Origin of the sequence: Sphingomonas changbaiensis NBRC 104936, assembly GCF_000974765.1 — a bacterium.
GTDB classification, from domain to species: Bacteria; Pseudomonadota; Alphaproteobacteria; order Sphingomonadales; family Sphingomonadaceae; genus Sphingomonas_B; species Sphingomonas_B changbaiensis.
The window spans coordinates 1-47,809 of record NZ_BBWU01000046.1 but is presented as its reverse complement, the minus strand read 5'-3'; the positions used below and the strand labels follow the sequence as shown (position 1 = coordinate 47,809).

Genomic DNA, 47,809 nt, shown 5'->3' with positions numbered 1-47,809 from the left:
CGGCGTTCGGCTCGGGCCCTCCCCCGACCCCTCCCGCAAGCGGGAGGGGAGAAGGAAGGACGAATGACCACAGTCACCACCACCCGCGCCCGCCCGCAGGCGCTGATCCTGACGCCCGGCGCGGAGGCGCGGATTGCCGAGTTGATGGCGAAGGCGCCGGAGGGCGCGATCGGGGTCAAATTGTCGACGCCCCGGCGCGGCTGTTCCGGTCTCGCCTATTCGGTCGATTACGTGACCGAGGCGAAGCCGCTCGACGAGCGGATCGAGACGCCGGGCGGCACGCTGTTCGTCGACGGCGCGTCGGTGCTGTACCTGATCGGCAGCCGCATGGATTGGGTGGAGGACGACTTCACCGCCGGCTTCGTGTTCCAAAACCCGAACGCGAAAGGCAGCTGCGGCTGCGGGGAGAGCTTCACGGTTTGATCTCACCTGTCCCAGAGGGAGAGGTCGAGTCAGCGCGCAAGCGCTGACCGGGTGAGGGGATCGGGGGCCACGGGATGGTCCGTTACCCCTCACCCCGCTCGCGCCGCAGGCGCGAGTCGCCCTCTCCCTATGGGAGAGGGTCGAATCAGAAATCCACGCGCCAGCGGAGTGCCGCGCCGCGGTCGTCCGGGGCGGCGGCGAAATTGCCGGGATCGCGGCGCCAGAACAGGTTCGCGTCCATGCGGCCGCCGAGCAGCATGCGGGCGTAGCTTGCCTCCATATCGATTTCGCGGCCCGTCGGCGACAGGTTCAGCAGCTCGTCGGCATAGCCGACCGCGCCGGTCGCATAGTCATAGCTGGTCGGCAGGCGCAGGCCGAGGCCGCCGCTCGACACGCGCAGAGGCTGGGCGATGCGGAATGCGAATTGGTCGCCACGGCCGAGCACGCCTGTTTTTGCGACGTCAAAGCTGAAGGCGTTGCTGCGGATCGCGGTGCTACCGCTCATCAGGCCGCCCTGGGCAGCATGGGTCCAGCCCTGGCGCGCCGCGGCGGCCAGCGACCAGCCCGGGCCGAAGCGCCAGTCGGCTCGGAGGTCGGCGAACCAGGTCGCCGATGCGCCGCCGCCGAACAGCGGGCCGAAATGCGCGCCGAGCACGGTCCGGTCCTCGGTCAGGCGGGTGAGGCCGCCGCTCAGGCGCAGCCCGCCGAGGCGGCGGTCGGCGCCGAGGCTCATCAGCGAATACGGAGAGCGGAACCACGGATCGCGGGCGCCGGGCGTGCCCTGGTAGAGCAGCCCCTCGCCGCTTTCGGCGCTTGCGGTGACGCCCAATCGGCCGAAGCTGCGGCGCACCATCGCCACCCGCTGGCCTTGGCGGTCGAAGCCGAGCAGGTCGCCGGGGCCGCGCGCGACCAGGAATGCGGGCTCGGAACGGCCGACCAGCTGGCCGGCGACGCTTGCGCCGCTCTGGCCGAAGCCGAACGCGATGCTGGTCCGGGGATCGATGCGGCTGGCGATCATGCCGGCGGTCGCGCGGGCGCGCACCGCCTCGTTGCTGCTGAGCGACAGCCGGCGCACGGTCGCGCCGCCGGGCGTGTCGGCGATCGACACCGCGACCATCGTTCCGCCGGCCGCCAGCGAGGCGCCGCGGAACGACTGGCCCAGCGTGCCCGCTAGGCTGGAGCGCGGCTGGGCGCGCTGGATCGAGCGGGCGAAGTCGACCGCATAGGCGCGGCTGAAGCCGTCGAGGACGACCGCGCCCATGCCCTTTTGCGCGGCGTCGCCCATCGCCGGCGACAGAGACGCGCTGGTCGCGGCAAGATCGACCGCGACCTGGCTGCCCGCCAACGACGTGCTTCCGCGCGCGGCGAAGGCGCGGCCAATGTCGAGACCGCCGCGGCCATAAACGGGATCGGTGCCCGCCGCCCCCAGGTCGTCGGCGCTGTCGAACAGCAATTGCACGATCTGCGCGCCGGTCAGGTTCGGAAACGCCTGGGCGAGCAGCGCCACCGCGCCCGACACGAAGGGCGCCGAAAAGGAGGTGCCGGTCCAGATCAGATTGCTGGCATCGTGCTGATCGATGGCGCGGACGCCTTCACCCAGGGCCGTCAGATAGACGGCCGCGGCGCTGCCGGCGCGATTCGAAAAGCTCGAAATGGCCTTGTTGGCATCATAGGAGCCGGCGACGATCACCTGGCCGTGCGCGACCGGATCGGTCGCGATCAGGGCGAGCTGGCTCGGGTCGGCGGCGCTGTCGTTGCCGGCGGAGATCACGATCACCATGCCGGCGGCCGTCGCGCGCGAGATCGCGTTGCGGAGCGTCAGGTTGGCGGCGACGCCGCCCAGCGAGATGTTCGCCACGCGCGCGCCCTGGGTGACGGCGATATCGAGCGCACGCGCGATGTTGGTGTCGCTGTGCGAGCAATCGCCTTTGGTGCCGCAACTGCCGGGCGTGTCTGTCCTGAGCGCCAGCAGCGTTGCGTCGAACGCGGCGCCGTGAACCACGAAATCGTTCTTCGCGCCGAGCAGAACGTCCGCAACGGCGCTGCCATGGCCGGCATCATCGCCGAGGCCGCGACTGCCGGCGACATCCTGCGAGGCCGGCGAGATCCGGCCGACGAATTCCACGCTGTCGGGATTGACGCCGCTATCGATCACCGCCGCCGTCACGCCGCGCCCGGTGGAGCCGGCCTGGTAGGCCGGAATGGCGTTCGCCAGCCGCAGCCCCGTCGCGCGATTATATTCGGCGGTTTGGAAGTCGACCGGCGCCGGTGCCGGCGTCGGGGTGGGTGTCGGCGTGGGCACCGGAGCCGGCGTGGGGGCCGGCGCGGGAGGCGGAACCGAGCTGACGCCCCCGCCTCCGCCGCAGCCGGCCAGCACCAACAAGGCCATGACCAGGCCGGAAGGCCCGCACGCGATACGCTTACTCATCGAAAAACACCCCTGACCCAATTGCGTCGGCGGTAATGCGGCGGCGCTTGCGTTATGGTTAACGCGGTGGTGGCAATTTGCTGCCGGGCGGGCCCGCGGCTAGGGCGCACGCGATGCTGGCTGCGCTGCAACACGTCCGGAACTGGATCTTCGATCTGGACAACACGCTCTACCCGGCGTCGGCCGACCTGTTCGGGCTGATCGACCAGCGCATGACAACCTTCATCCAGACGCTGCTGGGACTGGACTGGACCGCTGCGCGCGCGCTCCAGAAGGATTATTTCCACGCCCACGGCACCACGCTGTCCGGGCTGATGGCCGAGCATGGCGTCGATCCACACCGGTTCCTGTCCTATGTCCACGACATCGAGATGGACGCGCTGACCGAGGACAGAAGGCTGGTCGAGGCGGTCGCGCGGCTGCCGGGACGCAAGCTGATCTTCACCAACGGCGCTGCCGATTACGCGCAGCGCGTGCTCGCCCGGCTGGGGCTGGGCACGAGCTTTGAAGCGATCCATGACATCCATGCCTGCGCCTATACGCCAAAGCCCCATCCGGATGCCTATCGTGTGATGGCGCAGGCGTTCGGAATCGACCCGGCCGAGTCGCTGTTCATCGAAGACATGGCGCGAAACCTGAAGCCCGCCAAGGCGATTGGGATGACGACGGTGTGGGTCAACAACGGATCCGAACAGGGGCGCGAGCCCGACGATCGCGCCTATGTCGATTATGAAGTGACCGACCTCGGCGAGTGGCTGCACCGGATATTGGGAGATGAGGAATGATGGAGCGCGGCGCGCTGGTCGATACGATCGAGGCTGCCTGGGACAGGCGCGACGAGGTCGGTCCGCAAACGGTCGGCGACACCCGCGCCGCGGTGGCGGAGGCGCTGAAGCTGCTCGACCATGGCCAAGCGCGCGTCGCGGAGCCCGATGGCCAGGGCGGCTGGCGCGTCAACCAATGGCTGAAGAAGGCGGTGCTGCTGTCGTTCCGGCTGCACGACATGGAGGTGATCCCCGGCGGACCGGGCACCGCCAGCTGGTGGGACAAGGTGCCGAGCAAATTCTCCGGCTGGAGCGCGACCGACTTTCGCGCGGCCGGCTTCCGTGCGGTGCCGGGCGCGGTCGTCCGCCAGGGCGCCTATGTGGCGCCTGGCGCGGTGCTGATGCCGAGCTTCGTCAACATCGGCGCCCACGTCGGCGAAGGAACGATGGTCGACACCTGGGCGACCGTCGGCAGCTGCGCGCAGATCGGCCGCAACGTCCATATTTCGGGGGGCGCCGGCATCGGCGGCGTGCTCGAGCCGCTTCAGGCCGGTCCGGTGATCATCGAGGACGGCGCGTTCGTCGGCGCGCGTTCCGAAGTCGCCGAAGGCGTGATCGTCGGCGAAGGCGCGGTGCTGTCGATGGGCGTGTATCTCGGCGCATCGACCAAGATCGTCGATCGCGCGACCGGCGAGGTCTTTATCGGCCGCGTGCCGCCGTTCGCGGTGGTGGTGCCGGGCAGCCTTCCCGGCAAGCCGCTGCCCGACGGCACGCCGGGCCCGTCGCTCTATTGCGCGGTGATCGTCAAGCGCGTCGACGCGCAGACGCGCGCCAAGACGGGCATCAACGAGCTGCTGCGGGACTGACGCCCGCGAAAGCCTAGCGCTGCTTGCTGCGCGCGTGCTCGCGCTCGATGCGGCGGCGGCGGCGCGCCTTCCAGGCGGTCTCGTAATAGATGACCGCGATGACCATAAGCCCACCGGCGCTCAGCAAGCCGAGGATGAGCAGAACCGATTCTTCCACGCTTTCCCTGTGTGCGACCCGAATTTTTGCTTCGACTACCGATTCGGGATGACCAGATCAACAAAGAGCCGGCCGCCGTTGGTCGTATTCGGGCGCGGGTTCGTCGACGGGCGCGCAGGTTCGTCAGCTTTTCTACCGCGACGGTCGAGTTCCCGATGCGCCGCGGCGCGCGCGCTCTATGGGGCGCCCTGCCGCTGATAGGCAGCGGCGCAACGCAAGGAGCAAGTCATGAAAGCACATGCTTTCCGCAGCACGGCGACCTGGCTCGCCGCGATGTTCGTCGGCACGATGTTCGTCGCCGCGACGACCTCGTTCGCCGGCATCGCTTAATAATGCGGGCTCAAGGAAGGCCCAGCTTTTCGGTCAACGTATCGATATAGCTGGGCCCCACCTGCACATGGGCGCCATCGTCGAGCACCAGCGTGAGGCTCCGATTAGCGCGGCGGACTTCCGCCACCTTTTCCGGCCGCACGAAGGCCGAGCGATGCACGCGCATCAGCCCCGTCCCGTCCAATTTCTCCTCCAGCGCCGACATCGTCGCGCGCAGCATGTGGCTGCGCGTGTCCGTGTGGAGCAGCACATAGTCGCGCGCCGCCTCGATCCAGCCGATCGCCAGGATCGGAACCCAGCGATGGCCATGCCGCTCCGGCACCCAAAAGCCTTCGTCGTCGCCGCGACCGCCATTCTTCGCGCGAAGATTCTCGACTTCCTCCAGCAGCTTGCCGCTGCGCTCCGCATGCTCGCGCAACTCGCGCCGGCGTTTCGCGCGCGTCACCGCCTGGCGCAGACGATCGAATCGCACCGGCTTCAGCAGATAATCGGCCGCGTCCACCTCGAAGGCGTCGGGCGCGTAATGCTCGTGGGCGGTGACGAAGATGATTTCGGGCCGCCGCTCCGGCTCCAGCGCCGCTGCGGTGCGCAAGCCGTTGCGGCCCGGCATCTGGATGTCGAGAATCACCAGGTCCGGCTGCAATTTCTCGATCTGCTCGAGCGCCATATCGCCGTCGGTCGCCTGACCGACAACGTCGACCTCGTCGATATCGGCAAATAATGTGCGCAGTCGATCAAGCGCCAGCGCCTCGTCGTCGACGACCAACACCCGCATGCCGCAACCCCCAATGCTTTGATGGCCTTATCGGACAGGAGAAGGTCGGGCTCAAGCCCCAGGATCGGCGTGCGCCGGCAGGCGGATCGTGGCCGCATAGCCGGGGTCGCGCGCGCCTGCGGCAAGCGAGGCCAAATCGCCGTACAGGGCACTCAGCCGCTGCCGGACATTCTGAAGGCCGACGCCGGTCCCACCGCTCGTCATCGCATTGCCGTTCGCACGGCCGTCATCCTCGACCGTGACGACCAGCTCGTCGTCCTCGCGCCGGCCGATCACCCGGATCACCACCGGCTCGAGCGACGGCGCGACGCCATATTTGATCGCGTTTTCGATCAGGGGCTGGAGCAGGAAGCTCGGGATCGGCACATGGCAGGCGTCGCTCGCGCAGTCGATCTCGACGTGCAGCCGGTCGCCGAAGCGGATCGATTCGATTTCCAGATAATCCTCGATCAGCGTCAGCTCCTGATCGAGCGGCACGAGCTCGGTCGGGTCGGACGCGAGCGAGGCGCGCAGAAAGCTCGACAATTTGTCGGTCATCAGCTCCGCTTCGTCGTTCCGCCTGGTGACGATCATCGCCGAGATCGCGTTCAGCGTGTTGAACAGGAAATGCGGGTTCAGCTGATAGCGCAGCGCCGCCAGCTGGGCGTGCTGGGCGGTCGAGAGCGCGTGCGCGAGCTCCTGCGCCTGGAGCACTTCGTGCCGGCGTGAGCTGACCAGGTGGAACAAGGCGACGTTGACGCCGAACACGCAGACGTAATTGAACGTCGCGCGATAGGCGCGGCTGAGGTCGGTGGGCAGATTTTCCCACGCCGTGTCGATCCGGTTGGCGACGAAGCCGGTGTAGATCAGGTCGAAACAGACCTGGACGACGGCTGCCGCCAGCACCGCCGCGGCAAGCGCAAATGCGCGGGGCATCAGGTTCCAGTCGCGCGTGCCGCGGAAGATCGCGAACAGCGGCAGTGCAAAGACCATCGAGATCACCAGCGTCACTTCATCGAGCGCGACGCTGGTCCAGCCCTCGCCGGCATGGCGTTCGAGGAAGATCGGCAGGTAGATGATGGCGACGAACGACCAGAGCGCGATCGTCAGCAGAATCGCTTCCCGCCATCCGGCTTCGCGGATGACCGGCTGAACGGGAGCCTCGGCAGACGGCGCGGATGCGATCAACGACATCCAGTCAGCCTGCAACACTGTTGCCAAAACGCGTCTGCCTCACTCGACTTCGGTAACGGGCCAAGATCGGACGCAGCTGTGCCGCACGCCACAGTCATGGGACAAAAACGACATGCGGCGCGACGAGCACGACACTGAACGCCGGAATCGCATGCCGCACCCATCGTGATTGCTCCCCTTCGTCATCCCGGGCTTGACCCGGGACCCACCTTCTCGTTCTTCCTACTTTCGACAGAAGAGCAAGGTGGACCCCGGATCAAGTCCGGGGTGACGAGGGAGGGCAAATGAGCAAAATTTTCCTGTTGGCGGCCGCCACTGTTTTGACAGCGCCTGCTTTCGCCGCGCCGCTGTACCAACCCTTCGGGCTCGACCTGACCGCCTTCGATAAGAGCGTGAAGCCGGGCGACGACTTCTTCCAATATGCGAACGGCGCCTATCTCGCGCGCACGACCATCCCCGCCGACCGACCGGCGGCCTCGCGACGGCTGGAGATGACCGACCGGATGGAAGCGAATCTCCACCAGCTGCTGGACCAGGCCGCGAAAGGCGTGTCGACGTCGCCCCGGACGGACGCGGAAAAGGTCGGCGCCTTCTATGCGTCGTTCATGGACGAAGCGCAGGCCGACCGGCTGGGCGCGGCGCCGCTGAAGCCGGAACTGGACGCGATCCGGGTCGCGCCCGACCGCGCCGCCCTCGCCCGGCTGATGGGCGAGGCGCCGAGCGGCCTCTACCCCGGCTTGTTCGGGATCTCCATCGACAGCGACCTGAAGGATCCGCGCCGCTACGCCGTCTATCTGAGCCAATCTGGGCTCGGGCTGCCGGATCGCGATTACTATTTGAAGCCGGAGCTGGTGGCGAAGAAAGACGCGTATCGCGCCTATGCGGCGAAGCTGCTGGCGCTCGCCGGCTGGCCCGAACCCGAGAAAGCGGCCGAGGCACTGGTCGCGTTCGAGACGCGGGTGGCGGACGCGAGCTGGACCAAGGTGCAGCAGCGGGACATCACGACGCAATACAATCCGATGGCGCCCGGCGCATTGGCCGGCTTTGCGCCCGGCTTCGACTGGGCGCCGTTCCTCGATCGGGCGGGCGTCGCGGGCAAACCGATGCTGGTGGTCGCCGAGAAATCGGCCTTCCCGAAGCTGGCGGCGATCTATGGCGAGACTCCGGTCGACACGCTGAAAGCCTGGATGGCCTTCCGCGCTGCCGATGCGGCCGCGCCTTACCTGTCCAAACCGTTCGTCGATGCGCATTTCGATTTCCGCCTGAAGCAGCTGACCGGCCAGGACCAGCAGCAGCCGCGCTGGAAACGAGGCGTGCGCGCGGTGGCCGGCGGCGATTGCGGGGCGGAGCCGGCGAGCTGCTTCGGCACGCTCAACTGGGCGGTCGGCGATCTCTATGCCCAGCGCTACTTCCCGCCGGCGACCAAGGCCAAGGTGACCGAGCTGGTCGGCAATCTGAAGCTCGCGATGCGCGGGCGGATCGAGCGGCTCGACTGGATGGGGCCGCAGACGAAGGCCGAGGCGCTAAAGAAGCTCGATACCTACACGATCAAGGTCGGCTATCCCGACACGCCCCAGCGCGATTATGCGGGCGTCGTGATCCGCCGCGACGACCTGCTCGGCAATGTCCGGCGCGCGGCGGCGAACGACTGGGCGTTCATGCTGAAGCGCAGCGCCGGCCCGGTTGACCGCGGCGCCTGGCTGATGACGCCGCAGACCAACGACGCCTATAACGGCTCCCTGCGCGATATCGTGTTTCCGGCGGGCATCCTGCAGGCGCCGATCTTCGACGCCGATGCCGATCCGGCGATCAATTATGGCGGGATCGGCGGCGTGATCGGCCACGAGCTGACCCACGGCTTTGACGACCAGGGCCGCAGCATCGATGCCGCCGGCGCGCTTCGCGACTGGTGGACGCCGGCGGACGCGGAAGCGTTCAAGGCGCGCGCCAAGATGCTGGGCGATCAATATGCGCAGTTCGAGCCGGTGCCCGGCTTCCACATCAATCCGGGCCTGACGATGGGCGAGAACATCGCCGATCTGGGCGGCCTCGCGATCGCGCTCGATGCCTATCACGCGTCGCTGAAAGGCAAGCCGGCACCCGTGATCGGCGGGCTGACCGGCGACCAGCGCGTGTTCCTCGGCTGGGCGCAGGCCTGGGCCGGCAAGATGACGCCCGACGCGATCAAGCAGATGACGGTCAGCGATCCGCACTCGTTCCGGAAATTCCGGGTGAACGGGCCCGTTCGGAACATCGACGCCTGGTACGCGGCCTTCGGCGTCCGGCCGGGCGACGCGCTGTATCTGGCGCCCGAGGACCGGGCGCGAATCTGGTGACGCGTGGGCTCTCTCGGCGGCCCGCTTACAGGTCGGTGAAATTCGGCGCGCGCTTTTCGATATTCGCCCGCACCGCCTCGATCTGGTTGGGTGTGCGGATCACGCCCGCCTGCTCGATGCTTTCGGCCATCAGCAAGGCTTCGGCGTCGTTCGCATAGGCATTGTACAGGCGCTTGGCGGCGCGCACCGCATCCGGGTTCCGCGCCGCGATCTGCCGTGCCAGTGCCATCGCCTCGGCGTGCGGATCGTCCGCCGTGCGCGTCGCGAAGCCGAGCCGCACCGCCTCTTCGCCGGAAAATTCGCGCGCGGTGTAGGTCAGCTCGCGCAGCACATCGTCGCGCACCAGCGTCCGCCACAAGGCAATGCCGGCCATGTCGGGGACCAGCCCCCATTTCATTTCCATGATCGACAGCCGCGTGTCGGGCCGGACCAGCCGCACGTCGGCGCCGGACATGATCTGGAACCCGCCGCCGAACGCGATGCCGTGCACGGCCGCGATCACGGGCACCGGCAGCTCGCGCCAGCCCCAGCCGACGTGCTGGAAAAGGTTGGCCGGCCCGTGGGTGCGGTCGCGCAGGTCCTTGCCCGCGCTCGCGCCGCCCGACGTCATCGAGCCCATGTCGAGCCCGGCGCAGAAGGCGCGGCCCTCGCCCGACAGCACGACCACGCGCAGGCCCTTCATCGCGCCGAGCTCCGCGATGGCGCTGGCGATCCCCTCGAACATCGCGGGATCGAGCGCGTTCATCTTGTCGGGCCGGTTCAGCCGGACATCGGCGATACCGGCTTCGAACGCGATCGTGACACGCTGGTCGCTCATACGATGCGGCTTTCCTTTCCCCAGTACCGATCGCGGATCAGGCGCTTGTAGAGCTTGCCCGTCGCGTGGCGCGGCAGTTCCTCAACGAAATCGATCCGCCGCGGCGTCTTCACGCCCGACAGGCTCTCCCGGCAGAAGGCGGTGAGCTCATCGGCAAGCGCCGGGCCGGCGGCAATCCCGGCCATCGGCTGCACGACGGCGACGACCTGCTCGCCCATTTCATCGTGCGGGGCGCCGACCACCGCCACGTCCGCGACCGACGGGTGGGTGACGAGATGGTTCTCGATCTCCTGCGGGTAGATGTTCACGCCGCCCGAGATGATCATGAAGCTCTTGCGGTCGGTCAGGTACAGATAGCCGTCCTCGTCGATCCAGCCGACATCGCCGAGCGTCGACCAGCCGTGGCGGTTGCGGCTCTCCGCCGTCCGCGCCGGATCGTTGTGATATTCGAACTGCCGCTCCGCCTCGAAGAAGACGAGGCCTTCCTGGCGCGGCGCCAGCGCGTCGCCGCCTTCGTCGCAAATGTGGAGCTTGGCCTCGCCGATGCAGCGGCCGACCGAGCCGGGCCGTTCCAGCCACTCCGTGGCCTTGATCGCGGTGAAGCCATTGCCTTCAGTGCCCGCATAATATTCGTCGATGACCGGCCCCCACCAGTCGATCATCGCGCGCTTGACTGGCACGGGGCACGGTGCCGCGGCGTGGATGGCGCACCGCATCGACGACACGTCGTGGCGCTGACGCACTGCGTCCGGCAGCTTCAGCATGCGCACGAAATGGGTGGGCACGAACTGGCCGGCGTTGCAGCGATAGCGCTCGATCGCGGCAAGCGCCGCTTCGGCGTCGAAATGGTGCATCAGCACCACGGTGCCGCCCAGCATCTGCACCGTCATCGTCCACGCAAGCGGGGCGGCGTGGTACAGCGGCGCGGTCGACAGATAGATGGTGTCCGGACCCAGGCCGAAGAACAGGTTCGCGATCATCGCCAGCGGCGTCGGCGCGTCGATCGCGGGATCGAGCGGCGGCGGCCGGCGAATTCCCTTAGGCCGGCCGGTCGTGCCGCTCGAATAAAGCATCGCCGCGCCGGCGCTCTCGTCGGGGACAGGCGTGTGAGGCTGCCGATCCAGCGCGGCCTCCACGGGCGCAAAGCCTGCAATCGAGCCGCCATGGCTGTAGCGCTGAATCGGCGCGGTCAGGGCATCCGCGACCTGACCGAGTGCCGCGCTCGCGACCATCAGTTGAGCGCCGCTGTCGGCGAGGATGTAATCGACCTCTGGCGCGGTCAGCTTCGACGAGACCGCGACGAACAGCAGGCCGCTCCGCTGCGCGCCCCAGACCAGCGCGAAGTAATCGGCCGTGTTCTCCATGAACAAGGCGACGCGGTCCCCCGGCCGCAGCCCTTCCGCGCGGAACCACTGCGCCGCCTGGTTGGAGCGGGCGTTCAGCTGGGCATAGCTGATCGCCTCCCCTGTCTCGGCGACGATGATCGCCGGCTTGTCGGGCGTGGCTTGCGCGTGGCGGACAGGGTGCATCAGGGGCCTCTCTCGTCATGCCGGACTTGGTCCGGCATCCACCTTCTTTTGCCGTAGGAGAGTAGAAGGTGGACCCCGGGTCAAGCCCACGGTGACGAGGATTGCTCTAACACGCCGGGCCAATTATCCCCGCCCGGTGCCCGTCGACAGCGCCTTCGATCCGGAACGCTTCGTCTCGACGCTCGCGTCGCGCGCGCATGGTGGGCTGCTCGGGCTGCGCTATATCGCGCACGGGGCCGATTGGTCGGAGCTGGCGATCGATTATTCGGAGCGGCTGATCGGCGACGAAGCCTCGGGCGTGCTCGCGTCCGGGCCGATCCTCGCGCTGATGGACATGGCGACCAGCATGGCGATCTGGATCCGGCAGCAGCGCTTTCGCGCCCAGGCGACGCTGGACCTGCGCGTCGACTATCTGCGCCCGGCGACGCCCGGCAAGGCCGTGATCGGCCGCGGCGAATGCTATCGCTTGACCCGCAGCGTCGCCTTCGTGCGGGGGCAGGCGCATGACGGCGACCCGGCCGACCCGGTCGCGCACGTCGCCGGCACCTATATGTTCACCAGCCCATGAAGCTGCCGCCCTATGCCGAGCTGTTGGGCCTGAGCGTCGCCGGCGAAGAGGCCGGAGCGCCGCTGCTGCTGATGCCGTTCGGCGTCGGCGTGATGGGCCGGCCCGGCTTCCTCCACGGCGGCGCGATCGGCGGGCTGCTGGAGATGGCAGCGTTCACCGCGCTCTATGCCCGCTTTCCGGACGAGGAACGGCCGCGGATCAAGCCGATCACCGTCACCGTCGATTTCATGCGCGGCGGCCGTGAGGCGGACACGTTCGCGATCGGCATCATTACGCGGCTCGGCACGCGGGTCGCGAATCTGGAGGCGGTTGCGTGGCAGGAGGATCGTGCCAAGCCAATTGCCGTGGCACGGATGAATGTGTTGCTGAGCAGATAGCCCCTCTCACTTGACGGGAGAGGGCGACTCGCGCGTCAGCGCGAGCGGGGTGAGGGTGGAGTGGCCACGCTCGCTGCGCGTCGCTCTGCACCCCTCACCCTCCCAAGCCTGCGGCTTGGGCCCCTCCCTCTCCCGCAAGGGGAGAGGGAGGGGCTGTTACGCATCGATGCTCACGCCCACCTTGGCGCTGACCAGGCCGCCGTCGACGGTCAGCGTCTCGCCCACGACATAATCCCCCGAGCGCGCGGCCAGGTACAAAGCCGCCGCGGCCATGTCTTCCGGGACGCCGATCCGTTTTGATGGGATCGACTTCGCCACCATGTCGCCATGGTCGCGTGCGGCGCGGTTCATCTGGCTCGGGAAGGCGCCGGGCGCCAGCGAGGTGACGACGATATTGTCCTCGATCAGCCGCGCCGCCATCCGCTTCGTCAGGTAGATCAGCCCGGCCTTGGAGGCGTGATAGCTGTAGGTCTCCCACGGGTTCAGCCGCTGGCCGTCGATCGAGGTGATGTTGATGACCTTGGCCGGGTTGCCCGTCGCGGCGCCGGCCTTCAGCAGCCCGTGCAGCGCTTGCGTCAGGAAGAAGGGCGATTTGAGGTTCAGGTCCATGACCTTGTCCCAGCCCTTTTCGGGGAACTGGTCGAACGGCTCGCCCCAGGCGGTGCCCGCATTGTTGACGAGGATGTCGAGCTTTTGCTCATGTTCGCGCAGCTGTTCGGCGAGCGCGCGGCAGCCGGCGACCGTCGACACGTCCTGCGGCAGTGCAACGCAGTTCGGGCCCAGCTCCTCGGCGGTCGCGAAGCAATCCTCGGCCTTGCGCGCCGAAATATAGACCTTCGCGCCCTGGGCGATGAAGCCTTCGGCGATCCACTTGCCGATGTTGCGCGAGCCGCCGGTGACGAGCGCGATCCGGCCATCGAGCCGGAACCAGGAGGCGATGTCCATTGGGCCTTCTCCTTCAGTGATTGCCTGCCGGTTTCGGCGGATCAGCCCCCTCTCGCAAGCCTCCTGTGGCGAAGCGGCCCTGCCGTAGCGTCGTTGACGGCCCTTTCCGCCCGCCTATGCTCCCTTTCCAGAACACAAGGAGAGGCGGATGCGATTCAGCGGCAAAGTCGCGGTCGTGACGGGCGCGGCGTCGGGCATCGGTCGGGCGACCGCGCTGCGCTTTGCCGAGGAAGGCGCGACGGTCGTCGCCGGCGATATCGACGAAGCCGGCGGGCAGGAGCTGGCGGACACATCGAACGGCCGCATTCGCTTTCGCCGCACCGATGTGACCAGCGAAGCCGATATCGTCGCCCTGCTCGACGCGGCGGCGGAACTGGGCGGCCCCGACATTCTGTTCAACAATGCCGGCGCAGGCGGCCAGCGCGCGAAGATCGACGAAATCGACGCGGCCGGCTGGGACCGGACGATGGACCTGCTGCTGCGTTCGGTCGCGCTCGGCATCCGTTATGCGGCGCCGCTGATGGCGAAGAAAGGCGGCGGTGCGATCGTCAACACCGCGTCCGTGGCGGCGCTCGCCTCGGGCGCGGCGCCCACGCCCTATTCGGTCGCGAAGGCCGGCGTGCTGCACCTGACCAGGCTTGCCGCCGCAGACCTGGCGAAGGACCGCATCCGGGTGAACGCGGTGCTGCCCGGCTTCATCGCGACCAACATCTTCGCCTCCGCGATCGGGCTGGAAGGCGAAGCGCGCGACAAGGCGAATGCGCTGATCCAGGGCGTCGGCCAGCAGGCCCAGCCGGTGCAGCGTGCCGGCCGGGCGGAAGACATCGCCGCCGCGGTCTGCTTTCTCGCCAGCGACGATGCGAGCTTCGTCAACGGCACGCATCTGCTGGTCGACGGCGGCTTGTCGGTCGGCCCCCGCCACAGCTGGGACCCGAACACGCCCGGCCTGTTCGAAGCGCTCGCGGCGCTGGCGCCGACGGGAGCGGCGGAATGACCGCGCAACTCGCTCGGGCCGAGCGAGGAGGTGCGGCCGTGAACTCGGTGCGCGTCCCCCTTTCCACCAAGCTGTCCTACGGCCTGGGCGCGGTCGCGTATGGCATCAAGGACAACGGTTTTTCCGTCTTCCTGCTGCTGTTCTACAATCAGGTCGTCGGGCTGCCGGCGGAGCAGGTCGGCTTCGCGATCATGATCGCGCTGTTCGTCGACGCCTTCGTCGATCCGGCGATCGGGTCCTTGAGCGACCGCACCCATACGCGGATCGGCCGCCGCCATCCATGGCTCTACGGCTCGGCACTGCCGATTGCCTTGAGCTGGGTGCTGCTGTGGAATCCGCCGCAAGCCGGGACCGCCGCGACGCTCGGCTACCTGGTGGTGATCGCGATTCTGGTTCGCGCCGCGATCTCGACCAACGAAGTGCCATCGGCGGCGATGGTGCCGGAGCTGACGCGCGACTATCACGAGCGCACTGCCGTGATCCGCTACCGCTATGTGTTCGGCTGGGCGGGCGGGCTCGCGATGCTGATGCTCGCCTATGGCTATCTGCTGCGGCCGCCGACGGGCCCCGGCGCCGGACCGGGCTATCACAATTATGGTGTCGTCGGCGCAGTCGTGATGATGGTGAGCGTGCTCGCCTCGGCGATCGGCACGCACAAGCGCCTCGCGCACCCGCCGCGGGCGCGGATCGAGACACTGCCGGTCGGCAAGGAAATCCGCGCGATCCTGTCGACGCTCAGCAATCGCGCGTTCGTGCTGCTGATCGCGGCGGGGGTCTTCGCCTATATCAACCAGGGCATCGCGTTCGCGATGTCCAACTATCTCCTGGGTTTCGTCTGGCTGTTCCGGCCGATGGATTTCCTGACCTATTCGATCTGCCTGTTCGGGGGCGTGCTGCTGGCATTCTTCATCGTCACGCCCACCGCGCGCGCATTCGGCAAGCGCGGCGGCGCGGCGATCATGACATTGCTGTCGGTCTTATTCACGACGACGCCCTATTGGCTGCGGCTGGCGCGACTTTTCCCGGAGCCTGGCGACCCGCTGCTGCTGCCGTTGCTGCTGACGATGGTCAGCCTCGGAACCGCGTTCGGCGTGTGCGTGATGATGCTGATCGGATCGATGATCGCCGACGTGGTCGAGGCGTCGGAAGAGAGCAGCGGCAAGCGCGAGGAAGGGCTGTTCTATGCCGGCGGCCTGTTCATGCAGAAGTGCACCTCGGGCCTTGGCATCTTCGCGTCGGGCATCCTGCTGTCGGTCGCAGGCTTCCCCGCCAAGGCGGTTCCGGGCAAGGTGCCGATCGACGTGCTCGACCGACTCACCGGCTTCGTCGCAGGTCTGACGGTCGTGATCGCGCTTGTGTCGTCGTGGCTGTTCACGCGCTTTCCGATCAGCAAGGCCGATCATGACGCGCGACTGGCCAAGCTTGCCGTAGCGTCCGCTGAGAGTGGCGGAAAAGCGTGAGTTTTTGGGGCTGGAAAGCCCCGTCAATCGCTGCCTAGAAGGCCTGGCACAGACCCGGAGAGCATCATGGATTTCGACCTGACCGAACGCCAGACCTATTGGCGGGATCGCGTCCGCGACTTCATCGAAACCCATGTCCGGCCGCGCAACCCGGATTACTACGCGCAGCAAAGCGAAGGCGATCGCTGGAAGGTCCTGCCGGTGATCGAGGAAGAGAAGAAGCGCGCCAAGGCGGCGGGCATCTGGAACCTGTTCATGCCGCCCGGCTCCGGCCGCCCGCATGTCGATGACAGCTTCGAGTTTGAAGGGCCGGGCCTCACCAATCTTGAATATGCGCTGTGCGCCGAGGAAATGGGCCGGGTCGGCTGGGCATCCGAGGTGTTCAACTGCTCCGCGCCCGATACCGGCAACATGGAGGTGTTCCACCGCTATGGCACGCGCGAGCAAAAGGAGCAGTGGCTCCGTCCGCTGATGAACGGCGAGATCCGCTCCGCTTTCCTGATGACCGAACCGGCGGTGGCCTCGTCGGACGCGACCAACATCGAGACGCGGATTGAGCGCGACGGCGATCATTATGTGCTGAACGGCCGCAAATGGTGGTCGTCGGGGGCCGGTGATCCGCGTTGCAAGGTCGCCATCGTGATGGGCAAGAGTGATTTCGAGGCGCAGCGCCACGCCCAGCAATCGATGATCCTGATGCCGCTGGACGCACCGGGCGTGACCATCCTCCGGCACCTGAACGTGTTCGGCTATGACGACGCGCCGCATGGGCATATGGAGATCGAGCTGAAGGACGTGCGGGTGCCGGTCGAGAACATGCTGCTCGGCGAAGGACGCGGGTTCGAGATCGCGCAGGGCCGCCTTGGACCGGGCCGCATCCATCACTGCATGCGAACGATCGGCGTCGCCGAGGAAGCGCTGGAGAAGATGTGCAAGCGCCTGCTCTCCCGCGTCGCGTTCGGCAAGGCGATCGCCGAGCACAGCGTCTGGGAACAGCGCGTCGCGGAGGCGCGGATCGACATCGAGCTGAACCGCCTGCTCTGCCTGAAGGCGGCCGACATGATGGACAAAGCCGGCAACAAGGCCGCGCAGGGCGAGATCGCGATGATCAAGGTCTCGGCCCCGCGCATGGCGCTGCGCATCATCGACGACGCGATCCAGGCGTTCGGCGGCGCCGGCGTCTCCGACGATCCGGGCCTCGCGAAGATGTATGCCGGCATCCGCACGCTCCGCCTCGCCGACGGGCCGGACGAGGTCCACAACCGTGCGATCGCTCGGCTCGAGTTCGGCAAATATGGCGGCAGGGAAGCGATCGCCGCCGCTAAGGCGACGGCAGCGCGATGAAGGCCGCAGTCCTTTCGCAGGCAAAGACGCCGCTGACCATCGAAGAGGTGCTGGTCTCCAAGCCCGGCCCGCACGAGGTGCTGATCCGCACCGCGGCGTGCGGCGTGTGCCGGTCCGACCTGCATTTCGTCGACGGCGCCTATCCGCATGCAATGCCCTGCATCCCGGGCCATGAAGCAGCAGGCATCGTCGAGCAGGTCGGCTCCGAAGTGACGACGGTGAAGCCCGGCGATGCGGTCGTGACCTGCCTCAGCGCCTTTTGCGGACATTGCGAGTTCTGCGTGACCGGCCGCATGTCGCTGTGCCTGGGCGGCGATACGCGGCGCAAGGCGGGCGAGCCGCCGCGCCTCACTTTCCCCGACGGCACGCCGGTCAACCAGATGCTGAACCTGTCGGCCTACGCCGAGCAGATGCTGATCCACGAGCACGCCTGCGTGCGGATCGACCCCGAGATGCCGCTCGACCGCGCCTGCGTGATCGGCTGCGCGGTGACGACCGGCGCGGGTGCGGTGTTCAACGCCGCCGACGTGACGCCCGGCGAGACCGTCGCGGTGGTCGGCTGCGGCGGCGTCGGCCTCGCCGTCGTGAACGCCGCGAAGATCGCCGGCGCCGGGCGGATCATTGCCGTCGATCCGGTGCCCCAGAAGCGGGAGATCGCGAAGAAATTGGGCGCGACCGATGCCGTGGACGCGACCTCCGAGACCGCGGTCGCCGAGATCGTCGAACTGACGAGGGGCGGCGTCGATCATGCGATCGAGGCGGTCGGGCGGCCGCAGTCCGGCGAGCTCGCCGTCAAGGTCCTGCGCCGCGGGGGGACGGCGACGATCCTGGGCATGATGCCGCTGACGCACCAGACCGGCCTTTCCGCGCTCGACCTGCTTTCGGGCAAGAAGCTGCAGGGCGCGCTGATGGGCGCCAACCGCTTCCCGGTCGAGATTCCGCGGCTGGTCGATTTTTACATGCGGGGAATGCTCGACCTCGACACGATCATCGCCGAGCGTGTGCCGCTGACCGAGATCAACCACGCGTTCGACCAGCTGCGGAAGGGCGACACCACCCGCTCCGTGATCGTGTTCGACGCATGACGCAGCCCAACGCCCAGGCGACCATGGTCGGCACCATGCCGGTGCCGGAAAAGGACCGGCTGGACGAAGCGCGGCTGACCGCATGGCTGGAGGCGAATGTCGAGGGCTTTGCGGGCCCGATCGCTCTCTCCCGCTTCAAGGGCGGCCAGTCGAACCCGACCTATCGGATCGACACGCCGGGGCAGGCCTATGTGCTGCGCCGCCAACCGTTCGGGCCGCTGCTGCCGTCCGCCCATGCCGTGGACCGCGAATATCGCGTGCAGGCGGCGCTCTACCCGACCGGTTTTCCCGTCGCCCGGCCCTATGGCCTGTGCACCGACCGCGACGTCATCGGCTCGATGTTCTACATCATGGGCCTCGCCGACGGCCGGAACCTGTGGGACGGATCGCTGCCCGGCTACACGCCCGACCAGCGCCGCGGCATTTATTACGCGATGATCGACACGCTCGCGCGGCTGCACAACACCAATCATGTGAGCGTAGGGCTCGGCGATTACGGCAAGCCGGGCAATTATTTCGAGCGCCAGGTCGCGCGCTGGACCAAGCAGTACAAGGCAAGCGAGACCGAGACGATCCCGGAGGTGGACCGGCTGATCGAATGGCTGCCGAGGACAGTCCCCGCGCAAGATCGGGTGTCGATCGTTCACGGCGACTATCGCATCGACAACATGATCTTCGCGCATGACGAGGACCGTGTGATCGCGGTGCTCGACTGGGAATTATCGACGCTTGGCGATCCGCTCGCCGATTTCTCATATTTCCTGATGAACTGGGTGACCGAGCCGGAGGGCCGATCCGGCGTGAAGGGCCTGGATTATGAGGCACTTGGCATCCCGACCCTCAACCAGGCGGTCGAGCGCTATTGCGCGGCGACCGGGCGGGAAGGCGTGCCGGACCTGAACTGGTATTTCAGCTATAACCTGTTCCGCCTGACCGGCATCGTCCAGGGCATCAAGAAGCGGATCGTTGACGGCACCGCCGCCTCGGCCCAGGCCGAAGCGACGGCCGCGCGTGTCCCTGGCCTCGCCGCAGCGTCCTGGCATTTCGCGCAACTCGCGGGGGCATCATGAGCACATTGTTCGACCTGACCGGCAAGACCGCGATCATCACCGGATCATCGCGCGGGATCGGCAAGGCGGTCGCCGAGCGAATGGCGGAGCACGGCGCGAACGTCGTCGTGTCCAGCCGCAAGCAGGACGCCTGCGACGCCGTGGCTGCGGAGATCAACGCCCGCTATCCCGGCAAGGCCATCGCGGTAGCCGCCAACATTTCCGACAAGGCCGGGCTGCAGCATCTGGTGGACGAGACACGCCGCGCGTTCGGCGACATCCACATCCTCGTCTGCAACGCCGCCTCCAATCCTTATTATGGGCCGCAGGAAGGGATAGCGGACGAGCAGTTCCGCAAGATCCTCGACAACAATATCGTCTCGAACCACTGGCTCATCTCCATGGTCGCGCCGGAGATGCGGGCGCGCAAAGACGGCGCGATCGTCATCATCTCCTCGATCGGCGGCCTGCGCGGCACGCCGGTGATCGGCGCCTATGCGATCTCAAAGGCCGCGGACATGCAGCTCGCCCGCAACCTCGCGCATGAATTCGGGCCGGACAATGTCCGCGTGAACTGCATCGCGCCGGGCCTGATCAAGACCGACTTCGCCCGCGCCTTGTGGGAAAATCCGGAGACGCTGAAGCGCTCCACCCAGGGCGCGCCCTTGAAGCGGATCGGCGAGCCCGATGAGATCGCCGGCGCCGCCGTGTTCCTCGCTGCACCGGCCGGATCGTTCATGACCGGCCAGACGATCGTGATCGACGGAGGACAGACGATATGAGGCTGGCGGGCAAGGTCGCGATCATCACCGGCGCGGGCTCCGGCATCGGCCGCGCCACCGCCCGCCGCTTCGCGGCCGAAGGTGCGAGGCTGGTCATCGGCGACAAGAGCGACGGCGTTCACGAAACGGCGGCGATGATCGGCGGCGACGGCGTGGTCGCGGTGCAGATGGACGCCGGCTCCGAACCCGATGTGCAGCAGCTGGTCGCGACCGCGGTCGATCGCTTCGGCGGGCTCGACATCGCCTATGCCAATGCCGGGATTTCGGGCGGCCTGACCGGCATCTTCGATCACAGCGTCGAGGAATGGCAGAACATCCTGCAGGTGAACCTGATAGGCCCGTTCCTGATCATCAAGCACGCGGCGCCGAAGATGATCGAGCGCGGCAAGGGCTCGATCATCTGTACGGCCAGCGTCGCCGGCATCCGCTCGGGCGCTGGCTGTCCCGCCTATTCGGCGTCAAAGGCGGGCGTGATCAACCTGGTGAAGACCGCCGCCCAGCAACTTTCGGCGACGAACGTCCGCGTCAACGCGATCTGCCCCGGCCTGATCCAGACCGGCATGACCCAGCGCGCGTTCGACTATGCGGCGGACAAGGGCGTCACCGACAAGATCGGCCGCCTGAACCCGCTCCGCCGCGCCGGCCAGCCCGAGGAGATCGCCAACATGGCGCTGTTCCTCGCGTCCGACGAAGCCAGCTACGTCAACGGCCAGGCCATCGCCGTCGATGGCGGCTTGTCCAGTTCCCATCCCGTGACACGTCAGGAGACGGGCAAGACGGCGGCTTAGAAGACTTAAGATGCTGACACCCTCACCCGGTTCGGGCTGAGCTTGTCGAAGCCCTCCCTTCCTTTCTTTCTTTGATAGATAAAAAGAACAAGGGAGGCCTTCGACAAGCTCAGGCCAAACCGAGTTTAAGGAGCTTGAAATGACGAATTCAAATCCCAGCCCCATCACAACGCAAGTCCGCGACGGCATCCTGATCGTCACCTCGAACAACCCGCCGGTGAACGCGCTCGGCGCCGCGGTGCGGCAGGGGCTGGCGGCGGCAATCGACCAGCTCGAAGGCGACGACGAGCTGAAGGCGGCGGTGATCCGTTGCGACGGGCGGACCTTCTTCGCCGGCGCCGACATCACCGAGTTCGGCAAGCCGCCGGTCGAGCCGATGCTGCCGGCGGTCGTCGACAAGATCGAGGCGAGCCGGAAGCCGGTCGTCGCGGCGATTCACGGCACGGCGCTGGGCGGGGGTCTCGAAGTCGCGCTCGGCTGTCACTACCGCGTCGCCGTTCCCTCGGCGAAGCTCGGTGTGCCCGAAGTGAAGCTCGGCCTGCTCCCCGGCGCGGGCGGCACGCAGCGCCTGCCCCGCGTTGCCGGCATCGAGGCAGCCGCGGAGATGTGCGCGACCGGCAATCCGGTCAGTGCGAAAAAGGCGGCCGAGGTCGGGCTGGTCGACAAGCTCGCGGCCGAGGATTCGCTGCTGGAAGACGCGCTCGGCTTTGCCAAATCCATGGTCGGCACCGAGCCGCGCCGCTCGCGCGAGATGCCGGTGCATGGCGATCCCGCCTTCATCCAGACATTCGCGACCGACAACGCCAAGCGCTTCCGCGGCTTCGATGCGCCGGCCGCAAACCTGCGCTGCGTCCAGGCCGCGGTCGAGCTGCCGTTCGACGAAGGCATCCGCTTCGAGCGCCAGGAATTCATGAAGCTGATGATGGGCACGCAATCGGCTGCCCAGCGCCATATCTTCTTCGCCGAGCGCCAGGCCGCCAAGATCGACGGCATTCCCGAAGACATCCAGCTCCGCCCGATCAAAAAGGTCGGCGTGATCGGCGCCGGCACAATGGGCGGCGGCATCTCGATGAACTTCCTTCAGGCCGGCATCCCGGTGACGATCGTCGAGGCGGCGCAGGAGAATCTCGATCGCGGCACCGGCCTCATCCGCAAGAATTACGACGCGTCGGCTGCCAAGGGCCGGTTCAAGCCCGAACAGGTCGACCAGATGATGGGCCTGCTCACGCCCACATTGGAGCTCGAAGCGCTCGCCGATTGCGATCTGATCATCGAGGCGATCTTCGAGAATATGGATGTGAAGAAGGAGATGTTCACGCGCCTGGACAAGATCGCGAAGCCCGGCGCGATCCTTGCCTCCAACACTTCCTATCTCGACGTCAACGAAATCGCGGCGGTCACCAGCCGGCCGCAGGACGTGCTCGGCATGCACTTCTTCTCGCCCGCCAATGTGATGAAGCTGCTGGAGGTGGTGCGCGGCGACAAGACCGCGCCCGACGTGCTGGCGACCGCGATGGCGATCGCCAAGAAGATCGGCAAGGTCGCGGTGGTCGCGGGCGTGTGCGACGGCTTTATCGGCAACCGGATGCTGAAGCCTCGCCAGGTCGAGGCGATGAAGCTGTTGATGGAAGGCGCGACGCCCGAACAGATCGACAAGGTCCATGTCGATTTCGGCATGCCGATGGGGCCGTTCCAGATGTCCGATCTCGCCGGCGTCGATATCGGCTGGCACCGTGATCCGAACCGGATCGAGAATGTCCGCGACGCGCTCTGCGCCAAGGGCCGCTGGGGCCAGAAGACCGGCAAGGGCTTCTACGATTACGACGAGAAGCGCCGGCCGACGCCCAGCGCGGAGGTGCAGGCGATCCTCGACGAATTCGCCGCCAAATCCGGCACCGCCAAGCGGGAGATCAGTGACGAGGAGATCGTCGAGCGCACGCTCTACCCGATGGTCAACGAAGGCGCGCTGATCCTGGAAGAAGGCGTGGCCCAACGCGCGTCCGACATCGATGTGGTGTGGATCTACGGCTATGGCTGGCCGGTCTATCGCGGCGGCCCGATGTTCTGGGGCGACATCGAAGGCAATGACAAGATCGTCGCGGGGCTGGAGAAGCACGGCTTCGAAGTCGCAAAACTGCTGAAGGAAAAGGCGGAGAAGAAGGAACGGTTCACGCGGCCGGTTTGACTTTAAACCCTCTCCCTGCAGGGGAGAGGGTCGACTCGCGCTTGCGAGCGCGAGCGGGGAGAGGGTGATGTGGTACAGCGCCCGGGACCCTCACCCCGCTCGGCCCCGCCGGGCCGAGTCGCCCTCTCCCCTGGAGGGAGAGGGTTAGGAGAAGCAGATGACCGACACCCGCACCGAAACCGACTCGATCGGCCCGATCGACGTCCCCGCCTCCGCCTATTGGGGGGCGCAGACGCAGCGGTCGATCGAGAATTTTCCGTTCGGGCCGACCGAGCGGATGCCGATCGGGATCGTGCATGCGCTCGCGATCGTGAAGCAGGCCGCGGCGCGGGTGAATCGCAAGCACGGCCTGCCGGCCGAGATCGCCGACGCGATCGAGGCGGCGGCGGCGGACGTCGCGGCGGGCACGTTCGACGATCAGTTCCCGCTCGTCATCTGGCAGACCGGGTCCGGCACCCAGACCAACATGAACGTGAACGAGGTGATCGCCGGTATCGCCAACGAGCGGCTGGCGGGCACGCGCGGCGGCAAGGCGCCGGTGCATCCGAATGATCATGTCAACATGAGCCAGTCGTCGAACGACAGCTTTCCGACCGCGATGCACATCGCGGCGGCGCTGGCCGCGACAGCGCAGCTGTTCCCGGCGCTCGATCGGCTACACGCCGCGCTCGATGCCAAGGCGAAAGCTTGGGACGACATCGTCAAGATCGGCCGCACCCACCTCCAGGACGCGACGCCGCTGACGCTGGGCCAGGAATTCTCGGGCTATGCGCATCAGCTCTATCGCTGCCGCAAGCGGATCGAGCCGGCGGTCATGCAGGGCATGATGGCACTGGCGCAGGGCGGGACGGCGGTCGGCACCGGCCTCAATGCGCCCGCTGGCTTCGGAGAAGAGGTCGCGGCCGAAATCGCAGCCATCACCGGCCTGCCGTTCCGCACTGCCGACAACAAGTTCGAAGCGCTCGGGTCCAACGACCCGATCGTGCACCTGTCCGGCACGCTGAACACGCTCGCAGTCGCGCTGACGAAAATCGCGAACGACATGCGCCTGCTCGGCTCCGGCCCGCGATCAGGCTTGGGCGAGTTGGAGTTGCCGGCGAACGAGCCGGGCAGCTCGATCATGCCGGGCAAGGTGAACCCAACCCAGGCCGAGATGCTGACGATGGTCGCGGCCCAGGTGATCGGCAACAACACCGCGATCACCGTCGGCGGGCTGCAAGGCCATCTGGAGCTGAATGTCTTCAAGCCGATGATCGCGGCCGCGGTGCTTCGCTCGATTCATCTGCTCAGCGTCGGCATGGAGAGCTGTGCCGAGCGGATGGTCGAAGGCACCGAGCCCAACCGCGCCCGCATCGCCGAGCTGGTCGATCGCTCGCTGATGCTGGTGACGGCACTGGCGCCTGAGATCGGCTACGACAATGCCGCGAAGATCGCGAAGCACGCCCACGCCAAGGGCCTGACGCTGAAGGAAGCGGGACTGGAGCTGGGGTTGGTGGACGCGGAAACGTTCGATCGCGTGGTGCGGCCGGAAAGCATGGTCGGGACCGAACGGGGCAGCACCTCTCCCCTGCGGGGAGAGGTCGAGACGGCGAAGCCGTCCGGGTGAGGGGGTTCTGAGCTCCTTCAGCGAGCGCCGAGCCCCCTCACCCCGCTCGCGCTTCGCGCGAGTCGCCTCTCCCCGCAGGGGAGAGGGGCAAGTCAGCCGCGCCCGTCCGCCAGCTCGATTAGTGCGCGGCCATAGGCCGTTTTCTCGAACAGCTGCCCGCGTTCGCGCAGGGCATCCGCGCTGATCCAGCCATTGTGGAACGCGATTTCCTCGAGGCTGGCGATCTGGACACCCTGGCGTTTCTGCAGCGTGCGGACGAACTCGCTCGCCTCCAGCAGGCTGTCGTGGGTGCCGGTGTCGAGCCAGGCAAAGCCGCGGCCCATCCGTTCGACGTAGAGCTCGCCCGCGTCCATGTACATGCGGTTGAGGTCGGTGATCTCGAGCTCGCCGCGCGCGGAGGGCTTCACCTGGGCGGCGAAGTCGGTGACGCGCTCGTCGTAGAAATAGAGGCCGGTGACGGCCCAGCTCGACTTGGGCGCCTTCGGCTTTTCCTCGATGCTCAGCGCGCGGCCCTCGCCGTCCAGCTCGACCACGCCATAGGCCGTGGGGTCCTCGACATGATAGGCGAAGACGGTCGCGCCCCTGGTTCGTGCGCGGGCGTTTTGCATCAGATTGCCCAGGCCGGCGCCGAAGAAGATGTTGTCGCCCAGCACCAGCGCGCCGGGGCCGGCGGCCAGGAAATCGCGGCCGATCACGAAAGCCTGGGCCAGGCCCTCGGGCCGGGGCTGGACGGCATAATCGATCGACAGGCCGAATTGCTCGCCCGTGCCGAACAGGCGCTTGTAGTTGTCGAGATATTCGGGGCTGGAGATGATCAGGATCTCCCGGATCCCCGCCATCATCAGGGCGGAGGTCGGGTAATAGATCATCGGCTTGTCGTAGACCGGCAGCAGCTGCTTGTTGATCGCCAGCGTCGCCGGATGCAGCCGCGTGCCGGAGCCGCCGGCCAGGATAATGCCCTTCACTCAAGCCCCCATAAGTGTGTCGACGACCTCGCCGACCGCATCCTGCCACGGACGCGGGCGGATGCCGAATGTTGCTTGCAGCTTATCGGTGGACAGCCGCGAATTGGCGGGCCGTTTCGCCGGGGTGGGATAGTCGTCTGTCGTGATCGCTTCCACGTCGACATCCATGCCGGCGCGGTCGAAAACGAAGCGCGCCAGTTCGCACCAGCTCGCTTCGCCGGCGTTGACGAAGTGATAGGTGCCGGCGGGTCCACGCTCGGTCGCGATCGTCAGCAGCGCATCGGCGATGTCGATGGCGGAGGTCGGGCAGCCGCGCTGGTCGGCAACGACGCGAAGCTGCTTTCGCTCGGCACCCAGCCGCAGCATCGTCTTCACGAAATTATGACCCCAGGGGCTCACCACCCATGCGGTGCGCAGGATGATGTGATCGGGGTTCGCGCCGCGCACGCCGCGCTCTCCCGCTTCCTTCGAGGCGCCATAGACGCCGAGCGGCGCGACCGGATCATCCTCGATGTAAAAGTCGGACTTCGAGCCGTCGAACACATAGTCCGTCGAGACCTGCAGCAGCCGCAGCCCCCGCGCGCCAGTCGCGAGCGCCAGCAGCTCGGGCGCGACGGCGTTGACCGCATAGGCCCCCTCTGCGTCGCTCTCAGCCTTGTCGACCGCAGTATAGGCGGCGCAGTTGAGGACGGCGCTCCACTCGCGGCTGCCGATCGCGGCCTCGATGGACGCCGGGCTGGTCAGGTCCAGCTCTTCACGCCCAGGCGCGACGATCTCGACGCCGAACCTGGAGCCAAGCTGCCGCAGCGCGGTCCCGACCTGGCCGGTGCCGCCGGTGACGAGGATCGGCCTCAAGCCGTTTTCAGCCCCAGCCGCTCGCCCGAATAGGTGCGGGCAAGGATCGGCCGCCACCAGGCTTCGTTGTCTAGATACCAGCGGATGGTCTTGGCGATGCCGGTCTCGAAGCTTTCTTGGCGGTGCCAGCCGAGCTCCCGCTCCAGCTTGGACGCGTCGATCGCATAGCGGAAGTCGTGGCCGGGGCGGTCGGCGACGAAGCTGATCTGGTCGCGATAGCTCTTGCCGTCGTCGCGCGGGCGGATGTGGTCGAGCGTCTCGCAGATCGTCTCGACGACGGCGAGGTTGGTCCGTTCCGAACGGCCGCCGACCATATAGCTTTCGCCGGGCGTGCCCTTTTCGAAGACGGTCGTCAGCGCGCGCACATGATCGTCGACGTACAGCCAGTCGCGCACGTTTGCGCCCTTGCCGTAGACCGGCAGCGCCTCTCCCGCGAGGCACTTGATGATCATCAGCGGAATCAGCTTTTCAGGGAAGTGGTAAGGCCCGTAATTATTCGAGCAGTTCGTGATCAGCACCGGCAGGCCGTAGGTGTGATGCCAGGCGGAGACGAGATGGTCGGATCCCGCCTTCGAAGCCGAATAGGGCGAGCGCGGGTCGTAGGGCGTCTCTTCGGTGAAATAGCCTTCGCCGCCCAACGCGCCGAACACTTCATCGGTGGAGATGTGATGGAATCGGAACCGCTCCTTCTCCTCGCCTTCCAGCGCACGCCAATAATCGAGCGCGGCGGACAGCATCGTGAAGGTGCCGACCAGGTTGGTTTCGATGAACGCCGCCGGCCCGTCGATCGACCGGTCGACATGGCTTTCGGCGGCGAGGTGCGTGATCACCTCGGGCCGGAATTCGGCGATCAGGGCAGCGATCCGGTCGCGGTCGCAGACGTCCGCCTTGGCGAAACGGTAGCGGTTGCTGTTCCGCACTGGATCGAGCGACGACAGGTTGCCCGCATAGGTGAGCGCGTCGACGTTCAGCACCTCGTGATCGGTGTTCGCGATCAGGTGGCGGACCAGCGCCGAGCCGATGAATCCGGCGCCGCCGGTGACGAGGATTCGAGCCATTATGCGTCCACAAGTTCGAGCGGCCGGCCGTCATAGCCGAAAGGACTGACGAATTCCTTGAAAGACGGCAGCCGGGCATCCTTGTCCGACAGTTCCGGCGCAGCGCCGGGCAGAGGCCAGGAAATGCCGAGATCGGGGTCGTTCCAGGCGATGCCCGCGTCGCAATCGGGCGCGTAGAAGGCATCGACCTTGTAGGCGATCTCCGTTTCCGGCTCGAGCGTCAGGAAGCCATGACCGAAGCCCGCCGGGATGTAGAGCTGCTCGCCGCGTGCAGCGCTGAGCTCGGCCGCCACCCACTGGCCGTAGGTCGGCGAGCCGGCGCGCAGATCGACGGCGACGTCCCAGACCCGGCCCCGCAGACACCGCACCAGCTTGGCCTGGGCGTGCGGCGGTGTCTGGAAATGAATGCCGCGCAGCGTTCCGGCGGGACGCGAATAGGATTGGTTGTCCTGTACCCATTCGCCCCGGATGCCGGCCGCCTCGAAACGGTCGCGCTGCCAGGTTTCGGAAAACCAGCCGCGCGGATCCTCGAAGCGTTTGGGAACAATGCGGACGACGGGCATGCGCGCGGGCCTAACCGCGACCCCTTTCAAGTCAAGCTTTGGGCTCGTCCTTCTTGCCCGACAGGCCGGACATCGCCTCGCGGCCGAAGCTGGCGATCATCTCGCCGATCTCCCGCACCTGGGCCATGCTGCGCGTGCCCTGGTCGCGAACATAGTCGGACTGGACCTTCATCAGGTCGGTGATGCCGCCGGCCTTTGCCGCCGCGCGCAGGGCGGCGAACGCCTGGCGCGTATTTTCCTCGGCATGGTCGATTACCTTCATGCTGAGGGCGGCGCTGTTCTCGGCCGCCTTGGTCGCGCCTTCCTTGACCGCCTCGCCGGCGGCTTTCAGCTTGTCGGGTTCAAGCATGCTGCTTCGCTCCTTTCTTCGGCTTCGCCGCAGGCACGGCGGCGGCCTTCAGCTCCTCATACGCCTTGCGCAGCCCGTCCGCATAGGCAGCCGGATCAGGCATCATCTCGCGATCGGCGGTGAAGCTGATCGCGATCGTGTCGACATAGGAATAGATGGTGTTGATCAGCCCCATCGAATCGAACACCGGCGCGAGCCCATACATCGCGACCATCCTTGCGCCGGCGAAATACAGCGGCACGCGGCTTCCGGGCACGTTCGTCACGACCGTGTTGAACACCGGCGCATGCGCGTTGGCGGCCCCGAGCCGCGTGTAGAGCCGGGCGGCTATTCCCGAGAGGCCGGCCGGCATGAATTGCGAAAAGTCGGTCAGCGTGCGCGCGCCGACCGCATTGGTCAGCGCCTTGGAGTTGACCGCTTCGCCGTGCACATAGCGCAGACGCTCGATCGGATCGCCGATATGGGTGCCGAGCCCGACCACCATGGCCGAGACCAGATTGCCGAGCGCAGCTTTCTCTCCCTCCGCGCGAACCGAAATCGGCGCCATCGCCGTCATCGTCTCCGCCGGCAGCTCCCCCAGTCCCTGAAGATAGTGGCGCAGGCCGCCGCCCACGATCGCCAGAATCACGTCGTTGACCGTCGCGCCGGGCACCGCGTCCTTGATCGCGCGGATATCGGCGAGCGGCATCGGCACGGCATCGAACACGCGGTGCGGGCCGACCTTGCCGTTCAGCCGCGTTTTCGGCGCAAGCTTCTGGTTCGCCAGGCTGACATCGCCTTTGGATACGCTTTGGCTCAGCCGTGCCAGGCCCGGCACGGCCCGCGCCATCGTTTCCGCATATTGCAGCGGCTTGCGCAGCGCGTTGAAATAGCTCTTGACCAGCAGGTCCGCGACGCCCGGCAGGTCGTCCGCTGCCCAGTCGTCGTTCGCGATCCGGTTCGGCTTGTCGGGCGAGAGGTCGTGGATCGCGGCGGACAGCTCGACGCCTGACATGCCGTCGATCGCCGCATGATGCACCTTGGCGAGCAGCGCGAAGCAGCCCTTGGGCAGCCCCTCGATATTGTCCAGGCCCTCGATGATCGTGAATTCCCACAAGGGCTTGGACAGGTCGAGCGGGCGCGAATGCAGCCGCGCCACCTGGATGCAGAGCTGCCGCCAGTCGCCGGGCGCCGGCAGCGCGATGTGGCGGATGTGGAACTCGATATCGAACGCAGGATCCTCGATCCAATAGGGGTGGTCGAGATCGAGCGGCAGCCGCACCAGACGCTGGCGGAAGCTCCGCGCGCCGCCCAGTCGCGAGCCGACGAAATCGAGAATGTCCTTGAACCGCACGAACCCGCCCGGCGCGGTCGAGGGATCGTAGATGCCGACCGAGCCGATGTGCATCGGCGTGTGCGGCGTTTCCAGATAGACGAAGCTCGCGTCCTGCCCGCTCAGCTGCTGCATCGGACTCTCCCCGGATCGTCCGCAGGCTGCCTGATCCGGGAGACAACGGCAAGCGCAGCGTCGCGACCGCTATGCGCGTCAGAGTGTTTCGAGCGCGCCTCGTTCCAGCCGGGCAATCAGCGTCGAGCGCATGCTGCCGACATTTTCCCGGTCATCATAGCCGAGATAAATGACGTCGGGGAGTGGCCGAGGTCGCGCGCGGACGATCGATCGTTTGAATCCGGCGCCCCGCAACAATCCCTTCAGCATCCCTTGCGACCTCTTTTGTGTTCGGATCGCAAACCTGCCGGCGAAAGCTCGGTTCCGGCAAGGCGGAACGTGCGGCGCGACTGTCTCGGAACGGAACAGTCGACCTCAACTCAGCCGAACCTTAAGCTAACCTGTGATATCGAGTTCCGCCTTTACCGTGATTCTACCATCGGCGTTTTCGGCCGAACTTTAAGCCCCCCATCCGATTGTCGCCCCAGCCCGTATTGTCGGGATGCATCGAGTCAGCGGAGCGACATTGTCCTCCGCGAGCAAGGGGCAGGTCATGGTTGCGTTGCGTTTGAAATCGTTTTTCGGAATGGCCGAGGAAGCCGATGAGTGGGAGGACCGCCGCGTTGAGCCGCGCAGCAAGGTCCTGTTGAAGGGCGACGCTTTCCCGGTCGAGGGCTATGCGGCGCTGGTCGTCACGAACATCTCCCGGACCGGGCTTGCGGGCGAGAGCGACACGCCGCTGGAAGTCGATGCACCGCTGCTGTTCAGCGTCGAAGGCAACAAGTTCCATATGGGCACGGTGCGCTGGGTGAAGGGCCGCCGGTTCGGGCTCGACATGGAGGATGCGCTCGGCATCCTTGGGTACGAGAACGAACTCGATCCGGGCTTCCTGCCCACGCACCAGCCGCGCTCGCGGCGTCATGACGTCGAACTGCATGGACGCATCGCGATCGCGCCGCGCTCCGTCAGGGTGACGATTCGCGACGTCTCGCAATCCGGTCTGTGCATCGACACACCCGTCGCGCTGATCGAGCGGCAGCAGGTGATCGTGCGCCTGCGCGACCGACCGCTGATCCTCGCATCGGTCCAGTGGACCGGCGGCGGCAAGGTCGGTGTCCGGACCGCCGACCGAATGGAGACGCTGCGGCTGGTCTACGCTTACGAATAAGGGCGTCGATCAGCCCGCCCAGGCATCCCGCCACAGCGACGGGAAGGCGGCCTTCAGCGCCGTCAGCTTGGGGGCGTCGTTGATCCGGATATACGGATAATTCGGATTCCGGCGCATGAAGTTCTGGTGATAGCTCTCGGCCGGGTAGAAGCCGCCATGCTCGATCCGCGTGACGATCGGGCGCGGATAGGCCTTGGCCGCGGAAAGCTGGGCCAGGTAGGCGCGGGCCACCCGCTCCTGCTCAGCGCCGATCGGGAAGATCGTCGATCGATAGCTGGGGCCGGAATCGGGACCCTGGCGATTCAGTTCGGTCGGATCGTGCGCGACCGCGAAATAGACGCGGAGCAGCGTGCCGTAGCTGATCTGCGACGGATCGAATTGGATGCGCACCGCCTCGGCATGGCCGGTCCGCTCGGTCGAGACCGCGTCGTAATTGGCCGTCTTCGCATCGCCGCCGGCATAGCCCGACGTGACGCTCTTCACGCCCTTCAGATGCTCGAACACGCCCTCCATGCCCCAGAAGCAGCCGCCGGCAAGCACGGCGGTCTGCAGGCCCTTGGCGGGCGGTGCGGTCACTTTCGGGGCAGGGACATTGACCGCTCGGGCGCTCTCCGCGATCGATGCGCCGCCGATCGCCCAGGCGGCGAAGGTCAGCGCTGCCATCGTCGCGACAGAGGAGCGCGCACGCATTTGCGTCACGCCTTGTAGATCGCTTCGATCTTGGCCTTCAGCGTGTCCGTGCCGTCGGCCGGGCTCAACGCGACCAGCGCCGCCGCGCCGAGCAGGAAACCGCCGACGAAGTTACGGAACAGGTCGGAGCGGATCATCGCACGCATCGTGTTCTTCCCATCTTGGCCGCTTCTTCGGCGGCCGGCTCGCTTCAGTTACGAAGCATGTAGCCAGATGGATGCTGGACTGTCTGTGAACAGGGTCACACGCCAGTTCCGGACGATCAAAATATCGGAATGGACGATCAACGCGCCTTATCGAAGCGCCGCGCAGGCCTGCTGGATGCGCGTGCAGGCCTCGTGCAGCAGGTCATCGGAGGTGGCGTAGCTGACGCGGAACGCGGGGGAGACGCCGAACGCGGCGCCCGCGACCGCGGCGACTCGGGCGTGATCGAGGAAATAGTTGATCAGATCGTCATCGGTTTCGATGCGCTTGCCGTCAGGCGTCGTCTTGCCGATGCAGCCGCTCGCGTCGGGATAGACGTAGAACGCCCCTTCCGGTGTGGGGCATACGAGGCCCTGCGCCTGGTTCAGCATGCCGACCACCAGGTCGCGGCGCTTGCGGAACGCCTCCTGCCGTTCAGCGAGAAAGGCCTGCGGGCCGCTCAGCGCTGCGACAGCGGCGGCCTGAGCGACCGAGCACGGATTCGAGGTCGATTGCGACTGCAGCTTCGCCATCGCCTTGATCAGCCAGGCCGGCCCGCCGGCATAGCCGATCCGCCAGCCGGTCATCGCATAGGCTTTGGAGCAGCCATTCTCGGTCAGGATCCGGTCCTTCAGGTCCGGGCAGACCTGCGCCATCGTGGCGAACGGGAAATCGGCGTAGAAAATATGCTCATACATGTCGTCGCTCAAAAGCATCACATGCTCGTGGCGGCGAAGCACCTCGCCCAGCGCCTTGAGCTCGGCAGCCGAATAAGCGGCGCCGCTGGGATTGGACGGGGAGTTCAGGATGACCCACCGGGTCCGCGGCGTGATCGCGGCATCCAGCTGTTCGGGCGTGATCTTGTAGGCCTGGTCGGCGCCGGCGGCGACGATCACCGGCTTCGCGCCCGAAAAGGCAACCACATCCGGGTAGCTGACCCAATAGGGCGCGGGGATCACGACTTCGTCGCCGGCCTCGCAGGTCGCGACGATCGCGTTGAAAATCACGTGCTTGCCGCCGACCCCGACGATGATCTCGTTCGTCTGGTAGTCGAGCCCGTTCTCGCGCGCAAATTTGGCGCGGATCGCGTCCTTCAGCTCGGGCGTGCCGCCGACATCGGTATATTTGGTCTTGCCGGCGCGGATCGCCGCGATCGCCGCCTCTTTCACGAAATCGGGCGTGTCGAAGTCGGGCTCGCCGGCGGACAGGCCGATCACGTCCACACCCTGCCGCTTCAACTCGGCCACGCGCGCGGTCATCGCAAGCGTCTGCGATGGGTGAATGCGATCGAGTGCGGCGGACAGGCGAGGCATGGACGATCCCCCTTGGAAGAACAGGGGGCGGCTATAGCCGACGCAAGCGCGCTCGCAACAGGCCGCGGACGGTGTTGCCGATGCAGAAGCCGTGGGCGAGGTCTTCGGCGCGCAGGTCGGCCTCGACTGCCCGGCCCTGCTCCAGCAGCTCGGCGCGCAGGATGCCGGGCAGCAGTCCGCGGCTCAGCGGCGGCGTCAGCAGCACGCCCTCACGTTCGACGAAAATGCTGGTGAAGCTGCCTTCGGTCAGAAATCCGGCAGGGTCGGTGAACAGGACTTCGAAGCAGCCGGACTTCCGCCGTGCATCGTCATAGAAACCGCGATCGGTGGTCTTGTGCGCCAGCCGGAAGTCTTGCGGATCGACCGGCAGCGGGGCGAGCGCGACTTCGACAGGCTGCTCGGGCTCGCCCAAGGGGCGAACCTCGATCGCGAAATTGCCATCGCGGGAGGCCAGCAGCCGGATCCGTGCCCGATCGCGCAAGCGAAAGGTTGCGGCCTGCAGCTCGTTGCGCGCGGCATGACGGTCGAAGCGAAAGCCCAGTGCTGCGGCGCTCGCCTTCATCCGCGCCATATGGGCGTCGAGGCGAAGCAGGCCGTCAAGAGGATCGAACCCCATCGTCTCGATCAGGTCGAACCGCCGTTCCGAACGCACAAAGGCTCCCTTCGCCAGACATTCGCGCCATTCGGCGGCGGGTTCCGAATCCGAAACGATCCCCGATCCCAGCCCCAGAGTGGCGCGGCCGCATCCCGGCTTCAAGTGCAGCGTACGGATCGCGACGTTAAAGCGGGCTTCGCCATCGGGGTTAATGTGGCCGATCGCGCCGGTGTAGAGGCCGCGGGGCGCGGTCTCGACGTTAGCGATGATCTCCATTGCCCTGAGCTTCGGCGCGCCGGTGATCGAGCCGCATGGAAACAGCGCCTTCAGCACGTCGATTGTGTCGTGGCCCTGGGCCAGCCGGGCGGTGACGGTCGAGACCATCTGCTGCACGGTCGGATAGCGCTCCACGGCGAACAGTTCGGGCACGGCGACGCTGCTCGGTTCGGCGACACGGGAGAGGTCGTTCCGGAGCAGGTCGACGATCATCAGATTCTCGGCGCGCTGCTTCGGGTCGGATCGGAGCAGGTCCGGGTCCGCATCGGGTGCCGCGGTGCCCTTCATCGGCCGCGCGGTGAGCAGGCCGCGTTCGAGCGTGAAGAACAGCTCGGGCGAGAGCGACAGGAACCAGTCCTCCCCCGTCCAGACCAGCGCGCCATGGCTGGCCCGTGCGCGGCGGCGTAGGCCGGCATAGATCGCGCGCGGATCGCCGGCGACCGGCACTGCCGCCGGGAAGGTCAGGTTCGCCTGGTAGATGTCGCCCGCGACGATCGCGTCCTGCACGCGCGCGAGCCGGCCCACATAATCGTCCCGCGTAATCTTAGGCTCGGGAGCGCCGCACCAGCCGCCGGCCGGATTGGGCAGCCACGCCTCGTCATCCACTTCCTCGCGCCGATCGAACAGCCCGAACCATAGCAAGGGCGTATCCGGCTGCCGGAATGTGGGCGCCAGCCGCGGTTCCAGCGCGCATCCCGCTTCATAGGCGATGAAGCCGACCGCGTGGCGATGCTCACCGCGCAGCCTGTCGAGCGCGGGCACGACGTCCTCGATCCGATCCGCACGAACGATTGCCACCGGATCCCGGAACAGCCGTGCCGGGCCACCGGATCGCGCGTCGTCGAGAAGGATGAACGGACCCACGCCCGGCTAGAAGCCGAGCGGGGCCGCTTGGGCAAGCAAATCCTCCCCTTGCAGGGGAGGATTTCGGGACCTCAATACGTTCCGGTCACGCCGTAATAGTCATTGATCTGGCGGCCATAGTCCCGGTCGTAGCGCGGCTCTTCGCCGGCACGATAGCTTGGGCCGCCCTGCAGCCGGTCCTTGCTGATGTTCACGACATAGCCGCCCTTGTCGGTGTCGTAGGTCAGCGTGTTCCACGGCAGCGGGTGATAATTCTCGCCCATGCCGAACAGTCCGCCAAAGCCGAGCACGGCATATTCGACCTTGCCCGAGCGCTTATCGACCATGAAGTTGTACACGTGGCCCAATTTGTCGCCGTCCGAGCCATAGACGGCGGTGCCCTCGACCTTGTTGGAGGCGATCAGGCGATCGGTCTCGTCGGTCGCGACGGCATCGCTCATCGTATTTTGATAGTCAGTCATGTTTTTCTCCTTTCTTGCGAAGAGGAGAACGAGCCACGGCGCGTCCGGTTCTGCGGCTTGTCGAACGCTTCGGCGCACGCCATGTCCGGCCCATGGCCAATCCCCCGCTCAAGGCGGCGATCGTTCCCGTCACGATGCTGCAGCAGAATTGCACTCTCATCTGGTGCACCGAGACCAACAAGGGCGCGTTCGTCGATCCCGGCGGCGACTTGCCGCGGCTGAAGGCGGCGGCGGCCCAGGCCGGGGTCGAGATCGAGAAGATCCTGCTGACCCACGGCCATATCGATCATTGCGGCCAGGCCGGCACGCTCGCCAGGGAATTGGGCGTGCCGATCGAAGGGCCGCACGAAGCCGACCGGTTCTGGATCGCCCGGCTGGAGGATGACGGCCGAAGCTACGGCATCGACGGCAAGCCGTTCGAAAGCGACCGCTGGCTCGTCGATGGCGATCAGGTGACGGTCGGCAACCTGGCCTTCGACGTGCGCCACTGCCCCGGCCACACGCCGGGCCACGTCGTCTTCCATCACCCGGAATCGAAGCTGGCGATCGTCGGCGACGTGCTGTTCCAGGGCTCGATCGGGCGTACCGATTTCCCGATGGGCAATCACGCCGACCTGATTCACGCGATCACGACGCGGCTCTGGCCAATGGGCGACGACACAGCGTTCGTGCCGGGGCATGGCCCGATGTCGACGTTCGGACACGAGCGCAAGACGAACCCGTTCGTGGGGGATCAGGTGCTGGCGGCTTAGCGACTCCCCTCCCTTTTAGGGAGGGGTTGGGGGTGGGTAGCGAGCGCAGCGAACACGTGCGGAGGCGGAGTTTTGCTCGGCCTACGGCCGATACCCACCCCTAGCCCCTCCCTTTCAGGGAGGGGGATTTGGTTGCGCCCCGCCCATTTCTCCCGGATCGTCTCGCTCGTGTCGCGGCTGCCGTCATGGCTCCAGCCGGGCGGGCCGAAGGCGTAGCCGAGCTTGGCCCGCCAGGGGGCAGTCGCGAGGTCCTTCGCGATGCCGACCCATTCGTGGAACGCGGCCCAGAACACGCTGAAACGGCCGAGATTTTTCACCAGCCCATAGCGTGGGCGATCCTCGTCCAGCTCCGGCGTGAAGCTGCCGAACATCTTGTCCCAGACGATGAACACGCCGGCATAATTGCGGTCGAGGTAGCGCGGGTTGGTCGCGTGGTGGACGCGGTGGTGCGAGGGCGTGTTCATCGCTGCCTCGAACCAGCGCGGGCAGCGGCCGATCACTTCGGTGTGAATCCAGAATTGGTAGATCAGGTTCAGCCCGCCGCAGAAGAACACCATCGCCGGCGGAAAGCCGATCAGGAACAAAGGCAGGCGGAACAGGAACGCCAGGCTGAAGAAGCCGGTCCAGGTCTGACGGAGCGCCGTCGACAGGTTGTAGTGTTGACTGGAATGGTGGATGACATGGCTCGCCCAGAACCAGCGCACGCGGTGGGCCGAGCGGTGGAAGACGTAATAAGCGAGATCGTCCAGCACGAAGCAGGCAATCCAGACCCACCAGGCATAGGGAATGTCGAGCAGGCGGAAGCCCCAGACCCACACCGCCATCGCGTAGACCGCGCCCAGGGTGACCGCGCCGACGATCGACGATCCGAAGCCGAGCATCAGCGACGTCAGCGTATCCTTCGGGCAATAACGGCGCCGATCCTTCGCCCGCGCGATCAGCATTTCGACCAGCACCAGCGCGATGAAGCCGGGGACGGCGAAATCGACGGGGTTGGGGAGGTCGGTCACGGGTTCAACCTACCTCTCCTATCGGGAGAGGTCGACTCGGCGCGGGAGCGCCGAGCGGGTGAGGGGATCGGGCGTATCCGGACAGGACATTTCCCCTCACCCCGCTCGCGGCTCCCGCCGCGAGTCGCCCTCTCCCTTTGGGAGAGGGGCAGCGACAAACTGTGCGCCGTGGCGCCTTATGCGCAGCTGGTCACCGTTTTCGCCAGCCACGATCGCGCTCTGCCCATCCTCCGCCAGCACCGCCGACACGGCCACAAACCCCGGCCGCTCCGCCTCGGCGATCCGCATCGCTTCCTCCTCGCTCGCCAGCTCGGCGCCGCCCAGGCCGAGCAGCTTGGCGATCAGTGCCAGCCCGAGCACGCCGGCAAGCGATCCGGCGAGCAGCGTCCAGTTCATTGTGCCGCCAGCGCGTCCAGCATCGGCCGGATCGGGCGGAGGTCATAGCCGGCGCCTTCGGCCTTCTCGATCAGCACCGCCGGATGGTCGCCCATCTTCGCCCGCGCCAGCGCCCACAGGTAGGTCGAGCGCGTACCCGACTTGCAATAGGCGAGCACCGAGCCCTCCGCGTCTTCCAGTGCCTGCACCATTGCGTCGACCTGCGCATGGCTGAAGCCGGCATGGGAGACGGGGATGGCGACATATCGAAGGCCGGCAGCTTCGGCTGCGTCCTTGATCGCCTCGCCCTCGGGCTGGCCCGCTTCCTCGTCGTCGGGACGATTGTTGATCACGACCCGGACCCCGCGAGCGGCAGCTTCGGCCAGGTCGTCAGGCCCGATCTGCGGGGAGACGAGCATGGTTTCGTCGATGGTTCTAAACACGCTTCATCTTATCCGTTCGTGTCGAGCGAAGTCGAGACACCGCTTCTCGACTTCGCTCGAAGCGAACGGATTCAGAATTGTCTCAACACCGCCAGAAACGCGTCTCCGTACGCGTCCAGCTTCCGTGTCCCCACGCCGGTGATCCGCGCCAGCGCCTCACGTGACTGCGGGCGCGCCGCGGCCATCTCGCGCAGCGTCGAATCGTGGAAGACGACGTACGGTGGCACGCCCGCCTCTTCCGCCAGCTCGCGGCGGCAGGTGCGGAGCGCGTCGAACAGCGGATCGCCGACCGGGTTCGGGGCTGAGTCCCGGCGATTCCGCCGCTCGCGCTTGGGCGGGACGATCAGCGAGACCGGTTCCTCGCCTTTCAGGATCGCGCGCGCGGCGGGACCGAATTCGAGTCCGCCATGCGGATTGGTCCGCAGTGCATCGCGCAGCTGCAACGCGCGGCCGACCGGCTTCAGCAGCGCCGAGTCCTCGCCGTCGACGATGCCCCACACCGACAGCGCCTCATGGCCGTTCATCAGGCTGCGCTCGGTCGACTGGCCGGTCAGCACGCTCTCCACATAGCCGGCGCCGAACATCTGGCCGGTGCGGAACACGGCCGACAGGTATTTCCGGGCCAGTTCGGTCGCGTCCACGCCCTGAGGCGGACTGAGGCAATTGTCGCAATTGCCGCACGCTTCGGGCGGATGCTCGCCGAAATAGCGGAGCAGCAGCGCGCGGCGGCAGCTCGGCGTTTCGACCAGGCCTCCCAGCGCCGTCAACCGCGCGCGCTCACCGGGAAGGCGGATTTCGTCCACCTCGCCCAGCCGCTGCCGCGCCTTGGCGAAATCGTCGGCACCCCAGAACATGTGCGCGACCGCCGGCTCGCCGTCACGCCCGGCGCGGCCGGTTTCCTGGTAATAGGCTTCGATCGACTTGGGCAGGCCGGCATGAGCGACGAAGCGCACGTCCGGCTTGTCGATGCCCATGCCGAAGGCGACCGTCGCAACCATCACCATCTCTTCCGACGCGACGAACGCGGCCTGGTTTGCGGCGCGGATCTGCGGCTCCAGCCCGGCGTGATAGGCGCGCACCGGGCGGCCGGTCGCGGCGATCTGCGCCGCCAGCTTCTCCGTCCCCGCCCGCGACTGGACATAGACGATACCGGGCCCCGGCTGCTCGCGCAGCAAATCCGCTATCTGCTGGGTCGTGTTCTGGCGCGGGCTGATCGCATAGCGGATGTTCGGCCGGTCGAAGCCGGCGACGATCAGCCCGTCCGTCGGAATGCCGAGCTGGACCAGAATGTCGTCGCGCGTGTGCGCATCGGCGGTGGCGGTCAGCGCCAGCCGGGGCACGTCCGGAAAACTGTCGAGCAGCGGCCTGAGCAGCCGGTAGTCGGGGCGGAAATCATGCCCCCATTCGGAAACGCAATGCGCCTCGTCGATCGCGAACAGCGCCACTTTCGCGCGTGACAGAAGCTCGCGGAAATGGCCGGCCGAGGCGCGTTCGGGCGCGACGTAGAGCAGGTCGAGATCGCCGGCCTTGAAGCGCTCGATCGTCTCGACGCGATTGTCGTCGGCGGAGGTCAGCGTCGCCGCGCGGATGCCGACCGCGGTCGCCGCGCGCAACTGGTCGTGCATCAGCGCGATCAGCGGCGAGATGACGACGCAGGTGCCCTCCAGCGCGACGGCCGGAAGTTGGTAGCAGAGCGACTTGCCGGCCCCGGTCGGCATCACCGCCAGCGTGCGATCCCCGGCCATGACGCGGTCCACCACTTGCCGCTGGACGCCCCGGAAGTCGTTGAAGCCGAACGTGGAATGGAGGAGGTCGAGAAGGTCGGGCACGGCGTCCCCTTACTGCCGTTCCCGCGGAAGCGGGAACCCCGCTCTTCTTTTCCTTCGCGCCTTCGCGTCTTCGCGTGAACCTATTTTGCTCACGCGAAGCCGCGAAGCCGCGAAGAAGAAGCGGGATCCCCGCTGTCGCGGGTATGACGGGCAAGCCCCATCGCTTGCGCGACCAGCTCGTAGCTCCGTACCCTTGCCGCATGTTCGGGGAGGATGTTGACCAGCATCATTTCGCCGGCGCCGTAGAGATCGGCAACCGCCTTCACTTCCTCGGCCACCTCCGCGCCGGACCCGAGCAACGTCCGGCGTCGCGCGGGCGGGAGCGGGTTGGCCGCGAGCCAGGCTTCGGCCTCCGCGACCGTGGGCACCGGGATCAGGGAACCGCGGACCAGGTGCGCGAACATCATCCGTGCAGGTGCCGCAAGCCGTTCGGCCTCGGCGCGATCCTCGGCCGCGATCGCCCAGACGGCGACCGTCAGCTGCGGTTCGGGGCAGCGCGTGCTGGGCGTGAAATGCTGGCGATAGAGGTTCGCGAGCGGCAGAGCTTCGGAGTTGATGAAGTCGGCGATGCAGTAAGGAAGGCCCATCTGTCCGGCCCAGACCGCGCTGTCGGTCGAGCTGCCGAGCATCCACACCTCCGGGCTCCCGCCCGCGCCCTGCGGCATCGTCGCTTCGAGCGGTTTGAACAGGTGATCGTCCGGAAGCGTGCCTTCCAGATAGCCGAGCAGCTCCGCCACCTGCTCCGGAAAGTCGTTGACCAGCATGCGCTTCGAACGATCACGCTGAAGGGCATAAGCAGTGCGCTGGTCGCTTCCGGGAGCGCGGCCCAGGCCCAGGTCGATCCGCCCCGGCGCCATCGCCCCCAGCAGGCGGAAGGTCTCGGCGACTTTGAACGGCGAATAGTGCGGCAACATGATCCCGCCGGAGCCGACGCGGATGCGCTCCGTCGCAAGCGCCACCGGGCCGATCAGCGCCTCGGGCGCGACCCCGGCCAGCGCAGGCGAGGCGTGATGCTCGGCCAGCCAATAGCGGTGATAGCCGAACCGCTCGGCGGCCCGGGCGAGATCGATCGTGTTGCGGATGGCATCGGCGGCGGTGCCGCCGGCGGGGATCGGCGATTGGTCGAGGACAGAAAGACGCACGCGCTTCAGATAGGAACGCGGCGCCGGTCCGCAAACCGCAGCACCAGCCACCCGGCAAGCGCCGAGAGCAGCGACCCGCACAGGATCCCGATCTTCGCCTCGTCGATCATCTCGGGCCGACGGAAAGCGAGACCGCCGATGAACAGGCTCATCGTGAAGCCGATGCCGCAGAGCAAAGCGACGCCGTAGATCTGCGCCCAGCTCGCGCCGGGGGGCTTGGCCGTCCAGCCCAGCCGCACCGTTGCCCAGACCGCGCCGAACACGCCCAATTGCTTGCCGAGGAACAGGCCGGCGACGATGCCGAGCGGCAGCGGGGCGAACAGCGGCGAATGGCCGAACGCGACCCCGGCATTCACGAAGCCGAACAGCGGCACGATCGCATAGGCGACCCAGGGATGGAGGGCGTGCTCCAGCCGGTGCAGCGGCGAATCCTCGGCATCGGGCGCGCCGGGCGTCCGCTTGATCGGGATCGTCATCGCGGCGAGCACGCCCGCGATCGTCGCGTGCACGCCCGACAGCAGCACCAGATACCAGAGCGCGACGAACGCGATGCCGTAAGGCCAGAGCCGCTTCACGCCCAGGCGGTTCATCGCGATCATCGCCGCCAGCACAACGGCGGCGCCGGCGAGCGCGGCAAGGTTCAGCGCCTCGGTATAGACGGCGGCGATGATCGCGACCGCGCCCATGTCGTCGACGATCGCGACCGTCGTCAGGAACAGCTTCAGCGAACTGGGCGCACGGCTACCCAGCAGCGCCAGCACGCCGATCGCGAAGGCGATGTCGGTCGCCGCCGGGATCGCCCAGCCGTGCGACAGGCCAGGCGTGCCCCCCGTGATGGCCAGGTAGATCAGGGCCGGCGCCGCCATGCCTGCCGCGGCGGCGACGATCGGCAGCCGCCGGTCGGCGGGGCGGGCGAGCTGGCCGTCGATCACCTCGCGCTTGATCTCGAGCCCGACGAGCAGGAAGAATAACGCCATCAGCCCGTCATTGACCCAGAGGTGAACGGTCATCGGCCCCAATTTCGGAGTCAGCTCAGGTCCCGTCGTGGCATGGACGAAAAGCGCATAGGCGTCGCGCGTCGCGGGCAGGTTGGCAGCGATCAGCGCCAGCAGAGCAGCCCCGATCAGCAGGATCCCGCCCGACGCCTCGCTTTCCAGAAAGTCGCGCAAGGCGGAACGGGGGCCGAGCCGGGTCATCGCGCGGGACTGGCGGCAATCCAGAGCTGGTTCAACGGGAAAGCGAAAATAGGGACTGTCCCTATTTTCTGGGGCTACCGCGCACTCGCCTTCATCGCCCGTGCCCAGAGGCGCTGCACCGCCGCCTGGTGAATGCCCGGCACGCTGGCGAGCACGCCGAACGCTTCCGCCTTGGTCGAGTTGAAACGGATCGGCCGGCCGAGCGCGTCGGTGACCATGGCGCCGGCTTCCTTGGCGATCAGCACGGCGGCGGCGATGTCCCATTCGCGGCCCCAGCGCAAAGTCGCGACCAGGTCGACCTCTCCTGCCGCGAGCATCGCGATCCTGAGCGCGATCGAGTTGGGGCGCGGCACGCCGATCAGGTCGGCATCGGTCTTGGGCAAGGTGTCGGCCGGAACGCGCGCGCCGGGCAGTTCGTCGCGGTCGTGGACGCGCAGCCGCTTGCCGTTCAGCCAGGCGCCCTTACCCGCTTCTGCGCGCCATTGCTGGCCGCGCGCCGGCGCATCGAGCACGCCCAGCAGCACGCGCCCGCCCTCGACCAGCGCGACCGAGACCGCCCAGCCGGTGCGGCCGCGGATAAAGTCGCGCGTGCCGTCGATCGGATCGACGACCCAGGTGCGGGTGCCGAGCAGTCGTTCGGCGCTGTCTGCCGTCTCTTCGGAGAGCCAACCGGCATTCGGATCGAGCTTGCCCAAGCGCTCGCGCAGCAGCGCGTCGGCCTCCAGATCCACTTCGCACACCGGGTGACCGGGCACTTTTTCCCAGCGCTTGAAGTCCCCCTGCCAGCGCCGACGCGCCATCGCGCCGACTTCGGCGGCAATCGCACCAACGGCGTCCAGAAGGGACTCAGTCACCGGCGACCGTCATCCCCTCGACCAGCACAGTGGGCGTGTTGACCGCATAGCGAAACTCCAAGTCATTCGCGGCGCTCAGGTTCCGAAACATGTCCTTCAGGTTGCCGGCGATGGTGATCTCGGCGACCGGATGGGCAAGCTGGCCGTCCTCGATCAGGAAGCCGCCAGCGCCGCGGCTGTAATCGCCGGTGACGCCGTTCACGCCCTGGCCGATCAGCTCGGTCACATACAGGCCGCGCTTGATGCCGCCGATCAGCGCGTCGCGCGAAACGGGGCCGGGCGCGACATGCACATTGCTTGCCGACACGCCGGGCGGGCCGCCGACGCCGCGCGCAGCATGGCCGGTGGGCTGGAGATCAAGCTGCCGGGCCGAGGCGCTGTCGAGCATCCAGCCGGTCAGCACGCCGGCATCGATCAGGTTGCCCGGACTTGTCGGCAGCCCCTCGCCGTCGAACGGACGCGAGCGCAGACCGCGAATGCGATGGGGATCGTCGATGATCGTTACGCCTTCGGCAAAGACCTGCTGGCCGAACGATTCGAGCAGGAAGCTTGTCCGTCGCGCGATCGCCGGTCCCGCAATCGCGCCCAGCAAATGGCCGACCAGAGTGCCGCCGACACGCGGATCGAACACGACCGGCATCGGCCCGCTCTGGACCTTGCGCGCGCCGAGCCGCGCGACCGCGCGGTCCCCGGCCAGGCGGCCGATCGCCGCGGCATCGTCCAGGGCGTCCAAATGCCGCACCCAGTGCCAGGCGCCGTCGCGCTGCTTCTGCCCGTCGCGTTCGGCCAGCATGCTCGCCGAGATCGAATGGGCGCTCGCGCCATAGCCGCCGGCGAAGCCGTGGCTGGTCGCGAGCGCGATCTGGCTGCGGCCGGCGCTCGCGCTTGCGCCTTCGCTGTTGGTCACGCCCGCAACCGCGCGGGCCGTTTCTTCGGCCGCGAGCGCGCGGTCCTTCAGCGCCGGCGGGGCGGGTTCGATATGATCGTCAAGATCGAGGTCCGGCGCGGGCCCGCACAGTAACCGATCCTCTGGCGCAAGGCCGGCGAACCGGTCCTCGGGCGCCTCGCGCGCCATCGCGACCGCGCGTGCGGCGAGCGCACGGAGCGATTCCGGCGCGAGGTCGGACGCGGATACGCTCGCCGACCGCTGCCCGACGAACACGCGCAAGCCGATTTCCTCGCCTTCGGACTGGTCGACATTCTCCAGCGCGCCGAGGCGAACATGGACGTCGGTCGACCGGTCGCCATGATACAGCGCGTCGGCAGCATCGGCGCCGGCGCCGCGCGCGGCGGAGACCAGGTCGGAAAGGCGGGATTGCGCGTCGGCGAGGGAAAGCATCGCCGTCGCACTTAGGGGTCCGGGCTAACTGACGCCAGTGCCCACGGTCGCGCAGGCAAGGAAGACCAGCAGGCCGGCGAAGCGGTTCGACCGGAATTTGGTCAGCGCATCGGCGCCGTCCTCCGGCCTCAGCGCGATCACTTGCCAGGCCAGGTGGATCGCCGCGGGCACCAGCGCGACGAACGCAAGCGGATCGGGCCGGACCCACCAGATCGCGGCGCTCCAGAGGATCAGCGCGAGTAGATAGAAGAGGCCGACCCCGGCGCGCACATGCGATCCGAGCCGCAATGCCGACGAGCGGACGCCGATCAGCGCGTCGTCCTCCCTGTCCTGCAGCGCATAGATGGTGTCATAGCCGATCACCCAGGCGATGCTGCCGGCGTAAAGCAGTAGCATCGGCGGGCTTACATGACCCGCGACGGCGGCCCAGCCGACCAGCGCTCCCCAGCTGAACACGATGCCGAGCCAGGCCTGGGGCCACCAGGTGATCCGCTTCATGAACGGATAGGCGGCGACGAACACAAGGCTGCCGACCGCGACGCCTTGCGCGAGCAGCGGCAGCCGGAGCAGCACGACGAACCCGATCGCGCACAGCAGCAGCAGCCACGCCCAAGCGGCCCTGAGCGACACCGCGCCGCTGGCGAGCGGCCGCCCGCGCGTTCGCTCCACCTGCGCATCAAGGTCGCGGTCGACGATGTCGTTGTAGACGCAGCCCGCGCCGCGCATCGCGATGGCGCCGAGCAGCATCCACAAGATCAGGCCGAAGCTGTCGAACGCGCCGCCCGCCAGCGCCACGCCCCAGGCGCAGGGCCAGAACAGCAGCCACCAGCCGATCGGCCGGTCGAGCCGGGCGAGCAGGATGTACGGCCTGAGCGCGCCGGACCGGGCGAGGCGCTGGTGCTCGGTATCGGGGAGGGCGTCTGAGTCGGACGGAATGATATCTAAACTCCGTTCGGGCTGAGCCTGTCGAAGCCCTCCCTTCTTTCTAAGGCCGGTAAAGGGAAAGGGAGGGCTTCGACAAGCTCAGCCCGAACGGTATTGGGGGCTCTGAAGGAGCAAGAATGCCCGCCACCCCCGCCTGGCCGCCGCACAGCGCGCCGCGCCTGTTCATCGACCAGCCCCTCGCCGACGGGATGGAGCTGCGCATCGAAGGCGGGCAGGCGCACTATCTGCTCTCGGTTATGCGGGTGAAGATCGGCGCGGTGGTGAAGCTGTTCGACGATCGCACCGGCGAATGGCTGGGCGAAGTCGCCGCGGCGGCCAAGCGCGACCTGATCGTGCGCATCGTCGCCCGCTTGCGCGAGCGCGAGGGCGTTCCGGACCTATGGCTCTGCGCCGCGCCGATCAAGCGCGGGCGGATCGACTGGGTTGCGGAAAAGGCGTCGGAGCTGGGCGTGGCGCGCCTTGTGCCGGTCGCGACCCGCCGCGCCGTCGTCGACAAACTGAATTACGACCGGCTGCGCGCGCACATGATCGAGGCGGCCGAGCAGTGCGAGCGGACGGCGCTTCCGGAACTGGCGGAGCTGGTGCCGCTCGACGCGCTGCTCCGCGACTGGCCGGCGGAGCGCGCGCTGTTCTTCGCCGACGAGGAAGGCGGCACGCCGATGCTGGAAGCGCTGCGCGATCGAACCGGCCCGGCCGCGATCCTGATCGGACCCGAAGGCGGCTTCGACCCGGCCGAGCGCGAGGCGATCCGCGCCTGTCCAGCGGCGGTGGCGGTCTCGCTCGGCCCTCGCATTCTCCGCGCCGAAACCGCCGCGCTCGCCGCGGTCAGCATCTGGATGGCCGCCGCGGGCGATTGGGCCTTCTAGATTTCTTTCGGTTCCGGGGAGGAGTTGCATTTCCGAACCTTCCTCGTAAGGCGCGCCCGATGAGCACGCGCGAAGAAACCGGCAAAGACGATCCGATCATCGAGGATCGCACCCAGCTGATCACGCTCTTCGCGAGCGGCGAGAAGTCGCGGGACGCTTGGCGAATCGGCACCGAGCACGAGAAATTCGTCTATCGCACCGCCGATCACCGCGCGCCGTCCTATGACGAACCGGGCGGCATCCGCGACCTGCTCTCGGGCCTGACCCGCTTCGGTTGGGAACCGGTCGTCGAGGGCGATAACGTCATCGCGCTACGCGGGCCCGACGGCACGATCAGCCTAGAGCCGGCCGGTCAGCTCGAGCTGTCGGGCGCGCCGCTCGAAAATCTTCACCAGACCTGCGCTGAGACCGGCCGTCACCTGGAACAGGTGAAGGCAGTGGGCGACGAGCTTGGCCTCGGCTTCCTCGGCCTCGGCATGTGGCCGGACAAGACGCGTGCCGAGCTGCCGATCATGCCCAAGGGCCGCTATGCGATCATGCTGCGCCATATGCCGCGGGTGGGCAATCTTGGCCTCGACATGATGCTGCGCACCTGTACCATTCAGGTAAATCTCGATTACGCATCCGAAGCCGATATGGCGAAGAAGTTCCGCGTTGGCCTGGCGCTGCAGCCGCTCGCGACCGCTTTGTTCGCCAACTCCCCGTTTACAGAGGGCAAGCCCAACGGCTTTCTGTCCTACCGCAGCCATATCTGGTCGGACACCGATCCGCATCGCACCGGCATGCTGCCCTTCGTGTTCGAGGACGGGTTCGGGTACGAACGCTATGCCGACTATGCGCTCGACGTGCCGATGTATTTCGTGTTCCGCGACGGCAAATATATCGATGCCGCGGGCCAGAGCTTCCGCGATTTCCTGAAGGGCGAATTGCCGGCGCTGCCGGGCGAGAAGCCGCGCCTGTCCGATTGGTCGGACCATCTTTCGACAGCCTTTCCCGAAGTGCGGTTGAAGACCTTCCTTGAAATGCGCGGGGCCGATGGCGGCCGCTGGAGCCGAATCTGCGCGCTGCCCGCGCTGTGGGTCGGGCTGCTTTACGACAACACCGCGCTCGATGCCGCGTGGGACCTGGTGAAGCCCTGGTCGATGGACGCGCGCGAGGCGCTCCGCAACGACGTGCCTCGGCTTGCGCTCGAGGCGCCGTTGCCGGGCGGCGGCGTGCTCCGCGACATTGCCGGCGAGGTGCTGGAGATTGCCGCCTCGGGCCTGCGCACCCGCGCCCGGCTCAGCAGCGCCGGCGACAGCGAGGTCGGATTCCTCGAGCCGCTGAACGACGTCGTCCGGACCGGCAGGCCGCCGGCGCAGCGCCTCCTCGACCTGTACCACGGCGCCTGGGCGGGCGACCTGCGGCGAATCTACGACGAGTTCAGCTTTTAGACCCTCTCCCCTTGGGGAGAGGGCGACTCGCGAAGCGAGCGGGGTGAGGGGGCTAGAGCGAAGCGTAGCGAGCGTGAT

General features: G+C 67.2%; 46 protein-coding genes. 19 read left to right on the top strand and 27 right to left on the bottom strand.

Annotated elements, in window-relative coordinates; all coding sequences use genetic code 11:
* The first annotated feature begins 63 nt into the window (after positions 1 to 63).
* Positions 64 to 423, top strand: coding sequence for a HesB/IscA family protein (locus SCH01S_RS12420; RefSeq protein WP_046349137.1), 360 nt, complete (start codon positions 64 to 66; stop codon positions 421 to 423).
* A gap of 145 nt (positions 424 to 568) precedes the next feature.
* Here the strand turns inward: SCH01S_RS12420 and SCH01S_RS12415 are convergent, their stop codons facing one another.
* Positions 569 to 2,851, bottom strand: a complete 2,283-nt coding sequence (locus SCH01S_RS12415) for a S8 family peptidase (protein ID WP_046349136.1) — start codon at positions 2,849 to 2,851, stop codon at positions 569 to 571.
* A 113-nt stretch (positions 2,852 to 2,964) separates the two neighbouring features.
* Between SCH01S_RS12415 and SCH01S_RS12410 the strand changes: the two genes are divergently transcribed.
* Entirely contained in the window at positions 2,965 to 3,636 is a 672-nt protein-coding gene (locus SCH01S_RS12410) for a pyrimidine 5'-nucleotidase (RefSeq protein WP_046349135.1), read from the top strand.
* The gene (gene dapD / locus SCH01S_RS12405; protein WP_439645812.1) at positions 3,633 to 4,481 is read left to right on the top strand and encodes a 2,3,4,5-tetrahydropyridine-2,6-dicarboxylate N-succinyltransferase; all 849 of its coding nucleotides are present in this window, start codon (positions 3,633 to 3,635) and stop codon (positions 4,479 to 4,481) included. Before SCH01S_RS12410 ends, dapD begins: the two co-directional genes overlap by 4 nt.
* Before the next feature lie 497 nt (positions 4,482 to 4,978).
* Here dapD and SCH01S_RS12400 read toward each other — a convergent pair whose 3' ends face one another.
* Positions 4,979 to 5,743, bottom strand: a complete 765-nt coding sequence (locus tag SCH01S_RS12400; RefSeq protein ID WP_046349133.1) for a LytR/AlgR family response regulator transcription factor — start codon at positions 5,741 to 5,743, stop codon at positions 4,979 to 4,981.
* A 51-nt stretch (positions 5,744 to 5,794) separates the two neighbouring features.
* The gene (locus tag SCH01S_RS12395) at positions 5,795 to 6,916 is read right to left on the bottom strand and encodes a sensor histidine kinase (RefSeq protein WP_046349132.1); all 1,122 of its coding nucleotides are present in this window, start codon (positions 6,914 to 6,916) and stop codon (positions 5,795 to 5,797) included.
* 284 nt (positions 6,917 to 7,200) lie between these two features.
* Here SCH01S_RS12395 and SCH01S_RS12390 point away from each other — a divergent pair, with 284 nt between their 5' ends.
* Positions 7,201 to 9,252: a M13 family metallopeptidase gene (locus SCH01S_RS12390; protein WP_046349131.1), complete on the top strand. Its 2,052-nt coding sequence runs from the start codon at positions 7,201 to 7,203 to the stop codon at positions 9,250 to 9,252.
* A gap of 25 nt (positions 9,253 to 9,277) precedes the next feature.
* Here SCH01S_RS12390 and SCH01S_RS12385 read toward each other — a convergent pair whose 3' ends face one another.
* Positions 9,278 to 10,069 carry a crotonase/enoyl-CoA hydratase family protein gene (locus SCH01S_RS12385; RefSeq protein WP_046349130.1) on the bottom strand — a complete coding sequence of 264 codons (792 nt, stop codon included), beginning with the start codon at positions 10,067 to 10,069 and terminating at the stop codon, positions 9,278 to 9,280.
* Positions 10,066 to 11,598 (bottom strand): acyl-CoA synthetase, encoded by a 1,533-nt coding sequence (locus SCH01S_RS12380; RefSeq protein ID WP_046349129.1) that lies wholly within the window; start codon positions 11,596 to 11,598, stop codon positions 10,066 to 10,068. The genes SCH01S_RS12385 and SCH01S_RS12380 overlap by 4 nt, the downstream gene beginning before the upstream one ends.
* A 136-nt stretch (positions 11,599 to 11,734) precedes the next feature.
* Here SCH01S_RS12380 and SCH01S_RS12375 point away from each other — a divergent pair, with 136 nt between their 5' ends.
* Together SCH01S_RS12375 and SCH01S_RS12370 are read left to right on the top strand one after the other, a co-directional pair.
* Positions 11,735 to 12,166, top strand: a complete 432-nt coding sequence (locus tag SCH01S_RS12375) for a PaaI family thioesterase (RefSeq protein WP_245612257.1) — start codon at positions 11,735 to 11,737, stop codon at positions 12,164 to 12,166.
* A complete protein-coding gene (locus SCH01S_RS12370) occupies positions 12,163 to 12,543 on the top strand; it encodes a PaaI family thioesterase (protein ID WP_046349128.1) in 381 nt (126 codons plus the stop codon). Before SCH01S_RS12375 ends, SCH01S_RS12370 begins: the two co-directional genes overlap by 4 nt.
* A gap of 156 nt (positions 12,544 to 12,699) precedes the next feature.
* Here the strand turns inward: SCH01S_RS12370 and SCH01S_RS12365 are convergent, their stop codons facing one another.
* The gene (locus SCH01S_RS12365; protein WP_046349127.1) at positions 12,700 to 13,488 is read right to left on the bottom strand and encodes an SDR family oxidoreductase; all 789 of its coding nucleotides are present in this window, start codon (positions 13,486 to 13,488) and stop codon (positions 12,700 to 12,702) included.
* Between the two features lie 148 nt (positions 13,489 to 13,636).
* Between SCH01S_RS12365 and SCH01S_RS12360 the strand changes: the two genes are divergently transcribed.
* The 9 genes from SCH01S_RS12360 to fumC all read left to right on the top strand — a co-directional run bounded on the left by SCH01S_RS12360 (position 13,637) and on the right by fumC (position 24,781).
* Positions 13,637 to 14,482 (top strand): SDR family NAD(P)-dependent oxidoreductase, encoded by an 846-nt coding sequence (locus SCH01S_RS12360; protein ID WP_046349126.1) that lies wholly within the window; start codon positions 13,637 to 13,639, stop codon positions 14,480 to 14,482.
* A 38-nt stretch (positions 14,483 to 14,520) separates the two neighbouring features.
* The gene (locus SCH01S_RS12355; RefSeq protein ID WP_245612256.1) at positions 14,521 to 15,942 is read left to right on the top strand and encodes an MFS transporter; all 1,422 of its coding nucleotides are present in this window, start codon (positions 14,521 to 14,523) and stop codon (positions 15,940 to 15,942) included.
* Positions 15,943 to 16,008: 66 nt separating this feature from the next.
* The gene (locus SCH01S_RS12350; protein ID WP_046349125.1) at positions 16,009 to 17,286 is read left to right on the top strand and encodes an acyl-CoA dehydrogenase family protein; all 1,278 of its coding nucleotides are present in this window, start codon (positions 16,009 to 16,011) and stop codon (positions 17,284 to 17,286) included.
* Entirely contained in the window at positions 17,283 to 18,371 is a 1,089-nt protein-coding gene (locus SCH01S_RS12345) for a Zn-dependent alcohol dehydrogenase (RefSeq protein ID WP_046349124.1), read from the top strand. Before SCH01S_RS12350 ends, SCH01S_RS12345 begins: the two co-directional genes overlap by 4 nt.
* Positions 18,368 to 19,441 carry a phosphotransferase family protein gene (locus SCH01S_RS12340; protein ID WP_046349123.1) on the top strand — a complete coding sequence of 358 codons (1,074 nt, stop codon included), beginning with the start codon at positions 18,368 to 18,370 and terminating at the stop codon, positions 19,439 to 19,441. The genes SCH01S_RS12345 and SCH01S_RS12340 overlap by 4 nt, the downstream gene beginning before the upstream one ends.
* The gene (locus tag SCH01S_RS12335; protein WP_046349122.1) at positions 19,438 to 20,202 is read left to right on the top strand and encodes an SDR family oxidoreductase; all 765 of its coding nucleotides are present in this window, start codon (positions 19,438 to 19,440) and stop codon (positions 20,200 to 20,202) included. The genes SCH01S_RS12340 and SCH01S_RS12335 overlap by 4 nt, the downstream gene beginning before the upstream one ends.
* Positions 20,199 to 20,990, top strand: coding sequence for an SDR family NAD(P)-dependent oxidoreductase (locus SCH01S_RS12330; RefSeq protein WP_046349121.1), 792 nt, complete (start codon positions 20,199 to 20,201; stop codon positions 20,988 to 20,990). Before SCH01S_RS12335 ends, SCH01S_RS12330 begins: the two co-directional genes overlap by 4 nt.
* Before the next feature lie 139 nt (positions 20,991 to 21,129).
* Positions 21,130 to 23,175: a 3-hydroxyacyl-CoA dehydrogenase NAD-binding domain-containing protein gene (locus SCH01S_RS12325; RefSeq protein ID WP_046349120.1), complete on the top strand. Its 2,046-nt coding sequence runs from the start codon at positions 21,130 to 21,132 to the stop codon at positions 23,173 to 23,175.
* Between the two features lie 157 nt (positions 23,176 to 23,332).
* The gene (fumC, locus tag SCH01S_RS12320; RefSeq protein WP_084689555.1) at positions 23,333 to 24,781 is read left to right on the top strand and encodes a class II fumarate hydratase; all 1,449 of its coding nucleotides are present in this window, start codon (positions 23,333 to 23,335) and stop codon (positions 24,779 to 24,781) included.
* A gap of 92 nt (positions 24,782 to 24,873) precedes the next feature.
* On the opposite strand, the gene rfbA is transcribed toward fumC, so the two are convergent.
* The 7 genes from rfbA to SCH01S_RS16540 form a co-directional block, all read right to left on the bottom strand.
* A complete protein-coding gene (rfbA, locus tag SCH01S_RS12315; RefSeq protein ID WP_046349119.1) occupies positions 24,874 to 25,746 on the bottom strand; it encodes a glucose-1-phosphate thymidylyltransferase RfbA in 873 nt (290 codons plus the stop codon).
* On the bottom strand, positions 25,747 to 26,601 hold the full coding sequence (gene rfbD / locus SCH01S_RS12310) for a dTDP-4-dehydrorhamnose reductase (protein WP_046349118.1): 855 nt from the start codon (positions 26,599 to 26,601) through the stop codon (positions 25,747 to 25,749).
* The gene (gene rfbB, locus SCH01S_RS12305; RefSeq protein ID WP_046349117.1) at positions 26,598 to 27,659 is read right to left on the bottom strand and encodes a dTDP-glucose 4,6-dehydratase; all 1,062 of its coding nucleotides are present in this window, start codon (positions 27,657 to 27,659) and stop codon (positions 26,598 to 26,600) included. Before rfbB ends, rfbD begins: the two co-directional genes overlap by 4 nt.
* Complete coding sequence (rfbC, locus tag SCH01S_RS12300; RefSeq protein ID WP_046349116.1) at positions 27,659 to 28,222, bottom strand: dTDP-4-dehydrorhamnose 3,5-epimerase; 564 nt, start codon at positions 28,220 to 28,222, stop codon at positions 27,659 to 27,661. The genes rfbB and rfbC overlap by 1 nt, the downstream gene beginning before the upstream one ends.
* 31 nt (positions 28,223 to 28,253) lie before the next feature.
* Positions 28,254 to 28,571, bottom strand: a complete 318-nt coding sequence (locus tag SCH01S_RS12295; protein WP_046349115.1) for a phasin family protein — start codon at positions 28,569 to 28,571, stop codon at positions 28,254 to 28,256.
* On the bottom strand, positions 28,564 to 30,018 hold the full coding sequence (locus tag SCH01S_RS12290; RefSeq protein WP_046349114.1) for a WS/DGAT/MGAT family O-acyltransferase: 1,455 nt from the start codon (positions 30,016 to 30,018) through the stop codon (positions 28,564 to 28,566). Before SCH01S_RS12290 ends, SCH01S_RS12295 begins: the two co-directional genes overlap by 8 nt.
* A 78-nt stretch (positions 30,019 to 30,096) precedes the next feature.
* Positions 30,097 to 30,267 (bottom strand): hypothetical protein, encoded by a 171-nt coding sequence (locus SCH01S_RS16540; RefSeq protein WP_157032917.1) that lies wholly within the window; start codon positions 30,265 to 30,267, stop codon positions 30,097 to 30,099.
* A 316-nt stretch (positions 30,268 to 30,583) separates the two neighbouring features.
* Here SCH01S_RS16540 and SCH01S_RS12285 point away from each other — a divergent pair, with 316 nt between their 5' ends.
* Complete coding sequence (locus tag SCH01S_RS12285) at positions 30,584 to 31,165, top strand: PilZ domain-containing protein (protein ID WP_046349113.1); 582 nt, start codon at positions 30,584 to 30,586, stop codon at positions 31,163 to 31,165.
* Between the two features lie 9 nt (positions 31,166 to 31,174).
* On the opposite strand, the gene msrA is transcribed toward SCH01S_RS12285, so the two are convergent.
* From msrA to SCH01S_RS12265, 5 genes are all read right to left on the bottom strand, one after another.
* A complete protein-coding gene (msrA, locus tag SCH01S_RS12280; protein WP_046349112.1) occupies positions 31,175 to 31,855 on the bottom strand; it encodes a peptide-methionine (S)-S-oxide reductase MsrA in 681 nt (226 codons plus the stop codon).
* A gap of 5 nt (positions 31,856 to 31,860) precedes the next feature.
* Positions 31,861 to 32,001: a hypothetical protein gene (locus SCH01S_RS16810; RefSeq protein ID WP_169746392.1), complete on the bottom strand. Its 141-nt coding sequence runs from the start codon at positions 31,999 to 32,001 to the stop codon at positions 31,861 to 31,863.
* 147 nt (positions 32,002 to 32,148) lie between these two features.
* Positions 32,149 to 33,351: a pyridoxal phosphate-dependent aminotransferase gene (locus SCH01S_RS12275; protein WP_046349111.1), complete on the bottom strand. Its 1,203-nt coding sequence runs from the start codon at positions 33,349 to 33,351 to the stop codon at positions 32,149 to 32,151.
* Between the two features lie 31 nt (positions 33,352 to 33,382).
* Positions 33,383 to 35,086, bottom strand: a complete 1,704-nt coding sequence (pabB, locus tag SCH01S_RS12270; protein ID WP_046349110.1) for an aminodeoxychorismate synthase component I — start codon at positions 35,084 to 35,086, stop codon at positions 33,383 to 33,385.
* A gap of 71 nt (positions 35,087 to 35,157) precedes the next feature.
* Positions 35,158 to 35,547, bottom strand: a complete 390-nt coding sequence (locus SCH01S_RS12265) for a PRC-barrel domain-containing protein (protein ID WP_046349109.1) — start codon at positions 35,545 to 35,547, stop codon at positions 35,158 to 35,160.
* Between the two features lie 92 nt (positions 35,548 to 35,639).
* On the opposite strand from SCH01S_RS12265, the gene SCH01S_RS12260 reads away from it, so the two are divergent.
* Positions 35,640 to 36,299: an MBL fold metallo-hydrolase gene (locus tag SCH01S_RS12260; protein ID WP_046349108.1), complete on the top strand. Its 660-nt coding sequence runs from the start codon at positions 35,640 to 35,642 to the stop codon at positions 36,297 to 36,299.
* On the opposite strand, the gene SCH01S_RS12255 is transcribed toward SCH01S_RS12260, so the two are convergent.
* From SCH01S_RS12255 to ubiA, 9 genes are all read right to left on the bottom strand, one after another.
* Positions 36,296 to 37,309 (bottom strand): sterol desaturase family protein, encoded by a 1,014-nt coding sequence (locus SCH01S_RS12255; RefSeq protein WP_245612255.1) that lies wholly within the window; start codon positions 37,307 to 37,309, stop codon positions 36,296 to 36,298. The genes SCH01S_RS12260 and SCH01S_RS12255 overlap by 4 nt on opposite strands.
* Positions 37,310 to 37,405: 96 nt before the next feature.
* On the bottom strand, positions 37,406 to 37,705 hold the full coding sequence (locus SCH01S_RS12250) for a hypothetical protein (RefSeq protein ID WP_052733926.1): 300 nt from the start codon (positions 37,703 to 37,705) through the stop codon (positions 37,406 to 37,408).
* Positions 37,702 to 38,127 (bottom strand): protein tyrosine phosphatase family protein, encoded by a 426-nt coding sequence (locus tag SCH01S_RS12245; protein WP_046349107.1) that lies wholly within the window; start codon positions 38,125 to 38,127, stop codon positions 37,702 to 37,704. Before SCH01S_RS12245 ends, SCH01S_RS12250 begins: the two co-directional genes overlap by 4 nt.
* A 71-nt stretch (positions 38,128 to 38,198) precedes the next feature.
* On the bottom strand, positions 38,199 to 39,956 hold the full coding sequence (gene recQ, locus SCH01S_RS12240; protein ID WP_046349106.1) for a DNA helicase RecQ: 1,758 nt from the start codon (positions 39,954 to 39,956) through the stop codon (positions 38,199 to 38,201).
* 89 nt (positions 39,957 to 40,045) lie between these two features.
* Positions 40,046 to 41,098 carry an LLM class flavin-dependent oxidoreductase gene (locus SCH01S_RS12235; RefSeq protein WP_046349105.1) on the bottom strand — a complete coding sequence of 351 codons (1,053 nt, stop codon included), beginning with the start codon at positions 41,096 to 41,098 and terminating at the stop codon, positions 40,046 to 40,048.
* Positions 41,099 to 41,103: 5 nt separating this feature from the next.
* A complete protein-coding gene (nhaA, locus tag SCH01S_RS12230; RefSeq protein WP_046349104.1) occupies positions 41,104 to 42,294 on the bottom strand; it encodes a Na+/H+ antiporter NhaA in 1,191 nt (396 codons plus the stop codon).
* Between the two features lie 74 nt (positions 42,295 to 42,368).
* Entirely contained in the window at positions 42,369 to 43,148 is a 780-nt protein-coding gene (locus SCH01S_RS12225; RefSeq protein WP_046349103.1) for an inositol monophosphatase family protein, read from the bottom strand.
* Positions 43,141 to 44,487: a TldD/PmbA family protein gene (locus tag SCH01S_RS12220; protein ID WP_046349102.1), complete on the bottom strand. Its 1,347-nt coding sequence runs from the start codon at positions 44,485 to 44,487 to the stop codon at positions 43,141 to 43,143. Before SCH01S_RS12220 ends, SCH01S_RS12225 begins: the two co-directional genes overlap by 8 nt.
* A 24-nt stretch (positions 44,488 to 44,511) precedes the next feature.
* The gene (gene ubiA, locus SCH01S_RS12215; RefSeq protein ID WP_046349101.1) at positions 44,512 to 45,426 is read right to left on the bottom strand and encodes a 4-hydroxybenzoate octaprenyltransferase; all 915 of its coding nucleotides are present in this window, start codon (positions 45,424 to 45,426) and stop codon (positions 44,512 to 44,514) included.
* Between the two features lie 122 nt (positions 45,427 to 45,548).
* Between ubiA and SCH01S_RS12210 the strand changes: the two genes are divergently transcribed.
* Both SCH01S_RS12210 and SCH01S_RS12205 read left to right on the top strand, forming a co-directional pair.
* Positions 45,549 to 46,298, top strand: coding sequence for a 16S rRNA (uracil(1498)-N(3))-methyltransferase (locus SCH01S_RS12210; RefSeq protein WP_046349100.1), 750 nt, complete (start codon positions 45,549 to 45,551; stop codon positions 46,296 to 46,298).
* 59 nt (positions 46,299 to 46,357) lie between these two features.
* Positions 46,358 to 47,731, top strand: a complete 1,374-nt coding sequence (locus SCH01S_RS12205) for a glutamate--cysteine ligase (protein WP_046349099.1) — start codon at positions 46,358 to 46,360, stop codon at positions 47,729 to 47,731.
* Positions 47,732 to 47,809 lie beyond the last annotated feature (78 nt).

Excerpts from the sequence above, each read along its gene's own strand:
- SCH01S_RS12420 (WP_046349137.1), top strand. The coding sequence starts at position 64 with ATGACCACAGTCACCACCACCCGCGCCCGCCCGCAGGCGCTGATCCTG.
- SCH01S_RS12415 (WP_046349136.1), bottom strand. The coding sequence starts at position 2,851 with ATGAGTAAGCGTATCGCGTGCGGGCCTTCCGGCCTGGTCATGGCCTTG.
- SCH01S_RS12410 (WP_046349135.1), top strand. The coding sequence starts at position 2,965 with ATGCTGGCTGCGCTGCAACACGTCCGGAACTGGATCTTCGATCTGGAC.
- dapD (WP_439645812.1), top strand. The coding sequence starts at position 3,633 with ATGATGGAGCGCGGCGCGCTGGTCGATACGATCGAGGCTGCCTGGGAC.
- SCH01S_RS12400 (WP_046349133.1), bottom strand. The coding sequence starts at position 5,743 with ATGCGGGTGTTGGTCGTCGACGACGAGGCGCTGGCGCTTGATCGACTG.
- SCH01S_RS12395 (WP_046349132.1), bottom strand. The coding sequence starts at position 6,916 with ATGTCGTTGATCGCATCCGCGCCGTCTGCCGAGGCTCCCGTTCAGCCG.
- SCH01S_RS12390 (WP_046349131.1), top strand. The coding sequence starts at position 7,201 with ATGAGCAAAATTTTCCTGTTGGCGGCCGCCACTGTTTTGACAGCGCCT.
- SCH01S_RS12385 (WP_046349130.1), bottom strand. The coding sequence starts at position 10,069 with ATGAGCGACCAGCGTGTCACGATCGCGTTCGAAGCCGGTATCGCCGAT.
- SCH01S_RS12380 (WP_046349129.1), bottom strand. The coding sequence starts at position 11,598 with ATGCACCCTGTCCGCCACGCGCAAGCCACGCCCGACAAGCCGGCGATC.
- SCH01S_RS12370 (WP_046349128.1), top strand. The coding sequence starts at position 12,163 with ATGAAGCTGCCGCCCTATGCCGAGCTGTTGGGCCTGAGCGTCGCCGGC.
- SCH01S_RS12365 (WP_046349127.1), bottom strand. The coding sequence starts at position 13,488 with ATGGACATCGCCTCCTGGTTCCGGCTCGATGGCCGGATCGCGCTCGTC.
- SCH01S_RS12360 (WP_046349126.1), top strand. The coding sequence starts at position 13,637 with ATGCGATTCAGCGGCAAAGTCGCGGTCGTGACGGGCGCGGCGTCGGGC.
- SCH01S_RS12350 (WP_046349125.1), top strand. The coding sequence starts at position 16,009 with ATGGATTTCGACCTGACCGAACGCCAGACCTATTGGCGGGATCGCGTC.
- SCH01S_RS12345 (WP_046349124.1), top strand. The coding sequence starts at position 17,283 with ATGAAGGCCGCAGTCCTTTCGCAGGCAAAGACGCCGCTGACCATCGAA.
- SCH01S_RS12340 (WP_046349123.1), top strand. The coding sequence starts at position 18,368 with ATGACGCAGCCCAACGCCCAGGCGACCATGGTCGGCACCATGCCGGTG.
- SCH01S_RS12335 (WP_046349122.1), top strand. The coding sequence starts at position 19,438 with ATGAGCACATTGTTCGACCTGACCGGCAAGACCGCGATCATCACCGGA.
- SCH01S_RS12330 (WP_046349121.1), top strand. The coding sequence starts at position 20,199 with ATGAGGCTGGCGGGCAAGGTCGCGATCATCACCGGCGCGGGCTCCGGC.
- SCH01S_RS12325 (WP_046349120.1), top strand. The coding sequence starts at position 21,130 with ATGACGAATTCAAATCCCAGCCCCATCACAACGCAAGTCCGCGACGGC.
- fumC (WP_084689555.1), top strand. The coding sequence starts at position 23,333 with ATGACCGACACCCGCACCGAAACCGACTCGATCGGCCCGATCGACGTC.
- rfbB (WP_046349117.1), bottom strand. The coding sequence starts at position 27,659 with ATGGCTCGAATCCTCGTCACCGGCGGCGCCGGATTCATCGGCTCGGCG.
- rfbC (WP_046349116.1), bottom strand. The coding sequence starts at position 28,222 with ATGCCCGTCGTCCGCATTGTTCCCAAACGCTTCGAGGATCCGCGCGGC.
- SCH01S_RS12295 (WP_046349115.1), bottom strand. The coding sequence starts at position 28,571 with ATGCTTGAACCCGACAAGCTGAAAGCCGCCGGCGAGGCGGTCAAGGAA.
- SCH01S_RS12290 (WP_046349114.1), bottom strand. The coding sequence starts at position 30,018 with ATGCAGCAGCTGAGCGGGCAGGACGCGAGCTTCGTCTATCTGGAAACG.
- SCH01S_RS16540 (WP_157032917.1), bottom strand. The coding sequence starts at position 30,267 with ATGCTGAAGGGATTGTTGCGGGGCGCCGGATTCAAACGATCGATCGTC.
- SCH01S_RS12285 (WP_046349113.1), top strand. The coding sequence starts at position 30,584 with ATGGCCGAGGAAGCCGATGAGTGGGAGGACCGCCGCGTTGAGCCGCGC.
- msrA (WP_046349112.1), bottom strand. The coding sequence starts at position 31,855 with ATGCGTGCGCGCTCCTCTGTCGCGACGATGGCAGCGCTGACCTTCGCC.
- SCH01S_RS16810 (WP_169746392.1), bottom strand. The coding sequence starts at position 32,001 with ATGCGTGCGATGATCCGCTCCGACCTGTTCCGTAACTTCGTCGGCGGT.
- SCH01S_RS12275 (WP_046349111.1), bottom strand. The coding sequence starts at position 33,351 with ATGCCTCGCCTGTCCGCCGCACTCGATCGCATTCACCCATCGCAGACG.
- SCH01S_RS12265 (WP_046349109.1), bottom strand. The coding sequence starts at position 35,547 with ATGACTGACTATCAAAATACGATGAGCGATGCCGTCGCGACCGACGAG.
- SCH01S_RS12260 (WP_046349108.1), top strand. The coding sequence starts at position 35,640 with ATGGCCAATCCCCCGCTCAAGGCGGCGATCGTTCCCGTCACGATGCTG.
- SCH01S_RS12250 (WP_052733926.1), bottom strand. The coding sequence starts at position 37,705 with ATGAACTGGACGCTGCTCGCCGGATCGCTTGCCGGCGTGCTCGGGCTG.
- nhaA (WP_046349104.1), bottom strand. The coding sequence starts at position 42,294 with ATGACCCGGCTCGGCCCCCGTTCCGCCTTGCGCGACTTTCTGGAAAGC.
- SCH01S_RS12220 (WP_046349102.1), bottom strand. The coding sequence starts at position 44,487 with ATGCTTTCCCTCGCCGACGCGCAATCCCGCCTTTCCGACCTGGTCTCC.
- SCH01S_RS12210 (WP_046349100.1), top strand. The coding sequence starts at position 45,549 with ATGCCCGCCACCCCCGCCTGGCCGCCGCACAGCGCGCCGCGCCTGTTC.
- SCH01S_RS12205 (WP_046349099.1), top strand. The coding sequence starts at position 46,358 with ATGAGCACGCGCGAAGAAACCGGCAAAGACGATCCGATCATCGAGGAT.